Annotated in this window: 46 protein-coding genes and 2 pseudogenes; 25 read left to right on the top strand and 23 right to left on the bottom strand. The window is 70.6% G+C overall.

Annotation, left to right across the window (positions count from 1 at the left end):
* The first annotated feature begins 7 nt into the window (after positions 1–7).
* From ACIBO1_RS26995 to ACIBO1_RS26985, 3 genes are all read left to right on the top strand, one after another.
* Entirely contained in the window at positions 8–253 is a 246-nt protein-coding gene (locus ACIBO1_RS26995; RefSeq protein ID WP_396751299.1) for a magnesium transporter MgtE N-terminal domain-containing protein, read from the top strand.
* A gap of 166 nt (positions 254–419) precedes the next feature.
* Positions 420–938 carry a hypothetical protein gene (locus ACIBO1_RS26990; RefSeq protein ID WP_396751244.1) on the top strand — a complete coding sequence of 173 codons (519 nt, stop codon included), beginning with the start codon at positions 420–422 and terminating at the stop codon, positions 936–938.
* Positions 939–1100: 162 nt separating this feature from the next.
* A complete protein-coding gene (locus ACIBO1_RS26985) occupies positions 1101–2240 on the top strand; it encodes a hypothetical protein (protein WP_396751242.1) in 1140 nt (379 codons plus the stop codon).
* Positions 2241–2274: 34 nt separating this feature from the next.
* On the opposite strand, the gene ACIBO1_RS26980 is transcribed toward ACIBO1_RS26985, so the two are convergent.
* The gene (locus ACIBO1_RS26980; RefSeq protein ID WP_396751240.1) at positions 2275–2748 is read right to left on the bottom strand and encodes a hypothetical protein; all 474 of its coding nucleotides are present in this window, start codon (positions 2746–2748) and stop codon (positions 2275–2277) included.
* A 205-nt stretch (positions 2749–2953) separates the two neighbouring features.
* Between ACIBO1_RS26980 and ACIBO1_RS26975 the strand changes: the two genes are divergently transcribed.
* From ACIBO1_RS26975 to ACIBO1_RS26960, 4 genes are all read left to right on the top strand, one after another.
* Positions 2954–3154, top strand: coding sequence for a hypothetical protein (locus ACIBO1_RS26975; RefSeq protein WP_396751238.1), 201 nt, complete (start codon positions 2954–2956; stop codon positions 3152–3154).
* 160 nt (positions 3155–3314) lie between these two features.
* Entirely contained in the window at positions 3315–5333 is a 2019-nt protein-coding gene (locus ACIBO1_RS26970) for a hypothetical protein (protein WP_396751236.1), read from the top strand.
* A gap of 259 nt (positions 5334–5592) precedes the next feature.
* Entirely contained in the window at positions 5593–5877 is a 285-nt protein-coding gene (locus tag ACIBO1_RS26965; protein ID WP_396751234.1) for a hypothetical protein, read from the top strand.
* Positions 5874–6188, top strand: coding sequence for a hypothetical protein (locus tag ACIBO1_RS26960; protein WP_396751232.1), 315 nt, complete (start codon positions 5874–5876; stop codon positions 6186–6188). The genes ACIBO1_RS26965 and ACIBO1_RS26960 overlap by 4 nt, the downstream gene beginning before the upstream one ends.
* 256 nt (positions 6189–6444) lie before the next feature.
* Here the strand turns inward: ACIBO1_RS26960 and ACIBO1_RS26955 are convergent, their stop codons facing one another.
* On the bottom strand, positions 6445–6864 hold the full coding sequence (locus tag ACIBO1_RS26955; protein ID WP_396751230.1) for a hypothetical protein: 420 nt from the start codon (positions 6862–6864) through the stop codon (positions 6445–6447).
* Positions 6861–7112: a hypothetical protein gene (locus ACIBO1_RS26950; protein ID WP_396751228.1), complete on the bottom strand. Its 252-nt coding sequence runs from the start codon at positions 7110–7112 to the stop codon at positions 6861–6863. The genes ACIBO1_RS26955 and ACIBO1_RS26950 overlap by 4 nt, the downstream gene beginning before the upstream one ends.
* A gap of 826 nt (positions 7113–7938) precedes the next feature.
* Here ACIBO1_RS26950 and ACIBO1_RS26945 point away from each other — a divergent pair.
* From ACIBO1_RS26945 to ACIBO1_RS26925, 5 genes and pseudogenes are all read left to right on the top strand, one after another.
* Positions 7939–9258 carry an SHOCT domain-containing protein gene (locus tag ACIBO1_RS26945; protein ID WP_396751226.1) on the top strand — a complete coding sequence of 440 codons (1320 nt, stop codon included), beginning with the start codon at positions 7939–7941 and terminating at the stop codon, positions 9256–9258.
* 850 nt (positions 9259–10108) lie between these two features.
* On the top strand, positions 10109–10429 hold the full coding sequence (locus tag ACIBO1_RS26940) for a hypothetical protein (RefSeq protein ID WP_396751224.1): 321 nt from the start codon (positions 10109–10111) through the stop codon (positions 10427–10429).
* Positions 10430–10767: 338 nt separating this feature from the next.
* On the top strand, positions 10768–11052 hold the full coding sequence (locus tag ACIBO1_RS26935; protein WP_396751222.1) for a hypothetical protein: 285 nt from the start codon (positions 10768–10770) through the stop codon (positions 11050–11052).
* Positions 11053–11450: 398 nt separating this feature from the next.
* The gene (locus ACIBO1_RS26930; RefSeq protein ID WP_396751220.1) at positions 11451–11735 is read left to right on the top strand and encodes a hypothetical protein; all 285 of its coding nucleotides are present in this window, start codon (positions 11451–11453) and stop codon (positions 11733–11735) included.
* Positions 11735–12244 (top strand): annotated as a pseudogene (locus tag ACIBO1_RS26925) (hypothetical protein); the annotation flags it as partial. The gene ACIBO1_RS26930 and the pseudogene ACIBO1_RS26925, both read left to right, overlap by 1 nt.
* Before the next feature lie 287 nt (positions 12245–12531).
* Here the strand turns inward: ACIBO1_RS26925 and ACIBO1_RS26920 are convergent.
* A complete protein-coding gene (locus ACIBO1_RS26920; protein ID WP_396751298.1) occupies positions 12532–12834 on the bottom strand; it encodes a hypothetical protein in 303 nt (100 codons plus the stop codon).
* Positions 12835–12866: 32 nt separating this feature from the next.
* On the opposite strand from ACIBO1_RS26920, the gene ACIBO1_RS26915 reads away from it, so the two are divergent.
* Together ACIBO1_RS26915 and ACIBO1_RS26910 are read left to right on the top strand one after the other, a co-directional pair.
* Entirely contained in the window at positions 12867–13388 is a 522-nt protein-coding gene (locus ACIBO1_RS26915) for a TnpV protein (protein ID WP_396751296.1), read from the top strand.
* A 53-nt stretch (positions 13389–13441) separates the two neighbouring features.
* A complete protein-coding gene (locus ACIBO1_RS26910; RefSeq protein WP_396751294.1) occupies positions 13442–19333 on the top strand; it encodes a DEAD/DEAH box helicase family protein in 5892 nt (1963 codons plus the stop codon).
* Positions 19334–20345: 1012 nt separating this feature from the next.
* Here ACIBO1_RS26910 and ACIBO1_RS26905 read toward each other — a convergent pair.
* The 4 genes from ACIBO1_RS26905 to ACIBO1_RS26890 form a co-directional block, all read right to left on the bottom strand.
* Positions 20346–21239, bottom strand: coding sequence for a pentapeptide repeat-containing protein (locus ACIBO1_RS26905; RefSeq protein WP_396751292.1), 894 nt, complete (start codon positions 21237–21239; stop codon positions 20346–20348).
* Between the two features lie 120 nt (positions 21240–21359).
* Complete coding sequence (locus tag ACIBO1_RS26900; protein ID WP_396751218.1) at positions 21360–22403, bottom strand: hypothetical protein; 1044 nt, start codon at positions 22401–22403, stop codon at positions 21360–21362.
* 16 nt (positions 22404–22419) lie between these two features.
* Positions 22420–23928 (bottom strand): relaxase/mobilization nuclease domain-containing protein, encoded by a 1509-nt coding sequence (locus tag ACIBO1_RS26895; RefSeq protein ID WP_396751216.1) that lies wholly within the window; start codon positions 23926–23928, stop codon positions 22420–22422.
* Entirely contained in the window at positions 23925–24275 is a 351-nt protein-coding gene (locus tag ACIBO1_RS26890) for a hypothetical protein (RefSeq protein WP_396751214.1), read from the bottom strand. Before ACIBO1_RS26890 ends, ACIBO1_RS26895 begins: the two co-directional genes overlap by 4 nt.
* Positions 24276–24780: 505 nt before the next feature.
* Between ACIBO1_RS26890 and ACIBO1_RS26885 the strand changes: the two genes are divergently transcribed.
* Entirely contained in the window at positions 24781–25119 is a 339-nt protein-coding gene (locus ACIBO1_RS26885; protein ID WP_396751213.1) for a hypothetical protein, read from the top strand.
* 62 nt (positions 25120–25181) lie between these two features.
* On the opposite strand, the gene ACIBO1_RS26880 is transcribed toward ACIBO1_RS26885, so the two are convergent.
* Both ACIBO1_RS26880 and ACIBO1_RS26875 read right to left on the bottom strand, forming a co-directional pair.
* Positions 25182–26321 (bottom strand): M23 family metallopeptidase, encoded by a 1140-nt coding sequence (locus ACIBO1_RS26880; RefSeq protein ID WP_396751211.1) that lies wholly within the window; start codon positions 26319–26321, stop codon positions 25182–25184.
* Positions 26318–26818, bottom strand: coding sequence for a hypothetical protein (locus tag ACIBO1_RS26875; protein ID WP_396751209.1), 501 nt, complete (start codon positions 26816–26818; stop codon positions 26318–26320). The genes ACIBO1_RS26880 and ACIBO1_RS26875 overlap by 4 nt, the downstream gene beginning before the upstream one ends.
* 377 nt (positions 26819–27195) lie before the next feature.
* Between ACIBO1_RS26875 and ACIBO1_RS26870 the strand changes: the two genes are divergently transcribed.
* The 8 genes from ACIBO1_RS26870 to ACIBO1_RS26835 are packed head-to-tail and all read left to right on the top strand — an operon-like array spanning position 27196 to position 35129.
* The gene (locus ACIBO1_RS26870; RefSeq protein WP_254877117.1) at positions 27196–27594 is read left to right on the top strand and encodes a hypothetical protein; all 399 of its coding nucleotides are present in this window, start codon (positions 27196–27198) and stop codon (positions 27592–27594) included.
* Positions 27591–27902: a hypothetical protein gene (locus tag ACIBO1_RS26865; RefSeq protein ID WP_176096086.1), complete on the top strand. Its 312-nt coding sequence runs from the start codon at positions 27591–27593 to the stop codon at positions 27900–27902. The genes ACIBO1_RS26870 and ACIBO1_RS26865 overlap by 4 nt, the downstream gene beginning before the upstream one ends.
* The gene (locus tag ACIBO1_RS26860; RefSeq protein WP_396751206.1) at positions 27902–28642 is read left to right on the top strand and encodes a hypothetical protein; all 741 of its coding nucleotides are present in this window, start codon (positions 27902–27904) and stop codon (positions 28640–28642) included. Before ACIBO1_RS26865 ends, ACIBO1_RS26860 begins: the two co-directional genes overlap by 1 nt.
* Positions 28642–29913, top strand: coding sequence for a hypothetical protein (locus tag ACIBO1_RS26855; RefSeq protein ID WP_396751204.1), 1272 nt, complete (start codon positions 28642–28644; stop codon positions 29911–29913). Before ACIBO1_RS26860 ends, ACIBO1_RS26855 begins: the two co-directional genes overlap by 1 nt.
* The gene (locus ACIBO1_RS26850) at positions 29910–31376 is read left to right on the top strand and encodes an SCO6880 family protein (protein WP_396751203.1); all 1467 of its coding nucleotides are present in this window, start codon (positions 29910–29912) and stop codon (positions 31374–31376) included. The genes ACIBO1_RS26855 and ACIBO1_RS26850 overlap by 4 nt, the downstream gene beginning before the upstream one ends.
* Positions 31377–31384: 8 nt before the next feature.
* Positions 31385–32875 (top strand): ATP/GTP-binding protein, encoded by a 1491-nt coding sequence (locus ACIBO1_RS26845; RefSeq protein ID WP_396751201.1) that lies wholly within the window; start codon positions 31385–31387, stop codon positions 32873–32875.
* Positions 32872–34650 carry a type IV secretory system conjugative DNA transfer family protein gene (locus ACIBO1_RS26840; protein ID WP_396751199.1) on the top strand — a complete coding sequence of 593 codons (1779 nt, stop codon included), beginning with the start codon at positions 32872–32874 and terminating at the stop codon, positions 34648–34650. Before ACIBO1_RS26845 ends, ACIBO1_RS26840 begins: the two co-directional genes overlap by 4 nt.
* Positions 34647–35129: a DUF4913 domain-containing protein gene (locus ACIBO1_RS26835; protein ID WP_396751197.1), complete on the top strand. Its 483-nt coding sequence runs from the start codon at positions 34647–34649 to the stop codon at positions 35127–35129. Before ACIBO1_RS26840 ends, ACIBO1_RS26835 begins: the two co-directional genes overlap by 4 nt.
* A 270-nt stretch (positions 35130–35399) precedes the next feature.
* Here ACIBO1_RS26835 and ACIBO1_RS26830 read toward each other — a convergent pair whose 3' ends face one another.
* Positions 35400–35612, bottom strand: a complete 213-nt coding sequence (locus ACIBO1_RS26830) for a hypothetical protein (RefSeq protein ID WP_396751195.1) — start codon at positions 35610–35612, stop codon at positions 35400–35402.
* Positions 35613–36021: 409 nt separating this feature from the next.
* Here ACIBO1_RS26830 and ACIBO1_RS26825 point away from each other — a divergent pair, with 409 nt between their 5' ends.
* Complete coding sequence (locus ACIBO1_RS26825; protein ID WP_396751193.1) at positions 36022–36414, top strand: hypothetical protein; 393 nt, start codon at positions 36022–36024, stop codon at positions 36412–36414.
* Positions 36415–36576: 162 nt separating this feature from the next.
* Here ACIBO1_RS26825 and ACIBO1_RS26820 read toward each other — a convergent pair whose 3' ends face one another.
* The 10 genes from ACIBO1_RS26820 to ACIBO1_RS26775 form a co-directional block, all read right to left on the bottom strand.
* Complete coding sequence (locus ACIBO1_RS26820; protein ID WP_396751191.1) at positions 36577–37917, bottom strand: hypothetical protein; 1341 nt, start codon at positions 37915–37917, stop codon at positions 36577–36579.
* The gene (locus ACIBO1_RS26815) at positions 37914–38294 is read right to left on the bottom strand and encodes a hypothetical protein (RefSeq protein ID WP_396751189.1); all 381 of its coding nucleotides are present in this window, start codon (positions 38292–38294) and stop codon (positions 37914–37916) included. Before ACIBO1_RS26815 ends, ACIBO1_RS26820 begins: the two co-directional genes overlap by 4 nt.
* A 449-nt stretch (positions 38295–38743) precedes the next feature.
* Positions 38744–38878, bottom strand: a complete 135-nt coding sequence (locus ACIBO1_RS26810; protein WP_396751187.1) for a hypothetical protein — start codon at positions 38876–38878, stop codon at positions 38744–38746.
* A gap of 410 nt (positions 38879–39288) precedes the next feature.
* The gene (locus tag ACIBO1_RS26805; RefSeq protein WP_396751185.1) at positions 39289–39807 is read right to left on the bottom strand and encodes a hypothetical protein; all 519 of its coding nucleotides are present in this window, start codon (positions 39805–39807) and stop codon (positions 39289–39291) included.
* Positions 39808–39814: 7 nt separating this feature from the next.
* Positions 39815–40111, bottom strand: a complete 297-nt coding sequence (locus ACIBO1_RS26800) for a hypothetical protein (protein ID WP_176096097.1) — start codon at positions 40109–40111, stop codon at positions 39815–39817.
* A gap of 198 nt (positions 40112–40309) precedes the next feature.
* The gene (locus tag ACIBO1_RS26795) at positions 40310–40696 is read right to left on the bottom strand and encodes a hypothetical protein (RefSeq protein ID WP_396751183.1); all 387 of its coding nucleotides are present in this window, start codon (positions 40694–40696) and stop codon (positions 40310–40312) included.
* Positions 40697–40800: 104 nt separating this feature from the next.
* Positions 40801–41811, bottom strand: a complete 1011-nt coding sequence (locus tag ACIBO1_RS26790; RefSeq protein WP_396751181.1) for a tyrosine-type recombinase/integrase — start codon at positions 41809–41811, stop codon at positions 40801–40803.
* Between the two features lie 147 nt (positions 41812–41958).
* Positions 41959–42504, bottom strand: coding sequence for a DUF6919 domain-containing protein (locus tag ACIBO1_RS26785; RefSeq protein WP_396751179.1), 546 nt, complete (start codon positions 42502–42504; stop codon positions 41959–41961).
* A gap of 1 nt (position 42505) precedes the next feature.
* Complete coding sequence (locus ACIBO1_RS26780; RefSeq protein WP_396751177.1) at positions 42506–43090, bottom strand: hypothetical protein; 585 nt, start codon at positions 43088–43090, stop codon at positions 42506–42508.
* A 187-nt stretch (positions 43091–43277) separates the two neighbouring features.
* Positions 43278–43934 (bottom strand): helix-turn-helix domain-containing protein, encoded by a 657-nt coding sequence (locus tag ACIBO1_RS26775; protein WP_396751175.1) that lies wholly within the window; start codon positions 43932–43934, stop codon positions 43278–43280.
* Positions 43935–44036: 102 nt separating this feature from the next.
* Here ACIBO1_RS26775 and ACIBO1_RS26770 point away from each other — a divergent pair, with 102 nt between their 5' ends.
* Positions 44037–44255 carry a hypothetical protein gene (locus ACIBO1_RS26770; protein WP_396751301.1) on the top strand — a complete coding sequence of 73 codons (219 nt, stop codon included), beginning with the start codon at positions 44037–44039 and terminating at the stop codon, positions 44253–44255.
* 47 nt (positions 44256–44302) lie between these two features.
* On the opposite strand, the pseudogene ACIBO1_RS26765 reads toward ACIBO1_RS26770, so the two are convergent.
* Both ACIBO1_RS26765 and ACIBO1_RS26760 read right to left on the bottom strand, forming a co-directional pair.
* Positions 44303–44578, bottom strand: a pseudogene (locus ACIBO1_RS26765) (DUF4158 domain-containing protein); the annotation flags it as partial.
* Between the two features lie 209 nt (positions 44579–44787).
* Positions 44788–46521, bottom strand: a 1734-nt coding sequence (locus ACIBO1_RS26760) for a hypothetical protein (RefSeq protein WP_396751174.1), incomplete at its 5' end; no start/stop codon positions are given.

Genomic DNA, 46521 nt, shown 5'->3' with positions numbered 1-46521 from the left:
AAGACTGGTGGAGGAAATGCCCTCAGGCACTGCGGCGACGTTGGTGGCGCAGATGCCGCCAGACCATGCCGCGAGGCTGATATCGAAGATGCCGCCGGTGCCCGCAGCAAGACTGGTGGAGGAAATGCCCTCAGGCACTGCGGCGACGTTGGTGGCGCAGATGCCGCCAGACCATGCCGCGAGGCTGATATCGAAGATGCCGCCCGTTGCCCCGCTTCGCCCGGAGCAACATCGAGCCCCCCGGGGCCTGTAGGAAGATCTACCGCGAAGGGTTGATCAGCGACGGTGAGTACACCGAGCAACGCCTCCGCATCCTCGCGGAGCTGTAAGAGACGAGGGTGACGTGATCACGCAAGGGCCGGGGTCCGAGTGCGAGCGGGGCGGGGCATCCTACGGCGTCACCGTCAGTAGCGCCGACCGTGACGCCCACGGCCACGGCCGGTCCGCGCCAACCAGTAGACCCTCTGACGCCGGCCGCGATCGTCGCGGCCACCACCCCCGAGGACCGGGCGCTGCTGGACGCCTGCAGCAAGCAGGCATTCCGCGCCGACGACGTCCAAGCGGCCATCCACGCCCACGACCAGGTCGCGTTCGCCACCGCGTACGGCACCGCGATGACGACAGCAATCAGCGATGTCGACGACCCGGCGGCCGTCGTACGCCTCGCCGAGCTTCACGGTGACGAGGCGTTCGGCGCCGGCCTGACCAACTTGGTCTGGGACAACCTCGCGCTGCTCCTTCGATCCGAGCGCCAAGCCGTGCCCGCCTCGGCGGTCGACTCAGCCTCGGTCGCCGCCAAGGCGTTCCTCCCCGGTCCTCGCGCGGGGTCGGTGAGCGGCTCGGCCGCCGCGCCGGTCTCACCGGCCTCGACCAGCACCCTACCGCGCAGCCGACCACAACCACGCCCGTTGAGCCGCCACGGACGCGAGCTCCATTGACGCTCTTGGCCTCGACGCTGGAGTAAGCGATCACACCTCGGCGCTCTTATACTGAACGACCGTCGATAGCTGCCGCCGCCGGGCGGATCATGAGCGCACCCCAACCAGAGACATCTCTATGTAGGGGCGTCCGTGGGGGAGGAAATGAAACGGCGCCCTACGGTGAGCCACGGCCACGGCGTCCGCGATGTGCGGGGCCTGGATCGTGCCGCCTGGGTCGAACTGGCCAAGGGTGCCGTCGTCGACCTGGTTGAGGCCGAGTTTGCTGTGCCGCACGCAGAGCTGGAAGCCCGGCTGTGGGAGCGAGTGTGGGAAGAACCTGGAAGCGGTCGGCGTGCCTCCTTCTTCCCACACATCCTCAGCGAGGCGGTCCGGGACCTCACCACAGAAGAGCAGATCCAGACCTGGGAGCACCCGACCAAGGGTGGGGTCACGACCGAGCTGATCATCCCCGGCAACGTCGACGGCCGCTGGACATACATCGAGCGGGTCATCCGGCGTAAGGCCATGCTCTACGCCCGCTTCCTGCGGTGGAGCAAGACGGAGTTCGGCCCAGCGGGCGAGGCCGTCGTGCGTGCCTCGCTAACCGACGCGATGCACCGCGGCTTCGTACCGATCACGCCAGGCTTCGGAGAGGTGTCCACCCTTGGCACGGCCAGCGTGAGAGGCCCCCTGGACTCCGGCGCGTGGATGCTCGTCAACGACCCGGTGGCGAGATTGCCCGTTCCGCACGCCATCCTGTTCGAGATCAAGAACCGGCGGTTGACCCTCTACCCCCGACACGCAGAAGTGCACCAACTCCTCTACAAGGCCGCCCACTTCCAACAGGAGCTGCCCGGTCAGCGGATCGTTCCGGTGCTGATCTGCCGCCGCGCCCACAAGTGGCTGTTCTGGATGGCGAAGGACCTCGGGTTCATCGTCCACGACACCAAGAAGCAGTACCTGACCCTGCCCGACAAGACCGACCCCCGGCTGCTGGAGGAAGTCCGCGCCAGCCTCGCACTCGATGACCTGCAGTTGGTCTCCAGCACCTCCCAGCCACGCATCCGCAACCTCTTCCTGGAGGTACTTCCCGCTCAGGCCCGCGCCGTCGCAGAGCGATGGGCGCAGGCCGGCTCGACCCTGCTCAAGCACTACCAGACGATGCGTGACGACCGGCTGAAGCCCTGGACCCGAACCGAAGCCCTCGCCGATCTCCGCGCCGACGCCGCCCTCGCACTCGACGCCGCCGGAGTACCTGCCGACGAGCAAATCCTGTCCTGGGCGCTGGAGGAAGACACCGGCGCTTTCGAGGGTTACTGAACCGCCAACGCAGCAGCCCAGAGCGCGACGTCGATCAGAAGGGCGGTTCCTCGTCGAAGTTGCCACGTGCAGGGGCGATGTTGGCCCAAGGGTCCTCGAAGTTGCCACGAGGCGCCGGTGGCGGTGGAGGGCTCGGCTTGGGCGGCAGCGTCGGTACGTCACCCTCGTAGTCATCGAGCACAGCGTTCCAGCGGTTCTTCAGCTCACCCCGCAGAGTCACCTCGGACCAGTTGTCCTCGGGCCACCGGTATTCGTCCGGGCTCCGGTCCGCCAGGGCGCAGAACGCCTGGAGAATGGCGTCTACGGTTGCCCAGGTACGCGGCACCACGGCACCGGTCAGCACGCGGCGGATGGTCTCGGTGCTCGCCGTACCCGGCAGGTCCTCGTTGTCCCGGATCCAGCTCTCGATCTGCCGCAGTGTCGGCCGGCCAGCCTCCCGGTAGTGCGTGAACAACTCCTCGACGAAGGCGCGGCGAGGACCTTCCGGCAGCACGTCCTTCGACGGCATCCTCAACGTTCTCGGCACGCCCGCCCCCGCTCGGAAGTCACGCTTTGACAACCGAAGTCTAGGACCCACCACTCACGACTCACTTTCCCAGCATCACGACAACGCTGGAACAACCATGAGCCCAAGTCGACGTCCGGAGATCAACCACTCTGAGCAGGCCTAACGATGGATTCATCAGCAAGTTCGACCATCGGAAGGCTGCCCGTTGACCACCCTGACCGTCCGCGGCCTCTGGCTCGCGATCGCCGCCCTCACGGCCGTCCTCGTCGGCACCACCGCTGGCCTGCTCGCCTGGGCTGGCGGCCTCAACCCGCCCACCGCCGTGCTGACGGGGGGTGGGGGCTTCGGCGGCACCCTCCTGCTCATCCTCACTGCCGTCCGGTTCACGGCCGGCGAGCCGCAGTGAGGCAGGGATCCGGGGGTCGGGGACTATTGTTCGGAATAGTGACGCCCAGCGATGATCTTTGGCATGGCATGAGCAGCCTCTCGCGTCGCGGCCGGATCCGCCCGCGTATCCGGCCAGCAGAGGTTGCCTCTCACCGCCGGCCGCGGGCACGCTGAACTGCATGCCCGACCTCGGCTCCGCCCTGCCATCCAGCGCCCCTTCCGGCAGCTCAACCGCCACCAGCCCGTCTTTTGGCTACCCGGGTCCTAGCCCCACGACCGACGGCGGCGTATTCGCCGGGCTCGGCCTGCGGTTCAGCCCGGACACGATCGCTGCGGCCGTCACCGAACTATTCGCCCGCGGCGGCACCGAGTGGTACGGCATGGCCGAACTGATCCTGCAGGACGCGTTCACCGCCGGCGATGTCGCGTCCGCGTTCAGCCAGACCGGCACCGGCGAACTGGACGGATTCCTGCGCGCCCTGCCGCACCAGGTGACGCACTCCCCGCGGCGGTGGCCCGTCGACGTCGGATCCGGGCATGTGCCCGTACGCCGCCTCGACGAAGCGGCGACCCGGCGCGCCCTGGCCGACATCCTCACCTGGCTGCACGAGCGCTGCTACTTCGCCCGTGAGCTCGATTACCCGTGCGTCGACGCCCGCGACGACGAGGTGCGCGACCTCGGCGACGTCATCGCCGCCCGCCTCGGCCTGCCAGAGGTGACCGGCGTCCACGACCTGATCGGCACCGCCGACGTGGGCCGGCTCGCCGACATCATCGCGGTCGCCCGCGAGTACATCGCCGTCCCACCCGAACGGCACTACCACGACTACGCTGGGTGCGGCTGGCACCCCGGCACCGGCACCTGGTCCGCCGGGCTCGGCAGGCGCATCCTCGACGACCTGGTCGGCTGCGTTGCCGCGAACAGTGACCTCGGCGCGCTGCTGCTCGCCGGACGGCACCTCGGCGACGCGGCCGCCGCTGCGGCCCCCCAGGATCCGCTGCGGCGCACCAGCGGTGCCGCGTACGCGCCCGCGGAGGCATTCCTGCCGCACGGCTCGATCCTGACCGTCACTCGGCTGGCTACCCGGCTGGCTGCCGGACGGCACCTGGACGCGGCCGCCGCGTTCCTGCGCGCGCACCGCGTTCACGTCGAAACCGCCGGGGAGACCATCCGCCCAACATTCACCCTCACCATCGAGATCTTCGACGCCGACCGTGACCGGCTGCGCCGTCACGAGACCCTGCTGACCCGCACTCTCGGCCAGCTGACCGCGATGCCGTGGACGATCCGGTACACCCGCCCGCCGGAGTACCGGCGCCCGGCTGTAACGACCACCCTGGAGCCGGCCGCAGTTGCCTCCGTCCTCGAACGTGCCGGCCGGGGCCGGGAAGCCGACACGGCGCTGCAGGCTACGTTCCGGTTCCGTCCCCAGCCCGGTGTTCCCACCGGCGCGCACCTGGTCGCCGTCCTCGACGATCCGGACAGCGAGGACGCGCTGCTGCTCGAGGAAGCGATCTGGCGGCACTTCACTGGTTTGCGCGCGATCCGGGCCGCCGGCGGCCGCGAACAGCACCTCGTCGACGCGTTGCGCCCGCCCGGACTGCGCGGCACCCCGTCGCCACGGCCTCGCGTGTGCGTGATCACGTCCCGGGGGCATGTCGGCTCCGACATCGCGCCGAAACTCGACGGCGGGGTCCTCGACGTGCAGTACCGTACGTTCGCCGCGAACGCGGCCGGCGCCGCCGACGATCTCGCCGCCGTCCTGCGCGCCCTCGCCGGTGACCCCGGACTAGACGGGGTGCTGATCGCCCGCGGCGGCGGAGACCGCACCGACCTGGGCCGGCTCGTCACCACAGCGGTGCGTACCGCCGTCGATGGGCTCCGGCAGGCTGGTAAAACCGTTGTGCTCGCGGTCGGACACGGCACGTTCACCGCCGGGCTGCCCGCCGACTTCGAGGCGATCACCCCGGCGGACGCGGCGCACGCGATCCGGGCGATCCTCGTCGATCACCCGGCCGCCCGGCGGATGGCGGCCGCGGAAACGCAGGAACGGATCGCCGTGCTGCCCCTCGACGACAGGTGGCCGGACGCAGCCGACCGGGAGACCAGTGCCCTACGGCAGCGTCTCACTGCGATCGACCTCGGGCACGAAGCCGCCCTGACCCGGATGCGGCAGCCACCCACTGCCGGCCGCTGACCGTCGCCCACCACGGCCCGGCAGCGTTCGGACCGACGCTGAAGCAGCGCTCTCGTGGTCGGCGTGGACTTGCGCCTTCGAGTGCAAGTGGTCGCCGCCCGCGCCAGTCGGGGCGACGTCCCGGCCAACGCCTACCGGCGGGAGCTGGTTCCGGGTCGTCAGTCGCCGGGTGCGGTCAGATCGCCGGGCAGACGAGCGAAGCATCGGCTACCTGCCCGGAAGCCACTCCACCCGGCGTATGCGTTTGTATACTTTCCCTATGTCGGTAGACCCGTACCGGTTCTCGTACACCAGCTACGAGGCGCTCGACCGCGCCGGCGTCGGCTGGCAGGCGGCCCTGCACGTGCTCACCGCCGCCCGGCCCCGGATCGTGCGCCACATCGGCGCGGTGATGCACGTCGTTGGCGCGCTGCAGGACGGGCGGTTGCTGGCGGTGGCGCTCATCGAGGAGACCGACGACGAGTACGTGGTGGTCGGGGCTCGGTGGCTCGACGAGGACGAGGCGCAGCCGCTGCGCAAGTTGATGGAGAGGGGCGGACGATGAGCCGAGCAGAGGACATCAGGGCGGCGCAGGAGTCGCTGGAGAGCCGCGACTGGTCCGACGCGGTGGTCGACGACACCCCGCCGACGACGAAGGTGAGCATGTCCGCCCGGTACCCGAGCGACATCGCCCGCCGGATTATGGAGGACGCGGAAGCCCGGGGGGTAAAGCCGGGGGCGATCCTGCGGGAGATCGTGGAGGCGCACTACGCCACGCTCGACGCCGCCGGCGACGAGCCGATCACCGTGCGACCCGCCGACGTCGTCCGCGCGCTGGCCCAGGTCGCCCGGCGGGAGCGTCCCGCCGCCGCGTAGCGCGATGTCGGACGCTGACCGTACGGTCATTTCGACCTCGGGGTGCTCGTTGTCTTCGGTCGACGGGCGGGTGTAGTCGCGGGCCACGGCGGCCGCGGCGGATACCACCCGCTTGCCGGTAGCGGTATCCACCTGAGGTGCCCGCTGCTGCCGGTGCCGCTCCTGGCGAGCGACCAGCTGCTCGTACTCCTCACATCTGGTCGCAGTCCCCGGAGGACCGGCACCAGGAGCCCAGCACGGCCGACGAGCTTGCGGGTTACGCCTGGCTGAGGTCGAGAATGCTCCAGCCAGCGGGTAGGACGGCGGCGGCCGGCGTGGGGGCGGTGGTGGCCAGGTGCGCCTGGTGGGCGATGGCGGTGCGGGCGGCGTGGCCGAGGGCGATGTCACCGCCTGCGGCGCGGGCGAGGACGCCGGTCTGGCGGGCCTCGTCGATGCCGGGCTCGGCGCCGAGGGGTAGCACAGTGACGGCCGAGGTGGCGGCCAGGAGCGTGAGCAGGGCGGTGCTGACCTCGCTGCTGGTGGCGGCATAGGCGGCGGCGAGGCAGGCGGCCGGCACGCCGACCGTGCGGCCTTCGTCGGCGACCTCGGCGATCAGCTCACCGACCGAGACCTGTCCGTCGACGTACGCGGCGAGGGCGGTGGTGTCCAGGACGACGGCGACCTGGTCGCCGTTCACGCGGCGTCGTCGAGCAGGCGCTGTCCCTCTGCGAGGGCGTCGTCCAGGATGGGGGTGGCGAGGCGGTCGCGCCAGCGGGCCTTGCCGGCGTCGGTGACCTCGATGCCGGCGCGGCGCAGCACCTCGTCGAGCTGGGCGCCGGCCATCTGGGCGCGGACGGCCGCAGTGATGGCGGCGCTGGCGTTGGGTTGGCCGTCGAGCCACTGAGCGACGTCGTCCGGGACGCTGATGGAGCGCTTCGCGGTCATGACCCTAATTCTACCCGCCTGGTAGCACCGGCGGTGCTACCAGGCGGGTAGATGTCGACAAACCTCAGGCCGAACCGGCGACCGAAACCCATGGCTGGCATGGAGCGATTCTGGGGAATCTGCCCGGCCCAGGCTGGGCTGTTGAACACCTATGCCTCTGCTGGCGCATAGGCGCTTCGTTGGCACGTACGGAAAGGCTGCCAGGAAGGAGGTAGACGAGTGATAGAGATGAGCATCCGACTGCGGCTCCCCCAGACGGTGGTGATCCAGATCTTCGTGATCGTGCTAGTCGCCCTGGGCCTCGGCCCTTGGAGGAGCTGACGCAAGTTCCGCCCGGTTGAGGGCGAGCGTCTCCACGGTGTTCGCCCTCAACCACGGACCACCAGGTCTTTGCTGGCCTGATCAGCGGCTTGACTCGGGTGTCAGTTCGACGGCTGCACCTGTGTCTCTAACCTCAAGCTGTGGACCACCCCGACTGGTCATCAACGTCGCGGGCGCGCCCTCCATGGACGGCCCTGGCGGTGTTTGGGCTGGTGCCGGGCAGGACGTGCAGGAGGTCTGCTACGCCGCGTTCGTCGAGCCGCCAGCCGAGTCAGCAGACTGTCGAAGATGCCAGTCGCAGCTTGCCGACACCTCGCGTAGTGATGCATGTTGTCACCGCCTTCTCGCATTATGTAGAGATGGCGGGTGCCCCGCGCTGATCGAGCGGCCAACCGAGCTGCACGGAGCACCCTGACCGACCCGCCAGTCAGCAGTGATCGGCATGGACAACTGTCCTTGGCATCTCTGATGTCGGGATAGAGCTCCGGACAGACTCCCGACAGCATTGACCGTTGTCGGTCCATCCTCGTGCTTCAAGGACGATCGCATGAGCACCGGTCACCGCCGCGCCGTCACACGCCGCAACACCCGCCCGTACGTGGTCGACGAGGCCACGATCAGGCGGCGATGCACCAACTCCGACGCGGCCGAGTACACCCTCTACGTACGCAGCCTGATCGATGACTACCTGGGCATGGGTGGTCAGGCTCAGATCATCCGCATCGCGCGGATGCGCCGCCTGGAATTCCCCGGCTTGAGCCGGCAGAAGCTGTCCGAACAGCTCAGCCGCTACCGCCTCGGTCCGACGTGGGAGATGACCGAGCTGATCATCGCGTGTCTGCCGGATACCTGCGACACCGCCAGCATCCAGGCACTGGCAGCGGGCTGGTACCAGTGCGCTCGCGGCAACCTGCCTCACGGTTACAACGGGCCGGTCAGCCGGCCACCTGGCAAGCCTGGCATGCGTAACGTTCCCGAGAGCGAGCCGTCGGTCCTGGTCCTTCAACGCAGACTGGCCCGGCTACAAGAGCGACTCAAGGACGAGACCGCCCGCTACCTGATCAACCTCCGAGCGTCGGAGAACGGACGCAACCACGAGGCGCGGCGCGCCAACCAGCTCGAAAAGCAGTTCCACCAGACCAGACATGAGCTGTTCCAGGCTCGCGCCGTCGCCGCGGAGGTCGCGACGGTCCGCGAGGAGTACGCCCGGCAGTGCGTCACCCTCGAACTGGTAGCCGCGCCCGCCCTGCGTTCCAAACCAGTCATCGACCTTCCCAAGCCCTCCGCCGGACGGGATCGGATCCGGTTCGGGCTTCTGGTGGCAGCCATCGACCCGCAGGCCCCGGCTGCCCGACGAGCCCTGGCCCGCTACCTCTGCGTCTACGCCGAGTTCGCGGGTGCTTCCCCCACCGAACTGGCCAGCCGGGCAGACATCGCTGCGACGATGCTGCTGGACATCCTCGCCGGCCGTCTCGTGCCCGCCACCGATCACCGCACACGCCTGGCCGCCGTACTCGACTGCGATCCGGAGACCCTGCGCCACCTCACGACCGCGGCCAGCAGTGCCACCGCTCTCGATGAATGCTTCTGGTCGATAGCCGGGACGGTCGACACCCTGGTAGCGCCAGACGCCTTGCACGGTGACAACGGAGTTGTCGGGTCGGATCCCGACAAGCCTTCCAAGCACCCTCACAACGACCCGACAACTCCTACCCCGGGCTCCATAGCCGACAGACTCCGGCAGCTGGCCACCGTCTACCGCGAAGGGTTGATCAGCGACGGCGAGTACGCCGAGCAGCGCGCCCGCATCCTCGCCGAGCTATGAGAGACAAGGTGACGTGATCACGCAGGTGCCAGGGCTGCCAGCCACCACAGCAGCGGCGCGGCCGGGCCGAGCACCGCCCTCGCAGCCAGTACCGCGACCACCGATCCGAGCAGGATTCCCATGTTCCCGAACGCTGCGGTCTCGTCAGCCCAGTCGGCCGTTCATCACGACATCGCCGAGAAAGACCATGCGCGCTGAGTCTGGGACCAACATCATCTCATTCCGCCTAAAAGGAACGGATCACCCACGCGCATGGCGCACAGCACCCCACGCGCGTTTCAACTTCGTTTCAGTGGAACACCAAGAAACAGTTACGCAGACCAGCCGCCCGTCGCGGATTAGGCATGTGCTCCTACCCCCCGGAAAGCCGTCTCAAGGGATCTTCATGCACGCATTGAAACAACGTGTAAGATTCCACGTTGTTTCAATGCGTGCATGAAATCTCTGGGGAGGCCGCAGGATAGTTGCCAGAAGAATCCTGCCCTTAAGCAGGAGTCTGCTCCGAGGCGTTGTCTGGTTGGTACCCGGGCGATCAACGGAGTGAGACGGCGCCCTGTCTGACAGCGGGAGCGCCAGCTCGAAGAGGGTCGAGGAGTTGATCTCCTCGACCCTCTTAGCGTCTCTCGGGCCGTAAGATCAACCTTTGTCATTAAGTGCGGCGAAAGTTGCCGGGCAGGGGCCGCTAAGCTTTATCGACTTGCCACAGTATGCTGTGGAGGCGCTGCGCACTGTCAGCCCCGACTAGTCGGGGAGCGCGGGCTCTAACTCCATATGCACGGCTCCACAAAGTCCCGGGTACCAACCCAACGACACCGATCAAGTCTTTGGTCGGCTCCTCAAGGAGAACGCCATGTCGCATACGCCATGGCTCGAAGATCGCCGTTGGCGATGGAGAGTCGTCGTGCTGCTCCTCGTGCTGATCGTGATCGGCACGCTGATCTGGCTCGGCTACGAGCCGCTCGCTGCGGTCGGCGCTACAGCCATAGTCTTCGTGGTCGCCGCGCACGCGGCCGGTTGGATCATCAACGACCGCGACAGCGCCCCGCCCCCTCCCTTGGCGAAGGGGGTCTCGCCCGTCGATCCGGCACCCGCAGCGGAAGAGGCGCTGGGCGGCGATAGCACGTCGCCCAGCAGTGGGCAGGCTACGAATGGGCGAGGGCTGGCAGCATGAGCACCACGCCAAGAAACGACTCTGGGCAGCGGAGACCAACGGCAAAGAGCAAGTCCGCCGGGTCCTCCGACCCTCACCACGACGAGCTGCGCGACATAGCCAAGTTGCTCCGCTTCCGGCAGGGCAACCCTACGGTCCGACGAATCGCTGCACACACAGGTCTCAGCCCAGCGACCGTGTCGCGAGTCTTCGCCGGGCCCACCTTGCCCAGTTGGCAGTCCGTACGCCACGTAATTCAGGCGCTTAACGGAGCGGACGCGGACCTCCGACGCTGCCGCGCAGCCTGGGTGGCCGCGAACCACAATGCCTCGGTCGCTCGCAAGGCACGTCGGGCCCCCATGGACCTGTCCGCTGTCACCGGCGAGATCGTGGTCAACGACGGCACCATCCACATCGGGTCCGCCGCCATCACCGCCGGCAAGGACGTCGTGGTCAACGGCGGCATCGTTCATCTCAGCGCGGTCGCCGCCAAGGCAACAGCCCGGATCGTCGTCAACGGCGGGGTAGTCCACCTGGGCGAGGAGCTCGGTGGACTCGACGCCGGCCAGGACCCACGCCCAGAGCACCCCACCAGCAACGCCGGGGCGGCAGCCCTCGCCGGTCGACTACGCCGAGTCCAGTAACAAGGTCTGCTTCGTCCGCCTCACTCTCTGGAAGCTCAAGTCGCTACCCAGTCCTCGCTGCCCGCTTCGGCACGGCGAGCCCGGGTGGTGGGTGGGATCTCCTCGTGTCAGCCGATCTCTGATCGACCAGGCCGGAGCCGGGGTGGCCAGGCTCGGCGTAGCCGACCGCGAAGCGGCTCGGCCTGGCCACCCCGGCTCCGGCCTGGTAGCCCCCTGGGCGGCTGGCGCGGGGAGATCCCACCCCTGGGTGACCACTCACTCACCCGGCGCCGGTGGTCCCCTCCCAGATCTCCGAGGGAGGCCCCGCCGGGGGCATCGATATTGAAAAGTCTGACCGGCGCGCGCCCCGGCAGCGGTCCGCGCGTCTGGGCTGATTCGCTGCCCCTGTTGGTGATTCCGTGGCATCAGGCATCCGCGCGGTGCCAGCGGTCGCGCAGGCGTCGATCTCGTTCGACATCCTGACTAGGGTGGTGATCAAGCGATCACATGGGGGAGCGATGGCTGACGACGCCGCTGCACCGATGGCCGTGCCGGACGCGGAGAGCCTGCCCGACGACGTCGCCGCCGGGCTGCAAACGCAGATCGATGACCTGACCGCTGTGCTGGAGCACCATCAACGCCTGTTCGAGTCGTTGCGGGAGCGCGGGCTGCTGCCCACCGAGCCCGACGACGGACGGCCGTGATGACGGGGCCACACCAGCCGGCACGGGAGGTCGTCGAGCGGGTCACGGCCTCGGTTGACCGGACCACCGCGTTGCGGGACCGTGCCGGGTCGCTGGCCGCGCAGGTTGCCGGCCCGCCTCGCCTGTCAACGGTGCCGGACGCGCGGCGGCAACGCCTGCTGGCCGCTCAGCGGGTGGCGGCGGAGCTCTACCGCGCCCAACTCGACCGGCCCGACGGGGCGTCGCCGGCCCGCTGGCTGGCCACCCAAGGTGTGCCGGTCGATGGGCGGTGGGCGGTCGGGTACGCGCCGGACCGGCCGGCGGCGCTGGTCAACGAGCTTCGACGGCAGGGCTTCACCGACACCGAGATCCGGGCGTCCGGGCTCGCCGCGACCGGCCGCAACGGGCAACTGGTCGACCGGTTCCGCAACCGGGTGATGGTCGGTATCCGAGACCACCGCGATCCGGACCGGCCGGTGGTCGGCTTCGCCGGCTACGCCCCGCCGGGTGTGCCGGATGTGACGCCGGTGCTGCACAGTCCCGCGACGGCGGTCTTCCGCCCGGCCGAGGTGCTGTTCGGGCTCGCCGAGCAGCCCGGCCGGACCGGCCCGTCGGTGGTCGCCCGAACCGCGTTGGAGGCCATCGCCCTGGCCGAACGCGGTGACGGTGGACCGCTGGCGGTGGCCGCGTGCGGGCCGGCGTTGACCGGGCCGCAGGTCGCGGCGCTCACCACGCAGGCGGACCCGGCGGCCGGCGTCGCCGTCGTCGTCGACGAGGACGGCAGCGTCGACGGGCGCCGGTCCGCGGCCCGCGCCTATCACGTGCTCGACCCGGCGGTGGCCCGGCACCCGGACCGGCCGGGGCCGGTGCTGGCCGTCGCTCCCGGCGGCGAGGACACATGGCCGCTGGTGGAGGTCGTGGTCACCGGCCGGGTGGACTGGGCCGCGCGGACCTTCACCACGGCGGCGGGCCGCCAGGTCGCCGCCCAGTCGGTCCGGACGATGCTGCACGGGCAGCCCGACGAGATCGCCGAGCCGTTGGCCGCGTACGCCGCCGGCCGGCTCGGTGTGCCGGTCGACCCGACGCCGGCACCGCCCCGGCCGGCGGTGACCCTGCACACGGCGGGCCCGGTACCGGTGCCGGCGGTCCTCGATGGCGCGGCGACCACGACCGGCCCGCCTACCGGCCCTGACACCGAGCAGCCGACCGCAGGGCCAGCAGAGACGGAGACAGAGGATGAACCGATACGGGGCGCAAGCCCAGCGGCACTGGCAGACGTTCCTGCCGAACCGGTACGCGGCGCTGATAGCCGACGGGACGGACCTGAACAGCTACTTCTCGACTTTGGGGGAGCAGGCGGCCCAACAGATCGACGACCTGGCGAGGAATCTGGCCGGCCCGGACCCGACCGGCGAGGGCTACCTGGACAAGCTGGGACGGCTCAACCAGGCCCGGATGGCGGCCGAGGAACAGGTGCTGCCGGAACTGATCCTGATCGACCCGGAGACGAACGAGACCAGCCCGACGGCGACCCAGAGCCCGACGGCAGGCCCGCAGGCGGCGTCGGGGGACTGGATTCCGATGGTGGAGGACCCGACCGATCCGCGCTGGCAGGAGATCGCGGAGCAGGAAGCCGCGATGAACGACGACAGCGAACCGCCAGCCCGCAGCTAGAAACCGCACCACCGGCGGCCGAACCGGCCGAGCCGGCTCGACCGACCGATTCGGTGGAGCCGATCGCACCACCGGAGACGGCAGCGCCACCACCGCCGGCCGCCGATCCGGACCGGCCGCCGTCGTTCCTGCCGCGCGGCCAGGAGGACCTGGCGCCCCGGGGCGAGGTGGCCCGACTCAACGCGAACCTGGCGGCGCTGCGTACCCTGCGCACCCTCCAAGCCGAGGACCGACCGGCGACCGCCGAGGAACAGGCGGTGCTGGCCCGCTGGTCGGGGTGGGGTGCGGTACCCGGGGTGTTCGAGGGCCGCGTCGACCACCGCGACCACGCCCGGTTCGCGGCGGCCCGGGACCAGCTCCGGCAGGTGCTCGATGAGCGGGAGTACGCGGCGGCCGAGCGCAACACCCTGAACGCGCACTACACCGACGCCGCGTACGTCCAGGCCATCTGGGACGCCGTCACCGGCCTCGGGTTCCAGGGCGGAGACGTGCTGGAACCCGGCTGCGGGCCGGGCACCTTCATCGGCCTGGCGCCCGACGGCGCCCGGCTGACCGGAGTCGAGGTGGAGCCGGTCACCGCCGGAATCGCCGCCGCGCTCTACCCGCACGCCACCATCCGTACCGAATCGTTCGCGGACACCCGCGCGCCGGCCGGGGCGTTCGACCTGACGATCGGGAACGTGCCGTTCGGCAAGTTCGTGTTGGCCGACCGGCGACACAACCCGGGCAAGCACTCGATCCACAACCACTTCCTGATCAAGAGCCTGCATCTGACCCGGCCCGGTGGACTGGTCGTGGCGCTGACCTCCCGTTACACGATGGACGCCGCGAACCCGGCCGCCCGACGGGAGATGGCAGCGCTGGCGGACCTGGTCGCCGCCGTGCGGCTGCCGACCAGCGCGCACCAGGACGCCGCCGGCACCAAGGTCGTCACCGACCTGCTCATCCTCCGGCGCCGTGAACCCGGCCGAGACCAGGCAGGGATGGCGTGGGAACAGACCCAGGAGATCGACGTGGTCGGGGGCGACACCATCCACGTCAACGAGTTCTTCGCCCGCCGGCCGGACCGGGTCCTCGGCGACCTGTCCGTCGGCCGGGGCGCCCACAACGCGCTCGACCTGGTCGTCACCGGCACCGGCGACACCGGCACCGACCTGGCCCGCGTCCTGGCCGACGTGGTCGACGAGGCCCGCCTCGCCGAGTTGACCCTGACCCCCCGCGTCGAGACCGGACCGGCCGCGCCGGTCGCGGTCCTGGCCGCCGTCGGCCGCGAAGAGGGCCACATCGACGCTCTCGACGACGGCACGTTCACCACCGTTGTGTCCGGGCAGGTCGTCGAGCACAAGGTGCCCGCCACCCAAGCCGACGAGCTGCGGGCGCTGCTGCTGATGCGGGACACCGTGACGGCGCTGCTGCGAGCTGAGTCGTCCTCGCTCGACGACGGCGACGAGCACCCTGGTGGTCCGCCGGCCGGCTCGGCGGCGTTCCTGCGGATCCGCCTCAATACCCTTTACGACGCCTACGTCGCGCAGCACGGCCCGCTGAACAGGTACGACACCTACACCCGCCGGCAGCGCAACAAGACCACCGGCGAGCTGGAGACCAGCCTCGATGAGGAGACCGGCCAGCCGAAGCAGTACCGCAACTACCCCGACATGGGGAAGTTCCGCACCACCGACCCGTACGCCGCCACCGTGTTCGCGTTGGAGAACTTCAACGACGACACCCGCACCGCCACCAAGGCGGACATCTTCAGCAGGCGGGTCATCCTGCCCCGGGCTCCCCGGCTGGGTGCCGACAGCCCCGAGGACGCGCTGGCGATCTGCCTGGACGACCACGGCGCCGTGGCCCTGCCGGAGATCGCCCGGCTGCTCGGCGTCGACGAGATCCAGGCACGGGAAGCCCTCGGTGAGCTGGTCTACGACGATCCCGGCACCGGCCGGCTGGTCGAAGCCGCCGCATACCTGTCCGACAACGTCCGCGCCAAGCTCGACCAGGCGCTGATCGCCGCCGAGGACGACCCGAGGTTCGAGGTCAACGTCCGCGCCCTACAACGGGTGCTGCCCCGCGACGTCGGCCCCGGCGAGATCATGGTGTCCTTCGGCGCCCCGTTCATCGACTACACCGAAGTGCAGGCGTTCCTCCAGGAGATCCTGCACGATCCGCGGCTGAGGGTGTCACACCCCGGCGGATCGGACTGGCAGGTCAAGGGCAGCCGGACCGGGGTCCTCGCCCGCTCAACCTGGGGCACCACCGGCATGTCCGCCCCGGAGCTGGCGCAACGACTGCTCACCAAGACCCCGATCCGGGTCTTCTACGAGGTCGAAGAGGGCAAGCGGGCACTCGACGTGGAGGCGACCGCCGCCGCGCAGGCCAAGGCCGTCGAGCTGGAGGAACGGTTTGAGTCCTGGGTGTGGGAGGAACCGGAGCGGGCCGGGCGCATCGCGGCCACCTACAACCGGATGTTCAACGCCCACGTACCCCGCTCCTACGTCGGCGTGCAGCGCACCCTGCCCGGCATCTCGGTGGAGTTCAAGCCCCGCCCGCACCAGATCGAGGCGGTCACCCGGATCATCAACGAGCCCGGCGTGGGCCTGTTCCACTGCGTCGGCGCCGGCAAGACCGCCGTGATGGCGATCGGCGCGATGGAGCTGACACGGCTCGGGCTGGTCACCAAGCCCGCCATCGTCGTCCCGACGCACCTGCTCGAACAGTTCAGCCGGGAGTTCCTCCAGATCTACCCGCAGGCCCGGGTCCTGGCCGCCGGGCAGGACGACACCAGCGCCGCCCGCCGGCAACGGTTCGTGGCCCGCTGCGCCACCGGCAACTGGGACACCGTCATCATGGCCGCGTCGTTCTTCGAGACGCTGCGGCTGTCCGACGACGAGCAGCGCCGCTTCCTCGACGGCGAGCTGGCAGAACTCCGGACCAAGATCGAACGAGCACACGAACAGGCCGTCGCCAACGGCGAAGACCCGGGCCGCAACGCGGCCGTCAAACGCCTGCAAGGCGCGCTGATCCGCAAAGAAGGCAAGATCAAGGAGAAGTTCGACAAGCCGACCGACCCCGGCGTGACGTTCGACCAGACCGGTGTCGACTTCGTCTTCCGCGACGAGTGGCACGACCTGAAGAACGACACCATCACCTCCAGCATCGTCGACGCCAGCAACGACGGCTCGGACCGGGCGGTGGACTTCCGGGCCAAGCTGGACTACCTGCGGCGCCGCTACGGGCCACGGGTGGTGTGCGGTGCCACCGCCACTCCGATCGCCAACAGCGTGCGGGAGCTGTACGTCGTCACCCGCCACCTGCGGCCGGACCTGCTCGAAGCCACCGGCACCATGGACTTCGACACCTGGGCGTCGGTGTTCGGCAAGGTCGTCACGTCGGTGGAGATCTCGCCCACCGGCAGCGGCTTCCAGACCAAGTCACGGCTGGCGAAGTACACCAACGCGGCCGAGCTGTCGCTGATGCTGCGCACCTTCGGCGACATCCGCACCCCCGAGGACCTGCAACTGCCCACCCCACAACTGACCGTCAACACCGACGGCCACCGGGCCCCGCACGTCATCACGATCGACCCGGCGCCCGAGCTGGTCGACTTCATCGCCACCCTCGATGACCGCGTCGAGTGGTGCCGGCAGAACCCCCGCGACCGGGAAACCGACAACATCCTGAAGATCTCCGGCGAGGCGCGGGCGGCGTCGCTGGACCTGCGTCTACTCGGCCTGGCCCAGAACACCCCGGGCAAGATCGACGTGGCGGCCCGCAACATCGCCGAGATCTGGCAGACGCACCGCGAGACCCGCTACCTGGCCAACCCGGACGCCGACAACCCGGTCGAACACGAGACGCCGGGCGCGTTGCAGATCGTGTTCTGCGACCTGGGCACCCCGAAGCCGAAGGATCCGGAGCGGTGGACGGCGTACGAGGCGCTGCGGGAGCGGCTGGTCGACCTGGGGATGCCCCGCGAGTCCGTCAGGTTCATCCACGAGGCCGACAGCGACAAGGAGAAGGCCAACCTGTTCGCCGCCTGCCGCAACGGCGACGTGTCGGTGCTCATCGGGTCGACCGGCCGCATGGGCACCGGCACCAACATCCAGAACCGGGCCGTCGCCCTGCATCACCTCGACTGCCCGTGGCGGCCGGCGGACATCACCCAACGAGACGGCCGGATCCTGCGCCAGGGCAACCAGAACGCCGAGGTCAGCATCTACCGGTACGTCGTCACCGGCTCCTTCGACGCCTTCTCCTGGCAGACCGTGGCCCGCAAGGGCGGCTTCATCGACCAGATGATGCGCGGCACGGTCGCCAGGGAGATCGAGGACGTCTCCGACGAGACCCTTCAAGCCCACCAGATCAAGGCCATCGCCACCGGCAACCCCCTGCTCATCGAGAAGGAGGAACTGGGGATGGAGCTGGCCCGGCTGGAGAGGGCCAACCGCTCCCACTACAACACCCATGCCGCCCTGGAGAAGCAGATCCGGGAGCTACACCAGTGGATCGCCGTCGACGAGCGGCGCATCCAGGCCCTGGACCAGACCATCGAGCGACGGCAGGACATCCGCGGCGAGAAGTTCCGGATGACCGTCACCGGCCATCAGTTCGACAAGCGCCCCGACGCCGGTCGCGCGCTGCAACACGCCCTCACCGCCGCTGCCGCCGACCTCGGCTCCACCGAGCAACGCGACCGGGTGCCGCTGGCCGAGCTGGGCGGCTTCGCCGTCACGGTCACCGTCTGGAACGGCCGGGACGGAGTCCTGGTCTCCCTCATGGTCAACGACGACGCCGGCATGACCACCCAAATGTGGCTGACCGACGCCACCACCGGCGACGCCACCGGCCTGGTCCGCCGCCTCGAACACCACCTCGCCGCGCTGGAGTCCCGGCGCGGCCAGCTCGTCGCCAACATCGCCCGCCAGCATGAGGAGATCGACCGGGCCCGGACGCAGCTCGGCCAGCCGTTCGCCCGCCACGACGACCTCGTCGACACCCGGCGCCGGATGCGAGCCGTATCCGCCGCCGTCGACGCGATCGCCGACCTCGACTCCGTCCCGGTCAGCGCCGCCGGGGCCCCCGCCGTACCGGTCACGCTCAATGACGCATGGATGCCCGACCATGTACGCGACAGCCTCACCGACGACGAACACACCTGGCTGTCCAGCCGACTTCACCACGTCGCCAACGCTGGCACGCTGCAAGCCGCCGCTCGCGCCAACGACGACCTCGCCGCGTTCGCCGGCACCTTCGACAGGGCGCTGACCACCATGCTCGGCGACCCGGACCAGCCCCACCTGTCCGTCGCGATCTTCCTCAAGTGCGACGACCCCGACTGGCGGGCCAGCCTGTTCACCGCCGCCCGCCAGGCCGTCCACGACACCGTCCGGGCCACACCGATGCCCACGCCCGGCACGGGCACGACCGCCGTCGACGCTGACCGACCCAGCCGCAGCTCGGTCGCGCCGCCGCAGGTGGTGCTCGCCGAAGACGAGATCCGTGCCCTGCTGCCGAAGCTCGCGGCAGCACTCACCCGCGACGAACGGATCTGGCTCAACCAGGTAACCGCTCGCCTGTGCGCGCAACCCGACCTCCGCACCGTCGCCCAGGCCGACGACCCCGACCGCTTCGCTCAGGTCTTCGACGCTGCCATCACGACGCAGCTCGCCGCCGCCCCTACCCGTCTCAATGAACTGGCCACCGCCGGTGACGGCCTGGTCGACGAGCTTCGCACCCTCATCCAGCACTACGTCTACACCAGGACCCGAACCAAACCCGAGCCGTCGGCCGAGCCCGCACCGACCCGCGATGCTGCGAAAGCCGCTGCGGTTGCGGGGCTCGCGTTCCCGTCTGCCACTACCGCCGCATCGGGGCCAACGTCCACGCTCCCCACAGCGCCGGCAGCTCGTGGAACCGCACCTACCGCCAAGCCTGGACCCACCAGGTAGGAGCCAAGACCGGGGAACGTTCTGCCCGGTCCTCGCACCATGACCCGTGCTGCGGTTCGCCAGCGTTACCACCTTGATCTCGAACACCAGTTCAGGTTGATCGCGTAAGCCCACCACGGCGACAAGGATGTGGTCCGCTCCACAGAACCAGGGAATCCCGCATCCCCGCCACGGATTCGATCAAGGTCTCTACCTGCGGATATCAGCCATGTGGACATCGTGCCCAACCAACAGCCGTGAAGAGTTGCGCCGGACGGGGTAGCGGCACAGTAGGATCTGTGTTCGGTGTCATGCCACTCCGCCCCTGCGGAACCACTCGCCTCGCGCTCGTACGCGCGTCGGGCGCGATGTAGCTCCCGCAGGAAGAAGGAGGGGCATCATGCCGAACCGTTCCAACCTGTTCCCCCGGAGCCCTCGGCCTCGGCGGAACAGCCGCCCCACCACCAGCCGGTGGCGGACGACAGCCGATGTGGCCTACACGGCCATGAAGCTGGCGGCTGGAGCGGCGGCCCTCTACGGGGCCATGAACGGCTGTAGCCCCGTCTAACGACGAGGCCACAGACCGTTCGGTAGTACGGAGGACGTCCCGTCAAGGTTGCAGGCCGCGGCGGGGCGTTCTTCGTTTTAGAACTTCAACCCGCAGAGCGGGCACCCGAAGTCTTACATAGTTTGACCGATACTACTAAGCCTTCCCCGTCACCCGGCTTGGCGAATCTCGGCATGTGCGATAGTCTCCCGCACCCTCTGAGCTGGCACTTCACCCCCTGTGACAGTAGCTCAGCCCCTGGGCGAGCTCTCTGACACATGATCGGCTATATAGGATCAAACTCGAAGCTGGCAGCTTGCCTGGGCGCCTACCTGCCGAGCTCAAGTCCCGCCCAACGCGGGCCCGCAGAGAGCCACCGAGTCAGCCTTATGCGGTGGTCGGAAGAGGCCCTATCGGCTCAGCGGCCCGAGGCCAGTCTCTGCGGAGTCTTCACGATCTTGGCGATCGCGCACGGGCAACGCCTCGTCAGTCATCTGACGGCCGGGAGTCAATCGCCTCCTGTAGCTGTGCCGCAGATAGAGTCGCGCCCTCTAACCGGGCCTCGGAGAGGTCCGCGTCCTGCAACCGGGCCCCGGAGAGGTCCGCGCCCTCTAACTGCGCCGCACACAGGGTTGCGCCCTGCAACTGAGCCTTGAACAATTTCGCGCGCTCTAGCTGCGCCCAAGACAGGTCCGCGCCCTGCAACTGAGCCCAAGACAGGTCCGCGCCCTGCAACTGAGCCCCGGACAGGTCCGCGCCCTGCAACTGAGCCCCGAACAGGTTCGCGCCTTCTAGCTGCGCCCCATACAGGGCCGCGCCCTGCAACTGAGCCCTGGACAGTTCCGCGCGTCCGAGGTCAGTGACGGCGAGGTCGATCGCGTTGGGCTCGGGTCGGACGGGACGGCGACCAAGGACGGTCAGGGCTGCTTGAACGTCAGTCGGGAGCTTTGGCCGGCCATCGGCCCGCTCTCGCGAGGTGTGCTCGGTGCCCATCGGCCCTACCAGCTTTGCCCTTGGGGCGTTCGGCGTCAGCGGACGGTTCTCCCGGACGTACGCGGCAAGGACCTCGACGACTGTGTTGTGCTCCCGCTCGGATTCCACCATCAGGTGCTCTAGGGCGTAGATGCCGCCGAGGCGTTCGGTGAGCTTGTCGGAGGCCAGTAGGCCGATGGCCTTGGTGTAGCGGTCGGTGAACTGACCTCGCCGGGTCAGGTAGAAGGTGCGACCGGTGAAAGCGGCACCGGTGAGCACGACCAGGCCACCGACTGCCGCCAACAGGGTCTGCCGGGTCGCATTGCGAACATCGGCCTTGTCCTTGCCCTGGAGGTGCTTCGCCGGTGACGCCCACCAGGCCACAGGACCAAGCAGGAGCACCAGCATGCCGGTCACCAGCAGCACCGTCAGTGGCACCCAGGCAGCCGGGTGGCGCACAGCTGCAGCCGTCGCTCGTCGCATACGCACACCCTCAGTACAGCGGAGCGGATCAATGCACAGGTGCAACTATCGACCGGCATCGTGAGCGTGCGCTGTTGGTTCAGCTGACCGTGCCGGTAGCTGCTGCACCTGTGCCGCTGGAGTGGCCGCAGACGCAGAGTCTACGACCACAGCTTTGGTCGACGTAGGAAACGCGCGGGCGGCGAGCTGGGCAGCGCGCACGTCAGGCTCGGAGGCTCCGTCGGTGGCCAGATCGGCGTTGGCGTACGCCTCGGCGACTCCCGGGACGGTGCCCGTGGCTTCGCTCCACTCACCTTCCAGGGTGACTGACGGCTGTTCCTCGGCGCGCTGTCCGTCTGCGGCGGCACGTCTTCCGGCAGCGGTTTGGTCGACGTCGGTGGCGTACTCATCGACGACCCGAAATGCGTATGCGGCCGGGGTGTGGGCGCGATCGATGAAGCCGGGTACCTGCCGTAGAAGGTCTCGGACGTCGTGCCCGGCATGTTCCAACTGGTCGAGCTTGTACGCCAGCGCCGGCCACGCCGCCGACTGGATGACCCGTTCGGCGCGCTCCGGGGACCACACCTGCCGGACGTGGTCCGCCATCTCCTCCTGGCGCTGCCTCGCGGTGCGGCGCGGCTCGCCGGTGGTCGCCGCACTCCGCGCCGCGTCGGTGTTCTCCACGGCGGCGTGGTCGAGCTGGTCGGCCAGCCAGTCCGCGTTCTCCGGCTGCATGCCCGTCTCCGGGTCAACGTGGACGCCCCGGGCTGCCAGCCGCTCAACCATGACGCGCTGGGCGTCGCGGGCTTGGGGGTCGACAGCGGACCAGGTGGCGCTGGCCCGCCAGGCGCGGGCGATGTCGTCGGCTGAGGCCCGTCGCCACCACGATGCTCGGGTGGCCTGCCGCCACACCGCCGCGTCGGCCTGCTGTGCCGCACGGGCCTGAGCACGGGTACGCCGGGCGTGGTCCTCGCTGGCTCTGGCGGCCCGCTGTAGCTCGGCGATGCGGGCATCGATGAGGAGCTGCGCGATCTGGCCGGCAGCCTGGATCGCGGCCGTGACCGCCGCGGTGGCCCGCTGTTGAAACTCGGCCATCTCGTTGTCGGCCACTACGTCTCCTGTCTCGTCATCGCAGAGCCCGCTCGTCGCCCTCACGGTGCGCGGAAGGCCGGGCCGGGGTCGGTGAGGGCACCGTCGTCCGGTCCGCCGCGCCGGTCTGGGTCTGCGTGGGGATCTGGTCGACGTGCCGGGCGCCCTGCTGGAGCAGCGGCATCAGGTGGGCTGCGGCGGCGGCTGCCGCGCCGGCCGCGTGGGCCTGCCGCTCGGCGGCGCGCAGCTCGGCCAGGGCCACGACCAGTCGGGCAGCCTGCACGACCACGGCGAGCAGCACAGCCGCCTCGCCGCCGTCGCGGGCCCGGCCGGCAAGCAGCAGCGCGTCCGCGACCCGGCCCAGCTCGGCGGCAACCGTCGACGCCGCCGAGGTACGCGTCGACCGCCGTGGTGCTGCCGCCCTGGCGAGGCTGTCGGCGGCCCGGGTGATCGGCCCCTGCCCGGACGGTTCGGTGGCCATGGCCACCCCGGCGAGCAGCTCGGCGCTGGCGCGGGCGACCGCTGGCCACTGCGGGGAGCCCGGCGGCAGGCCCCTCAGCCGGCCGCTGATCGCCTCCAAGGCAGCGGCCGATGACCGCCACACCGCGACCCGGTCCTCGCCGCGCAGCCGTGGTGATTCCGCGGAATGGGCGTCGGCCCACTGGCCGGCGGTGGCCCGCCCCTCGTCGCTCCAGCGGGCCCGGATCCGGGTCAAGCTCAGGTCGCCGTCCAGGTTGCGGCCCGCGAACCAGCGCGGCTTACCACCGCCGGATGGCCGCAGGGCGACGGCGTACCCGACCACCTGGTCGACGTCCTTCGTCGCCGTGCGGGTGGCCACGAGCAGTCCGGCGCCCTTCATCCGCGCCACCCAGTCGGTCTCGCTGTCGGCGCCGGCCAGTGCCGCGCGGACCTGCCGGCGCAGCAGCTCCCGGTCCGGCGCCAGGCCGCTGCGCCGGGCCCGGTCGACCTCCGGCCGGGTCAGCTCGGGGCGGCGGGTCGCGCCGGCCCGGCCAGGTGTCCACTTGCCCAGCCCGAACTCGTCCTCGATCTTGTCGGTGACCTGCTGGCTGCGTCGCTTGTCCTGCCGCAGCCACACCGGTGCCCCGTCCTCGGTGGCCAGGGTGACGACCAGGTGCACATGGTCGTTGCCCTTCGCCGACAGCCCGTGCCGCACCGCGATCCACCGGCACCCGGCCCGGTCCGCGTCGCCGGTGAAGCCCATCTCCTGCACGAACCGGCCCGCGATCCGGCCCCAGGTGTCGTCGTCGAGCTGGCCTTCCTGGGCCGGCAGGCTCAGCGAGCACTGCCAGACGTACTGCTTCACCCCCCGCTCGCCAGCGGCGATCTGCGGCGCGTCCAGGCGGGCCGCCAGGTTGTCCAGCCCCCACCGGCCGCCGTCGCGCTCGTGCCGCTCTGGCGCAAGCAGGGCTACGTCGTCGTACCCGGCTACCAAGTGGGGGTTGACGTGTTCCTCCGCCTTGCCCGGCCCCCACAGGTACTCCAGCAGCCCCCGTACCCGGCTGCCGTAGGTAACCTTCGGGATCATCGGCGGCCCGTCTGCGCGGCGGCGATCGCGGCCACCAGCTCATCGACGCGGGCCGCGAGCCGCGCCACGTACGCGGCCGACGCCGCCAGGTCCCCGGCCGGCTCACCTATGGCGTGGAGCCGGGCGACCGCCTGGTTCAGGTTGGTCGCCGCGCCCCGTACCTGCCGGTGCACTCCCATTAGTTCGACCAGCAGCGCGGATGTCTCACCGGGCCCGTCCGGGGCGTTCGCGGCCGGCACCAGGGGCGCGGTGCCAGCCTCGGCCAAGTAGGCAGCGACGGCCATCCGGGCGGCGGCGGCGTTCGCCGTCACCGCCGCGAGTTCCTCGGTCGACAGGCGCACCGTCACCCGATGCACGCGCGGATCAGCATCGTTGTGCTTGCGTCGCCGATTCTGCTGAGCACCGAACCGGACCACACCTACCTGAGCCGGATCAGCCACGGCGAGCACCCTCCTGGTGGACGTCAACCGCCCGACCTGTACCGGCCGCGCGGCGGCCCGTCTGCCCAAAAGGCAGACTTCTACTCCAACTTGCTCCGACGAAGGAGGCGGGTCGCGTGCGCGCGACCCGGGTGCGCGGTCGGGCCGAGCGCACCTGACGGTGAGTACCACGAGCCCACCCCGTGGGGGCCAGAGAGCGTAGCCGGTCGCCGCCCAGCATCAAGGGCGCTCCGCGTCGCTGCGCGATGGTCCTACGGCCCACCCTTGACCCTGGTCGACGCCCTCGGCTGGCACTGATGGCGCCCCCACCGGCCCGGGGGAAGGGTGGAAAAGCGGGACCGTGCCGATCGATCTTGGCCGCTAAGGTGGGCGTCCACAGACACCAGACCGGATCATCCTGGGGGAGAAACCTATGGTCGAACAGACCGCCAAGGCCGTCCGCGCCGAGACGGAACGGGCCGCGTTGGGACTGCTGCGCGAGCGCGCCAACCTGGTCGGCGAGGCGGCCACAGCCCGGCACGACCGGGACCAACTGGCCGAGTCCCTGCGTGCTGCCAACGCCCGCTACGCCGAGCGCTACGACGCAGCGGTGCAGGGTGGATGGACGCCGGAGGACCTGGCCAAGCTCGGCCTGGACGCACCAGAGGCCACCACCGGCCGGCGCCGCCGCTCGCGCCGGCCGGCCTCGACCTCCGGCCCGCAGCAGGATGACGACCAGGTCGTGCACGCCGACACCGGCGGGCAGGCGTAGCCGCGACCGACACCGCACAACAGCGGCCGCCCTCCCCGGGGTGGCCGCCGTCGTGCTGACGCTCATGGCCGCGCCCCCAACGGCGCATCCCGGTCTCGCATGAACGGCACCGGGTCGACGGCGTTGCTGCTGTTGGCGTTGTACGGGCCGTCCGGAACGTTGACGTGCACCTCGAAGTGCAGATGCGGGCCGGAGGAACCTCCGCTGTTGCCGACGAACCCGATCACCTCGCCGGCCGTCACGGCGTCGCCGATGGCTACCTCGGGTCGTCGGATCAGGTGGCAGTAGCGGGTGACGACCTCGCCCGGGTGGCGGATGTCGACGTACCAGCCGCAGCCCCGGGCGCGGGTGTGCCCATCCCGGTCGCAGGTGGTGTACCAGTCGCACTTGACCTGCTCGACCACCCCGCCCGACGCGGCCCGAATCGGGTCGCCCCGTACGTCGGCCCGCGACATGTCCACCCCGGCGTGCAACCGGCCGTTGCGGGGCCCGAACGGGCTACCGACGAAGGCGTGCAGCGGCTGCACCCACCCGCCCGGCCCGACCGGCACGGGCCCGAACTCGCCCACGCCACAGGGGGCCGTCGGAGCGCCGCCACCGACGTCGCGGATGTCCGACACGCCGAGCACCACGGCGGCGAGCAGCTCGGCGTCGTCCTCCCACTTCTGGTACTCCTCCGGGTAGGCAGAGCGCTGCACCGCCTGCGCGGCGTCCGTCAGCCGCATCCGCTCCCACCCGTCGACCCGCGCCAGCGCCTCGTAGAACCTGTCGGCGGCGTAGCTGGGCGTCATCCGCTCGCGCACCGTCCCCCACCCAGGGCGCTGCTGGAACAACCCGACCGAGTCGTGGTCACGGCCAACACCCTCATGCGGCAGCGACAGCGATTCGGGCACGTTGGCGTTGGCCAGGTTGCGTAGCGTGGACTCCTGCATCGCCGTCGCCAGCGCGATCACGTAGCCACGGGCGGGCATCTGCCGCTCCAGACCGGCCGTGACAATCTCAGCCGCGTTGGCCACCTGGGCGCCGCTCCACCTGCCCACCTCGGGCGCCGCGCCATCCGGCAGCAACGGCACCTCGCACGCTGCGGCTTCCGCCTGCTCCTGACCGAACATCAGCACCGGGAGCACCACCGTGCCGCCGCACAGCAGCACCACGACGGCCACCACCGCGACTGCCAACGCGATCGGTCTGCGGGTCGTCATCCGATGGCCCGCCGGAAGTCGTTACCGGTGACCAGCCATCGCCCGGCCAAGGCCGTCACCGTGACGGTCAAAGCGCCGCTGTCGGTGGTGAACTCGTACTCTGCGGCACCGCCCTTCGGTGGCTTCGAGGCCACCGGGCCGCCGTCCACCCGGGCCGCCGGAACTCGCGCGGGGTCGACTGTCCGCAACTGCGCGGCGAACCCGTCGTCGCAGACCTCAGCGACCTGCCGCCACCACTCATCGGCCGGAAGGTCAGAGCGCACCCAGGCCCGTGCGAACCGCGCCGCTACCCGTGCCGCCTGCGCCGCCGGTGGCGGTGGAACGGTCAGGTCATCGCCACCATGGTCGTCACGGCCCGGAGACTCACCAGGCGTCGGCGACTCCACGACGTCGCCGGTGGTCGGGTAGACCGGGCGGCTGCGGTCCGGGCCCGGCACCGTCGGCGCGGCAGTTCCCGCGCAGCCACCAACTCCCAGCAGCGCAGCCACGAGTGCCACCAGCCCAACGTCACGCAGCCGAGCAGTGCCGGTGACAGCGTGCACTGCCCTTGCCATTCAACGCCCCCGTGGTGCCGATCATGTCCGATGTTGACCGAGCAATCACCATAGGACCAGCTACCTACGCGGTGCTACTGTCACGTACTCGTCAGTGACCTTGACACGCGGGGGAGGCATCAGGTGACGAGTGGCAACCGCGTGGCCGTACGCGGGTCCAGGCGGTGAGGTCCGGAACAGTCGCGGCCCGCCGTACCCGTCCGACCGCCGTACCGCAGCTCCCCCTCGCCGTGATTCCGAAGAATCACGTCCGAGACGGGTGGCCTCCGGTGTGGTGGGTCGGCTGCCACGGCGGGGCCGGCACGAGCACCCTCGCCCGGATGGTCGGCTTCGGCGCGGACTTCGGCGCCGCGTGGCCGGCGCTCACCCCTGCGATGCCCGGCGCCCAGGTCGTCCTCGTCTGCCGCGCGTCGGCGTCGGGCACATGGTCCGCCACCGGCGCGGTCGAGCAGTGGCGCCGTCGCTCCGGAGTGGCCCGCATGACCTGGCTGCTCGGGGTCGTCGCCGTCGCCGCGTCACCACGGCGTCCACCCCGCATCGCCACCGAGCGGCTGCGGTTACTCAGCGGCTGGGCACCGCAGATCTGGCGGGTCGGCTGGATCGACGACCTACTCGCCGTCGACGAGCCGACCGACATCGGCACCCCTCCCGACATCGAGGCGCTGCGCACCGCGATCTGGCACACGCTGCACGTCGCGAAGCAGAAAGGACGACCATGACCCTGATCGGCGCCTTGGCGCAGGCCGAAACCATCCTCGTGCAGGCCGTCCCCGACCCCGGTGGTGGTGTAGCGCCTCCCGGCGTCGCCGGCAGCGGAGTTCTGCTCATCCTCCAGTGGATCGCCTGGCTGGCCGTGGCGGCCTGCGTCGCCGGAATGATCGTCACCGCCGCGAAAATGGCCATCTCCCACCGCCGCGGTGACGACACCAACGTCTCGCAGTTGGGCTGGGTCTTTGCCGCCTGCGTCCTGATCGGCAGCGCGTCCGCGATCGTCGGCGCCCTGATCGGCGGTGGGAGGACGACCTGATGCCCCCCGCTGGGCCCGACTTCGCCGAGCGCCCTCCGTGGACCCGACCCGGCTTCATCGCCGCCGCGGTGCTGGTGGCAGTCATCGTCGTGGCTGGGGTGCTGATCGCAGTCCTCGCCCCGCGCGGCGACGACCCCGACGCTGGTGGCGGCACCCCGCCACCGACACCGCCGCCGATCGTCACGAGCACACCGGATCAGGTGCTACCCACCGCCGTGCCGACGGTAGCGCCCGATGACGTCCGGTGGGAGCTGGTCGGTCCGTTCGCGGTGCCGGTCAGCGCCAGCGCCGGCCCCAAGCAGGTGACCGACACGACGGCCTCCGGCTTCGCGCACACCCCCGAGGGCGCCCTGGTCGCCGCCGCGCAGATCATGACCAGAGCCGGGCACGCTCTCGGCCGGGACCGCTGGGAACCCACCATCCAGCGGCAGTTCGTGCCCAGCGCTGACCGCGACCAGCTTCTCGCCACGCTCACCGCCGCCGACAGCGGCCCGGCCGATCCAGGCTCCCTCAGCCGAATCACCGGATACACCTACCAGTCGTACACCCCCGACACAGCGGTGATCGGGCTCGTGCTCCGCGCTCCATCCGCCGGCACCCCGCGCTACCACGTCCTGTCACTGACGCTGCTCTGGCGCGACGGCGACTGGCGGATGCAGGCACCACCCGGGGGTAGCTGGCTCTCGGTCAACCGCGCCACCGACACCCTCGCCGGCGTGGTGGAGTGGGGCCCGCAGTAATGCCCGACTGCATCCCCGTCATTAACCCGCTCTGCGGCCCTGCCAAGGTCGCCGAGAACATCGCCAGCCGGCACCTGGAACAGATCGCCGAGGAAGCGTCGAAGGCCGCCGCCGAGATGCTCACCACGCTGGTCGCCGGATGGCTCAGGGTAGACAGGCCGGAGATCTCGGAAACCTCAGGCGTCGTAGCCAACCTCCGCGCCTACACGCATTGGGCGGTCGCGGCGATCGCGGTGGGCGCGCTGCTGGTCGGGGCGATTCGACTGGCCATCGAACGCAACGGGCGGGAAGCCGGGTCGATCGCCAAGGGCCTGGTCGCCCTGGTCGTGATCACCGGCGCTGGCGTGCCGGCAGTGCAGGTCCTCATCACCGTCGGCGACTCGTACTCGGACTGGATCATCACCGAGTCCACCAGCGGTGACCTCGGCGGCCGGCTCCTGCTGCTCAGCCCGGCTGCGGGCGCCTCCGCCCTGTCACCGATCATGGTGATCGGCGTCAGCCTGTTCATCTTCACAGCCGCGATGGTGCAGCTACTCATGCTGCTGGCCCAGAGCGCGGGACTCATCCTCCTGGCGGGTCTGCTGCCGCTGCCCGCAGCGGCGGCAATCTCCGGCTCGGGGCGCACCGTCCTCAACCGCTACCTGACATGGCTGATCGCCCTGATCCTCTACAAACCGGCCGCCGCGACCATCTACGCGGCCACGTTCTGGCTCAGCCAGGGACAGACCCTCATCGACCTGCTCACCGGACTGGTGATGCTCTGCATGGCCATCGTGGCGCTGCCGGCGTTGCTGTGGTTGATCGCCCCGGCGGTGTCGGTGCTGTCCAGCGGCGGCGGCTCCAGTGGCGCTGGCGTGGCGGCGGTCTCGGCGGCCGGTCAGGTGGCCTCCGGCGCGGTGCGACTGTCCAACAGCGGCGGTGGGCAGGGCGGCGGCAGGTCCGGTGGGCACACGGGCGGGGGGTCCGGCCGGCCTGGTGGCGCCTCGCCGTCGGCGCCGTCACCTCGCCCCTCCGGCGGCGCTCCCGCCGCAGGCGGGACCAGTACCGGCCCGGGTGCGACCGGTGGCGCCGCAGCCGGCTCGGGTGCCGCAGCAGGTTCGGGTGCGGGAGCCGGCACTGCTGGTACAGCGGCTGGCACGGGTGCCGCAGCGGCGGCGGGCCCGGCCGGGCCCGTGGTGGCCGGTGGCGTCGCGGCGGCGCAGGCCGGCCCGGCCACCGTACGCAGGGTCGGTGGCACCGCCTCCGGCGCGGTGGGCGGTGAGGGCTCATGAGCACCGGCGTACAGAACAGGCCGACCGAGCAACGCACCTACGGCAACTGGCGGCTCGGCCGGGGGGCCGGTCTGTTCGGGCTCGGCCCGGCCGGCACCATCGCGGCGTTCCTGGTCATGGTGCTCGCCGCCGCCATGCTGCCGGTGTCCCCGCTGGCGGCGCTACTCACGGCGGTCCTCGGCGTGCTGCTCCTGGCCCCGCTGGCGATCCGGGTCAACGGGCGCACCGGCTTCCAGGTCATCACGGCCCGGGTGGCGTGGTGGCTCACCCGGGCACGCCGGCACCACATCTACGTCTCCGGCGTCGCATCCCGCGTCGCCGCCGCTCACCAGCTTCCCGGCGTGCTGGCCCGCTCCGAGGTGTACGAGGTGGAGACCGGCCGGTCCGGTGTCGTCGCGGTCGTCGTGGTGCCGCAGAGCCGCCACTACACCGTCACCCTGCGCTGCGCCCCGGAAGGGCTGGACCTGGTCGACCAGGCGGTCGTCGACGCCCGCGTGGCGCACCTCGCCACCTGGCTGTCGGCGCTGTCCCGCGAGCCGCACCTGGTACAGGCGCAGGTCACCGTCGAGACGACCCCTGACCCGGGCACCCGGCTCGCCGCCGAGGTCGCCGCCACCTCCCGGCCCGACGCCCCGGCGCTGGCCCTGCAGGTCCTCACCGACGTCGTCGAGTCGTCCCCGGCCGGCTCCGCCACCGTCGACACCCGGGTCTCGCTGACCTACACCGCCCCACCCGGCCGGTCGATGTCCCACGAGGACGTCTGCCGGGAGGTCGCCAGCCGGCTACCGCATCTGCACGCCGGGCTGACCGGCGCGACCGGCGCCGGGATCACGCCGCTGTCCGCGCGCAGCCTCGCCTCCGTGGTGCGCGCCGCCTACGACCCGGCCGTCGCCGTGGATCTCGCCCGCGACCCGCAGTTGACCCCGGACTGGCCCCAGGCCGGACCGGTGGCCACCCGGGAGAGCTGGGACGCCTACCGGCACGATTCCGCAGCATCACGGACCTGGTGCATGGTGGAGGCACCCCGGGGCGTGGTGTACAGCAGGTTGTTCGCCCGGCTCACCGACCCGGATCCGCAGTTGTTACGCAAGCGGGTGACGATGGTCTACCGGCCCTACTCCCCCGGTGACGCGGCCCGCCTCGTGGAGGCCGACAAACGCGACGCCCGGTTCCTGGCCAGCAAGAAGCACCGGCCCAGCGCCCGGGACATGACCGACGTCGTCGCCGCCGAGCAGGCCGCAGAGGAAGAAGCCGCCGGTGCCGGCGTCGTCCGCTTCACCGTGCTGGTCACCGCCACCGTCGCAGACGAGACGCAGCTCGACGAGGCCGCCGGCATCATCCGGGCCCGCGCCGGTGAGGCCCGGCTGGTGATACGGCCGATGTACGGCTGCCAGGCCGCCGGATTCGCCGCCGGCCTGCCCGCCGGTGTCGTGCTGCCCACCCACGCCACGATCCCCTTCTAGGACCCGGCATGACTATCAGCACCCGGGACAACAGCACGCCCCCGCCACCGCGTCGACCAGCCGCACGCCGACCGGGCCGGCTCGGCTACGCCGGGCCCGGCGGCGGCCGGTGGTCATGGATCGAGCCGCCGACGGAGTACCGGGGCACCACCGTCCAGGTGTGCGGCCTGTTCCCGTTCGGCACCGGCGCGTCGACCCCGATGATCGGCGTCCCGCTCGGGCGCCACCTCTACACCGGCAGCGCGGTGTGCTTCGATCCGATCTCCTGGTACACGAGAGCGAGGTTGATCAACAACCCGTCGGTGTGGATCGAGGGCGAGCCCGGCATGGGCAAGTCCACGGCGGTCCGCCGGATGGTCCTCGGCCTCACCGCGCAGGGCGTGACCCCGCTGATCCTCGGCGACCTCAAACCCGACTACGCCGAGCTGGTGCGTGCCCTGGGTGGGCAGGTGCTGCGGGTCGGGCCGGGCCTGGACCGGATCAACCCCCTCGACGCCGGTCCGTGGCGGCAGGTCCTCGGCCGGGTTGACGAGCGCACCGGCGCGGTCGTCCGCGCGGCGGTCACCGATCGGCGCCTGAACATGCTGGTCGCCCTGGCGACCCTGGTCCGCCGGGGCCCGGTCAGCTCCGACGAGACCACCGTGCTGGCCGCTGCACTGCGCTACCTCGCCGAACGCGAGACCGACGACGCCCAGCCGGTGCTCTCCGACGTCCTGGCCGTCATCCGCGACGCCCCGGCCGAGGTCCGCGCGGTCACCCTCTGGCAGGAAGAGGGAGATCTCCCCCGGTTCCGGGAGGACACCGCCGCACTGCACCGCACCCTGCTGGCGCTGCTACACGGCCCGCTCGGCGACACCTTCGAGGGGCAGACCACCACCGCCATCCGGCTCGACACCCCGGCCGTGTGCGTGGACATCTCCGGCATCGACGACACCGACGAGCTGCGCACCGCCGCGACCCTGCTGTCGACCTGGTCGTACGGGTTCGCCCAGGTCGAGGCCGCGCACCTGATGGCCGACCTCGGCCTCGCGCCGCCGAGGACGTTCTTCACCGTGCTCGACGAGCTGTGGCGGGCGCTGCGGGTCGGGCACGGCCTGGTCGACCGCGCCGACGGACTCACCCGCCTCAACCGACAGAAGGGCACCGGCACGGCCTTCATCACCCACTCCCTCGCCGACTTGGAGGCGCTGCCTACCGCTCACGATCGGGCCAAAGCGAGAGGCTTCGCCGAACGCTCCGCCGTGCTGATGATCGGCCCCTGCTCCGAACAGGAACTCGACGCCGTCGCCCGGGTACGGCCGCTGTCGCAGGCCGAACGGCGTGAGGTGCTGTCCTGGTCGGCGCCACCGTCGTGGACCGCCAGCGAGGGCGGCGAAACCGTCGGCCGAGGGCGCTTCCTGATCAAGGTCGGTTCCCGGCCGGGCATCCCGGTGCACCTGGAACCCACCGAGGTGGAGAAGCAGCTCGGCAACACCGACTTCCGCTGGACGATGACGTGAACCGGCCTGCCGGGCCGCGCGGCGGCCACGATGACGCCGGTCTGATCGTGGGCGGGCTCGCCGCCCTGGTCCTGGTCCTCGCCGGCACGGTATGGCTGCCGGTCGTGCTCACCCGCCCGCCCGGCTACACCGGCGGGCACCCGATCCAGGTGGCCCTCGACGTCCTGCGCGGGGACATCACCTGGACCACCGCGTGCACGCTCGTCGCGGTCGCCCAGCTCGCCGTCCTGCTGCTGCTGATCGGGACGGTGGTCGCGGTCCGACGGTGGATCGGCCGGCGGCGGACCCGAGTCGACTCGGCCGCCCGCCGGATGGCCAGCCGTGACGACCTGGCGCACCTCGGCCCCAAGGGTGTCACCGACAGCGGCCGACGACTACGGCCCAGCCTCGCCGACGTCGACCGGCCCGACCCCGACCAGCTCGGCGTGCTCATCGGCACCACCGTCGCCGGGGGAATGCCGCTGCGCCAGTCCTGGGAGGACATGGCCGTCGACATCTGGGGCCCGCGTACCGGCAAGACCACCAGCCGGGCCATCCCCGCCATCGTCGCCGCGCCCGGCCCGACCCTGGTCACCAGCGTCAAGGGCGACATCGTCGACGCCACCCGCGAGCTCCGCGCCGCACGCGGCGACGTGTGGGCGTTCGACCCGCAGCACATCCTCGGCGCCGAGCAGGGCATGTGGTGGAACCCGCTGCGCGCCGTAGCCACCATCACCGACGCCCGCCGCCTCGCCGAACACTTCGCCGCCGCCGAACGAGAGCCGGGCGTCAGTCGGGATGCCTTCTTCGACCCCAGCTCCGAGGAACTGGTGGCGAACCTGCTCCTCGCGGCCGCCGTGTCCGGGCGGGACATCCTCGCCGCATACCGATGGGCCGTCAGCCCCCGCGACGACGAACCGGCCCTCCTGCTGCGTGACCGGGGCTTCGACCTGCCCGCCGACGCGGTCGCCGGGGTGGTCAACATGCCCGACAAGACCCGGGGCGGCATCTACGCCGGTGCGCAGAAGATGCTCATGTGCCTCACCGAACCGGCCGTCACCCGCTGGGTCACCCCACCCACCCGAGGCGGGGTGCTCGAGTTCGACCCGGCCGCGTTCGTCGTCAGCACCGACGTGCTGTACCTGCTCTCCCAGGGCGGGCCTGGTTCCCCCGCCCCACTGGTCGCCGCGCTCACCGACGCCGTCCTGCGCGCCGGGGAGCTGCAGGCCCGCGCCTCGGCCGGGCGGCGCCTCGACCCGCCGCTGCTGAGCGTCCTCGACGAGGCGGCGAACATCTGCCGGCTACGACAGCTCCCCAACCTGTACTCGTTCTACGGCTCCCACGGCCTGCCCATCATCACGATCCTCCAGTCCTACCCCCAAGGCGTCGACGTCTGGGGACGCGAGGGCATGCGCAAGCTGTGGTCCGCCGCGAACGTCCGCACCTACGGCGGTGGCGTCGCCGACCCCGACTGGCTGGAAGAACTCTCCAAACTCATCGGTGAGCACGACGTCACCACCCGGTCGACCAGCAACAGCGGATCCGGCTGGGGCAACCGGTCGGTCTCCCACTCCACCCGCCGCCAGCGCATCCTCGACGTGTCCGACCTGCACGCCCTGCCCCGGGGCCGGATGGTCGTCTACGCCTCCGGCGCCCCACCCGCGCTCGCCCGCACCGCCCCCTGGCACGACGGGCCGTACGCCGCCGCGATCCGGGCCTCGATCGCCCGCTGGGACCCCACCGGCCGCACCGACTGGACCCTGTCCCCCGACACCCCGCCGGAGCCAGCACCATGACCACCCACCCCTCCGAGCCGGTCGACCCGGTCGCCGACCTCAGCGCCCTACTCGGCGAACTAGCCGGCGACCACCAGGGCGCTTCGCCGGCAGCCGCCGCGCCAGCCGGCGACGAGCCGGTCTACCGCAACGTCGAAGCGTTCGTCGGGGACTACCTCGCCCACGTCGTCGAGCGCCGCATCGCCAGCGGACCCACCTCCGGCATCAACTGGTGCCCGCGCTGGTGGGCCCACCCAGAGGCGATCTCCCGCCTCTACGCCCTGTGGCGGGCCTGGGAAACCCTGCGGGTCAGCGACCCACAGACCGGCATGAGCATCTGGTGGCGCGACCACCTCGACCCCCACCTCACCGCGCTCGCCGCCGAGTACGGCCCCTTCAGCCGGTGCGGCCCGGACAAGCACACCGACACCAGCCCGCTGCCGATCGAACCCGCACCCCCGGAAGTTCTCGCGCAGCTTCCCGACGCGGACGGCGTCTGATTCCGCCGCATCACCGCCAGGATTAGGCCAGGCCGTGGGAGCTAGGTAGGCGGCGCAGTCCTCCAACCCATTTCACCCAAAATGCCCCTCTCAGCCGCCCTGCCAGCGGGTCTACGCTTTCTATAGGAATGGGGATACGCATCGTGGCGGTGTTTTGCTGCGTCGCGTGGCACGTGAGGTGTCGTACCGTGATGTCATGTCACGCCCAATGGGCGAGACACGAGGAAGGGCGGGAAGCCGAAGCTCCCCGCCCCACCCTGGAACGGGACCTCAGCGACGCGTTCGGCGCCTAACCAACATCGTCGCCTGTCCCAGCACCGCGAGGGCCTTCGCCACCACGGCAAGGCCCTCGCGCTGTTGATAGGCCGCCACCAGGGCGACCAGCTCCAGCGCCGGCCCCGCGAACTGCCAGACCCGCACCAGGTACGGGATCGGCCGCGTCGGCTCGTGCTCCTGCTCCTTCACCGTCTCCTCCACTTCCATTCCCCGGTCCGTCCGGAGCACCGCGGTCGGCTCCGGCAATGGAGCGGGCCAGGCCAGTGGAGGATGCAGTTGTAGCAGTGCCGCACTCACGGTACGGACCACAGTGAACAACATGGAGGGAGGCGCGCCGACACACGGCGATGCTTTCGGCCACCACAGCCAGTACGGCAAAGACCGGGCAACCCTCCAGCGCTGATACCGGGTGCACTAAACGGATCTACCGCTCAAAAGGTGCGTGCTACCTCGCGGTATCGACGTTGTGATGAATGATCTCTTTCTCCTCGCTGTGCCGGTATTCGTTGGTCCGGACGCGCTCACGATCAGATCCTGGTCGGTGGTCTCGTGGGGCGGGTCAAGGCTCTGTGCCCGGGGCCAGGGGAAGTGCCACCACGCGGGCTACGGTCGAGCCATGAGCAGCGGATACGACCCGGTGCTGGCCGAACAGAGCGTGCGGAAACTGGCGGCTGTGACCGACGAACAACTCATCGACGAGGTGCGTGCCGCGACCGCTGTGGTGGTCGACCGGGTGGAGCACCTGCGCCGGACCGGCTGGCCACGCGACCCGGTCGAGCAGGCAGCGAGCGCTGCGATGAAGGATGCTCGGACCGCTCTGGTTGGCCTGTCCGCTGCTGATGCGTCGTTAGCGGCGGTGGTGACTGCGGTCAGGCCGGTTCTGGGGCAGTGGTGGCCAGGTCAGCCGGCGGAAGCCGCCGCAGTGGCAGCGGCGGTGGAGCGGCTACGGTACGCAGCACTACACCGACCGGCGCAGGTGCGCGACGCTCGCTGGTTAAGCACACCCTGACTCGCCCCCCTGGGCGACCGAGATCATCGCAGGTCTGTCACAGCGGGAAAGAACACTGCTGACGTGATCGGTGATGAAGCGCAGTAGTGCCGAGAGAACAGCACGGACGAGAACCGACAGCTCCTCACTCGGCACTCCCAGACCTTCGAGACTTCGTCGTGCTTACCGTGATTGGTCCGATGCCCGTCCAGGAGGTCGCGCCGATCCGACCGTGCGGCTGCTGTCTGCCACCAGGGGCCCTGGCCGTGTCGGGCGGGGAAAGGCCGTAGCCGCCGCGCTGGCTGCGCTCGCCCTACGTATCTGCGACAGCGCCTGGCTGATGTCCCGGACGAGGTCATCCTCAGCGATCGCCGGCCGCCAGCTCACCGTCGCTCGGTAGACCAGAGAACCGGTCGGGCGCCGCAAGGTGTTCTCCCCCCGGAGGAACAGGTCATGGCGACGCACCACGCTGGTCAGCCCCTGGTGCAGGGCGGCGGCGAGCAGCGGCAACTCCCCGGCGAGGCGCGCCAGGTCCGTCCTCGGCGGGGCTGCGGGGCTGTCCAACAGCGAACGTGTCCACCGCAGCACCTCACCCAGCTCACCAGCAGCGTCCCGAGCTGTCCCCGACGGCGGGGTCGCGCGCAGGTCAGCAGCCGCGATCGCTGCCTGTCGCCAACCACCAACACTCGACGGCGTGCCCTCAGCGGTCAGGATGTGCGCGGCCAACCCGAGCTGGGTGCCGACTCTCAGGTGCACACCGGCGACCTGGTCCGGGTTTTGCCAGAGCCAGGTCCTGGCAGCCCGCAGCGCGACGATCGCTGCATCAATCGTGTCCACGGCCGGAGCCGGGTCCAGCGGCACCCGGGCGATATCGAGTTCGTCCAGTCCGGGACGACCAGTGGTGGCAGTGACCATGTCTCGGGCGACGACGCCGAGTCGGCTGGTCGCCACCCACCGGGCGGCATCCGCCGCCGGGGCGTACGTCTTCCCGGCCAGTTCGTTCCTGGACAGCCAGGACGGCAGCCTGGCGTCCATCAGCGTCGCCTCGGTGGTGATGCGGGCGAGGCCACTGAGGGTTCCCTGGACCCCGCCGCCGGCTCGGATAGCCGCGCCCTCTGGCGTCTTCGGACGCTGACCCAGCGGGATGTGACTGGCGATGATGTCGCCCATCACGCCGACCGCGTCGGCGGCCCGGCGCAGGGATCGAGCAGGGCCGGTCGTGATGGGCGGTGCCGGCGGGTACTGCTCCATCGTGGCTGCGCCCAATAACCCAACGTAGAACCGGGTCAGGCTCTGGCCGTGTCGGCTGAGGATGAGGTCGGCCGCCGCCCGTGTTGCCACCTCCTCGGCGGGCCGTCCACCCACCACCAGCTCGGTGGCCCTGGCCAACTGGCGGTAGAGGTCGTTTCGGGCACTCAGGAGCGCGATGATCTCGGCGGCGGTGTCGGCACGTTGCCCGGTCACTGCCGTGGCGGCGGCACGGACTGCCCGGTGCGCCTCGTCGCGCCAGGTGCCGACCGTCATGCCAGGGCCGCCGCTGCTCGCCGGAGCTGCTCGGCGGCGGCGTCATGGTCAAGCCGCCGGGCTAGGTCGTTGCCTGAGGCGTTGGCCTTGCGGTCGTGGTGCCGAGCGAGGTGCACGATGAGGTCCGCGACGGCGGTCCGGACCTGGGGACGGTCGCCGCCCGGCACGGTGGCGTCGACCTCGACCTGGTCGTCGCCGTAGAAACGGGCCTGGACATCGAGCATCTCCAAGCCGAACCGGTCCCAGGCAGAGGTGTCCTCGCCAGACACGGCCTTCCAGGCTGCGACAGCGAGGTACACAGCTCCGGCGGCGGCCAGATCGTCATCTTCAGCGGCGAGCCTGGCACTGAGGGCCCTCGTTGCTTCCGTGAACTCCATGCGGCACAGCCTCTGCCCAGCAACCCTCCGCCGTCCAGCCGACAATCATCGACCTGTGGATAACCTCCTAGACGGCCTGGTCGATGCCCTGTGCATACCGATCAGTGCGGGGCCTCCTGGTCGCCCGGACGCCGCCTTGTCGAGCACCGCCTGCCAGGGGTATAGATCCAGCCAACCGTGCGTGGCGTGGGGTGTCCATCGCCCGCACGGAGGCGTGCTCATGCCGCAAGACGCCACCGGCCATCGAGACTTCCTAACTTTCTTAGTTCTCATCCACGATGTCGGGGGTGTACCGCATCCTCTACGTGAGGAGCATCCTCAGAACTTCCTCAGCGGAACGGATTGAGTCAACACACCGGCCGGTCCTTGTATCAGCTCTGATACGTCTTAGGGTGGGATGACGTAGAAAAAGGTGAGGGCGGGAAGCTGACGCTCCCCGCCCCCGGGAATCACCGGTGACGTCGGCCTAGGAACCAGTTCACCGATGTATGCCCCAGCACCGCGAGGGCCTTCGCCGCCACGGCGAGGCCCTCGCGCTGGTTGTAGGCCGCCATCAGGGCGGCCAACTCCAGCGCAGGCCTCACGATCTGCCACACCCGCTCGGTTCGCGAGGTGACCCGCGGAGGGTCCTGCTCCGGCTGTTGTCGCACCGTGTTCCTCCTCTCCGGCTCCGGGGTTCGGAGCCCCGCGGTCGCTCCGAGAAGCGGCGCCGGATGGTAGGAGGTCCACGGTTGGTGACAACCGCAGTGCCGAGAGATGACGGTATCCCACAGACCCGACACATCAGCGGCGCTGTCCAGGTTCGACACGCCGGTGACGGCGCACATCTGTGCGAGGTGTCGCCAGTGAAGGCTGATGTCCCCTCGCCGCTGGCGAGGCGGCTAGCCGGAGTGAGATCGGGTGATGACGTCAGAGCAGGTGTTGGGACGAGCGAAAAGCCCTGCGCCGCGTCGTCGACATCTTGGTTCAGGCGCCGTTCTGAGTCCTGGACCGTTCAGCCACCGGCCGTGATGTGCTCGCATACCCGGCGGGGCCGGTAGCCGCCCGGGACGTCAGCGCCGATGATGTTCCAGAACGGCGGCGAGCCATCGATGTGCCCGCCGAGGGTGTGCCAGGCGTAGCCGGGGTTTTCCCTGCGCAGCGCCGCGAGACCGGCGGCGGCGAGGCCACGGCGGCGGTAGGCCGGCAGAGTGTGCGGCTGCTCGACCCAGCCGGTCCGGCACCGATGACATATCTGGTAGTCGACCGCGAACACAAACTCGTCCCGTACGGAGGCGTCATCGGGGTCGTGGCCGCGTAGGTTCGCCGCGCGCATCCGCCAGCCGATCCGCTCGTTCGAGACGGTGTCCTGCCACGGCGTGGCCAGCCGGGGCACGACCGGCCAGCCGGACCGGCGCGGCCACCGACCTCCGGTCAACCGCAGAAGCAGGTCGCGCCACGGCTCACGCCCGAGCATCGCCGTACTGGCCACCAGGTCCCGGATCTCGGCATCACGCGAGCCGGTGTCGGTCATGGGCGGCTCAGTCCTCGCCGGCGTCGGTCTGCGCATCCCTGGCCTGTTCGACCAGCGCGTTGGTCAGGTCGCGCAGCCCGGCCACGACTTTCCAGTCCGGCCGGACCGCCGGGTTTAGGCCGCGGGCCTTGGCGTCCTCCCAGATCCGGTCGACGTAGTCGTACAGGGCCTGCCGGGCCTGGACCTGTGCCGCCCGGCCGCCGGCGTCGAGCGCGGCCAGACCTGCCGCGTCGCGTTCGGCAAAGGCGTCGATCAGCTCGATCGCCATGCCCTGATGGTCCAGTTCATCGTTCACATCGACCATGCCGGTAACCCTATGGCATCGGATCGTCACGCGGATGTGCCGCGATCGTAAGAGCCGCAACGGCCGGTAGCCGTCGGTGTCGAGCGACGCGAGTTCGGGGCCGTCCGTAGTTTCCAGCCCTCGACCGGCCGGACGCGGTGCCTGCGGCTACCATCTTCGGTGCCGACCAGCGTTAGAGCGCCGCGATTCGGACTCCCTCTACCCCTGCGCGAGCGTGAGGGTTGCCCACACCTGACTGGCGCCGATCGGGTCGATCGCGCGCAGGTTCACCGGCACGTCGAGCACGACCAGGTGCGCACGCTCGTTTACGCCTCGGCCGGGCGAGATCAGGCCGCGTACCGCGTGCTCGCCCTGGTCGTCGTCGCCACCGGGCTCCGGCGCTCCCAGCAGCCGCGCGGCGACCTCGGCCGGGAAGGGGCCGCCCTGCCACTCGATCTCCCAGGTCCGGCCGCCGTCGCCTTGCCACCAGTCGAGATGGGTGGCGCCGTTGAGCGCGCCGGTCTCGCGCAGGGCCGACATAACCCGTCCCAGCACCTCGTAGTAGCCCGCCGGGTTGTCCCGCAGGTGGTGCACCTGATCCGTCATGGCCTGCTCAACGAGTCGGGCCGGGGGTCAGGTCCGCCCTGCCCCCCGGTTGATCCTGCCGGCGACCGCCAGGTGGAGCCAAGGCGGCCTTGCCCCCAGCCCGATCAACCGTTGAGGTAGCGGGCGAGGGTGTAGGCCGGAGCGCGATCGAGCCGGGCGCCACCGTGGTCGTAGCGGCGGGTGGTACGGGCGTCGGCATGCCCGAGTTGGTCCTGGACGTCTTCGAGGTTCGCCCCGGCGTCGCGGCTGAGGGTGGCGCAGGTGTGCCGCAGGACGTGGGCGCTCATGGTGACCGGGATACCGGCGGCGCGGGCGAGGCGGCGTAGTAGTCGCCAGACCGCGCCTCGGTCCAGTCGGCCGCCGCTGGCGGTCGCCACCAGCGGCCGACACGTTCCGGCGCCGGCTTGCCCGGCCGGCACGGGCGTCCGGTCGCCGGTGAGGTCGGTGCGGCCGGCGAGGTAGGCGTCCAGGCGGCGAAGGACAGGAGCGGGCAGCGCGACCAGGTGCGGCCGGTCGCCCTTCGCGGTGAAGCGCAGGACCCGGTGGCCACCGTTGTGGCCGAGTTGCTCGACGTCGGCGCCGACCAGCTCACCGACGCGCAGCCCGGTGTAGAGCAGGATCGCCACGATCACGGCGGTGCGTGCCGCCTGGGGACTGCTGTCGGTGTCGGCGGCGGCCAGCAGCGCGTCGGCCTGGTCGCGGGACAGGCCGGCTGTCGATGACGTGCGTGGTGCCCGCGGTTTGCGTTTCGTGTCGATGCCGGTGGGGTTGGCCCGGTCGGTGTGGTCCTCGGCGATCAGCCACGCGTAGAAGGACGACACCGCCGCCAGCCTGCGGGCCCGGGTCGCTGGCGCCGCGCCGGCGGCTTCTTGGGCGCGCAGCCACGCGTGCGTGTGAACCCGGCGGGCCTCGGTCAGCGGATCCACCACGGACGCAGCAAGAAAGTCCAGCCAGTGTCTAAGGTCGCGCCGGTACGCCGACCTGGTGTTGACCGACTGGTAGCCGATCAGCCACTCCCGCAGCAGCATCTCCAGTTCGTCACCGCCGTTACTCGCCACCGTGGTGCCAGTGGGTGGTCGGGCGGCCGGAAGTAGCTCTCCGGACAGGACATTCACTGCGTGATCCCTCGCTTGCGTTGTTCGGCGCGCAGGCACGCCGGGTGCCACCACCGGGCTCCATCGTCGATCACGGTCAGCGCCGGTCAATCGGGTGGGTCGCCGCGTGCAGCTCGTCGACGTCGTCCACGACGACCCGGACCCGGATCACCGGCTCACCTTCGCCGGGTGGGGCAGGTTCAGCGCGTTGGTGAGGACGTGCCATAGGTGCTCGGCGCGGCCCCAGACCGGATCCACGACGGTGACGTACCAGGCGTTGTCGAGCGCATACAGCGCGGTCTTGCCGACCTCGCCTTCCCAGTCCTCGAATCCCGAGACGCCACCCACCCAGGTGTGGGCCGCACCGTGATCAAGAGTGACCGGGATGCGGACACCGCTGTCGCTGTACTCGTGCAGCAGCACCAGGTCGGTCGCGGCGAGCGCGGCGGTGAGCCGCCTGCAGGTGGGATCGTCGACGAATCCGCTGATCGCGGCGCGTTGCCGCCAGCCCTGGTCGAGTTCCTGGCCGGGTTGGGAGAAGTCGGTGACGAACCCGGCGCGGTTGAGGGCGGCCAGCACCGGGACCAGCGTCGCGGTCTCCTCATCGGGTGGCCCGCCGTAGGTGGGGGTCTCGTCGAGATCCCCGGTCAGCCATCGTGCGGTCAGCTCTCCCAGGTCGGTCAGGCTGGTGGCGGTTGCCCAGGTCAGTGTCATGTCATGCCCTCGCCAGGTCAGCGGTGAAGGCGGCCACCCGGTCGTACTTGGTGCTGGTGGTGTGGCCGTCCCAGGCCGCCGGGTGGGCGGGCAGGTGCCAGGAGATCTGCCCGGCGGGCAGCTCGATGTAGACGACAGTCGGGTGAAGGTCGCTCGGGTCGTGCCCGACTCCGGCGGGGATGCCGGCCTCGTGGGCCAGGGCGAGTGCGGTCCAGATCAGAGCGTTGCGCCGGTCGTAGCGGGCGGTGATCTGCGGGGTGTCCGGGCCGGTGTGGCCGTGCCGGGACGGGTCGACGGCGGCGATGTCGGCCAGGACGCGGGCGAGGCGGACCTCGGCCGGGCCGGCGGCGCGCAGCGCGGTACGGATGTGGTCGAGCTGCGCGGGCAGGCCACGCAGGTGCCACGTCAGCAGGTTGGTGCGCAGATCCTGGTGGGCGACGCCGTGCGGCAGCACCGGGCCCGGTCCGCTCCACTCGGCGAGCAGCGACTCGACAGCCGCGACGAGAGCGGCGAACTCGGGGTCGACCGGCGCGAGCCGGCGGGCCCGGGGCACCCGGCCGGCGTCGGTCGGCTTCCTGGTGGGCATGTGAGGTGCCTTCCTGTCGGAGGGATGATCAGGTGGCGGCCCGGGGCCTTACGGGTGGTCCCGGCTCGCCGGGACGAGGCCGAGTCCGGCGGTCCGGATCACGGCGTCTCGGTGCCTTCATAAGAACACTTATGGAGGCATTACAGGACGGGCGGGATTCCGGGGAATCAGGAACGCTCCCCCAGCGTTAGTCGGCCGCCTCGACGTTGTCGTCGCGGGGCGAGTTCGGTCCCACGACCTCGAACTCCTCGGGCTTGATCACCAGGGGCAGCCCCGAGCTTTCGAGCGCACCCACGATCTGCTCCACGAGGCGGTCCTCCTCGGCCCACCGGCGATCGCGTTCTTCATCTTCCAACTGGTCGGCGACTCGGGCGGCCAGCACCTCGCGCAGCACCGTCACCTCCGGGGTCAGCTCCAGGAATCCGCCAGCGCGCTTCCTCGCCCACTCGACCGACAGCCCGGCCTCCTCGGCCGCCTTGACGGCGAACGCGAGCTGAACCAGTGCGTCCATCTGCGCGGCGGCGGCGGCGCGGGTCCGCTCGGCCAACTCGTACGCTCGGCGCCGCCACCGGTCCAGCACCGTCGCCACGTCGAACGTGGCCGGCTTGTCGGCTAGCTCGCTCCAGATCCACAGGTCGAGAGCGGCGCCGAGGGCGACAACCTCGGAGAGCTTGGGCTCGCGGTGCCCCTGCTCCAGCTTCCAGATCGTCGCCTGGGTGTAGGAGTGGCCGAGGTCCTTCATCCGCTGCGCCAGCTCGGCTTGGGACAGGCCCTTCTCCTCACGGATCTTGCGCAGATTGATTGGGAAGTACTCCCCGACCGACGGGTCCCCGCTCAGCGTCACACTCGATCCCTTCTCCGCGACTCCGAAACGGAGTCGATTGCAACTACGTACCATAGTGTACGGTGCTGTGGAGTCAAGGACCAATCCGAATTGGAGTCGAGCGTGGCGAGAGAATCGCGGACCGCCGGGCGTCCGTACCTGCTCAGCGTGCGGGCGAGCCTCATCCTGACGCTGAGCCTGCTGGTCGGCGGCGCGGCTGCCGGGCTGACCATCGCGTCCGGCGAGGGCTGGACGGGCGCCCTGCTCGCCGGTGGCGCGGCAGTCGGCGGAGCGATCGCGCTGTTCAACCAGATCATCGACGACAGTGATGGTGTCCGGTGACCCGCGCGTAGACCCGGAAGCGGGCCGACCGACGCAGGTCGCGCAGGCCGGCACCGACTCCACGCACAACCGAGCCGCTGCGACAACCGGTCCACCGCGGCGTCCGGCGCCAGCGTCACCTCATCGGGCACGAACCCGAGCCACGGCAGCGTGCACAACTGGACCGCCACGCCCAGCACGTTGCGGCCGGTCCGGAACTGGCGCACGAACGCCTCGTCCGCACCGGTCAACGTGAAGTACCGGATCAGCTCCGCCCGGTTGATCTCCGGGAAGCCCCGAAGGCGCGCCAGTTCCTCCGCCGAAAACACGTCCTGAGTCGCCACGAACCACCGCCTGAACATCGATCGTCACCAAACGGGACGGGACGCTAGGGCTCAGGACAGACCTTGATCAACCCTCAGTTCTTATCGTTGTTTTTGGTCTGGAAACTACGGGCGGGCCGATGGTCACGATGACGACGACGACACCAGCACCGCGCCAGAACAGCCCACTACCAGCGAAGACACCGACTCCACCAGGTGCGGCTGGAGTACTAGGTGTCTCGCGACCGTTCGTTACCGGACAAACCATCCACGTGCCGGAGCACCACCTGCGGCGAACACTCCGCCAACGCCGATAACGACACTTGCCATGAAGTCATCGCCAACACTGCACCTAGAAGCCGACCAGCCCGGTCTGGGTCGCCGGCGGCGGCGACCACCCGCGCCACCTCGACCAACGCCCGCGCCTGCCAGGGCGGGTTGGTGATCGCGCGGGCCACCGTCTCGGCCCACCCGGAGTCACCGACGGCGGCGACCGCCCGCGCCACCTCGACCAACACCCACGCCTGCGAGTGCGGGTCGGTGATCGCGCGGGCCACCGTCTCAGCCTGCTCGGCGAACTGCCGAGCCCGGTCAAGGTCGCCGCCGGCGGCGACCGCCCGCGCCACCTCGACCAACGCCCGCACCTGCGAGCTCGGGTTGGTGATCGCGCGCGCTACAGTCTCGGCCCACCCGGAGTCACCGACGGCGGCGACCGCCCGCGCCACCTCGACCAACGCCTGCGCCTGCGAGCTCGGGTCGGTGATCGCGCGGGCCACCGTCTCAGCCTGCTCGGCGAACTGCCGAGCCCGGTCAAGGTCGCCGCCGGCGGCGACCACCCGGGCCACCTCGACCAACGCCCGCACCTGCGAGCTCGGGTCGGTGATCGCGCGGGCCACCGTCTCAGCCCACCCGGAGTCACCGACGGCGACGACCGCCCGCGCCACCTCGACCAACGCCTGCGCCTGCGAGCTCGGGTCGGTGATCGCACGGGCCACCGTCTCAGCCTGCTCGGCGAACTGCCGAGCCCGGTCAAGGTCGCCGCCGGCGACGACCACCCGCGCCACCTCGACCAACGCCCACACCTGCAAGCTCGGGTCGGTGATCGCGCGGGCCACCGTCTCAGCCCACCCGGAGTCACCGACGGCGACGACCGCCCGCGCCACCTCGACCAACACCTGCGCCTGCGAGTACGGGTTGGTGATCGCGCGGGCCACCGTCTCAGCCTGCTCGGCGAACTGCCGAGCCCGGTCAAGGTCGCCGCCGGCGGCGACCACCCGGGCCACCTCGACCAACGCCCGCACCTGCGAGCTCGGGTCGGTGATCGCGCGGGCCACCGTCTCAGCCCACCCGGAGTCACCGACGGCGACGACCGCCCGCGCCACCTCGACCAACGCCTGCGCCTGCGAGCTCGGGTCGGTGATCGCACGGGCCACCGTCTCAGCCTGCTCGGCGAACTGCCGAGCCCGGTCAAGGTCGCCGCCGGCGACGACCACCCGCGCCACCTCGACCAACGCCCACACCTGCAAGCTCGGGTCGGTGATCGCGCGGGCCACCGTCTCAGCCCACCCGGAGTCACCGACGGCGACGACCGCCCGCGCCACCTCGACCAACGCCCGCACCTGCGAGTACGGGTCGGTGATCGCACGGGCCACCGTCTCAGCCTGCTCGGCGAACTGCCGAGCCCGGTCAAGGTCGCCGACGGCGACGACCGCCCGCGCCACCTCGACCAACGCCCGCACCTGCGAGCTCGGGTCGGTGATCGCGCGGGCCACCGTCTCAGCCTGCTCGGCGAACTGCCGAGCCCGGTCAAGGTCGCCGACGGCGACGACCGCCCGCGCCACCTCGACCAACGCCCACACCTGCGAGTACGGGTCGGTGATCGCGCGGGCCACCGTCTCAGCCTGCTCGGCGAACTGCCGAGCCCGGTCAAGGTCGCCGACGGCGACGACCACCCGCGCCACCTC

It is taken from the genome of Micromonospora sp. NPDC049903 (assembly GCF_044460945.1).
GTDB lineage: Bacteria > Actinomycetota > Actinomycetes > Mycobacteriales > Micromonosporaceae > Micromonospora.
This window is presented reverse-complemented; position numbering and strand designations above follow the sequence as displayed.

Bases quoted from the DNA above. Each gene is read 5' to 3' on its own strand.
- ACIBO1_RS26805 (WP_396751185.1), bottom strand. From the start codon at position 39,807: ATGACCGACACCGGCTCGCGTGATGCCGAGATCCGGGACCTGGTGGCC.
- ACIBO1_RS26835 (WP_396751197.1), top strand. From the start codon at position 34,647: ATGACCACCCACCCCTCCGAGCCGGTCGACCCGGTCGCCGACCTCAGC.
- ACIBO1_RS26895 (WP_396751216.1), bottom strand. From the start codon at position 23,928: ATGATCCCGAAGGTTACCTACGGCAGCCGGGTACGGGGGCTGCTGGAG.
- ACIBO1_RS26800 (WP_176096097.1), bottom strand. From the start codon at position 40,111: ATGGTCGATGTGAACGATGAACTGGACCATCAGGGCATGGCGATCGAG.
- ACIBO1_RS26780 (WP_396751177.1), bottom strand. From the start codon at position 43,090: ATGCCCACCAGGAAGCCGACCGACGCCGGCCGGGTGCCCCGGGCCCGC.
- ACIBO1_RS26860 (WP_396751206.1), top strand. From the start codon at position 27,902: ATGCCCCCCGCTGGGCCCGACTTCGCCGAGCGCCCTCCGTGGACCCGA.
- ACIBO1_RS26820 (WP_396751191.1), bottom strand. From the start codon at position 37,917: ATGACGGTCGGCACCTGGCGCGACGAGGCGCACCGGGCAGTCCGTGCC.
- ACIBO1_RS26855 (WP_396751204.1), top strand. From the start codon at position 28,642: ATGCCCGACTGCATCCCCGTCATTAACCCGCTCTGCGGCCCTGCCAAG.
- ACIBO1_RS26870 (WP_254877117.1), top strand. From the start codon at position 27,196: ATGGTCGGCTTCGGCGCGGACTTCGGCGCCGCGTGGCCGGCGCTCACC.
- ACIBO1_RS26815 (WP_396751189.1), bottom strand. From the start codon at position 38,294: ATGGAGTTCACGGAAGCAACGAGGGCCCTCAGTGCCAGGCTCGCCGCT.
- ACIBO1_RS26830 (WP_396751195.1), bottom strand. From the start codon at position 35,612: ATGGAAGTGGAGGAGACGGTGAAGGAGCAGGAGCACGAGCCGACGCGG.
- ACIBO1_RS26970 (WP_396751236.1), top strand. From the start codon at position 3,315: ATGCCCGACCTCGGCTCCGCCCTGCCATCCAGCGCCCCTTCCGGCAGC.
- ACIBO1_RS26785 (WP_396751179.1), bottom strand. From the start codon at position 42,504: ATGACACTGACCTGGGCAACCGCCACCAGCCTGACCGACCTGGGAGAG.
- ACIBO1_RS26950 (WP_396751228.1), bottom strand. From the start codon at position 7,112: ATGACCGCGAAGCGCTCCATCAGCGTCCCGGACGACGTCGCTCAGTGG.
- ACIBO1_RS26915 (WP_396751296.1), top strand. From the start codon at position 12,867: ATGGCGCGGCGACCACGACCGGCCCGCCTACCGGCCCTGACACCGAGC.
- ACIBO1_RS26865 (WP_176096086.1), top strand. From the start codon at position 27,591: ATGACCCTGATCGGCGCCTTGGCGCAGGCCGAAACCATCCTCGTGCAG.
- ACIBO1_RS26960 (WP_396751232.1), top strand. From the start codon at position 5,874: ATGAGCCGAGCAGAGGACATCAGGGCGGCGCAGGAGTCGCTGGAGAGC.
- ACIBO1_RS26935 (WP_396751222.1), top strand. From the start codon at position 10,768: ATGGACCTGTCCGCTGTCACCGGCGAGATCGTGGTCAACGACGGCACC.
- ACIBO1_RS26880 (WP_396751211.1), bottom strand. From the start codon at position 26,321: ATGACGACCCGCAGACCGATCGCGTTGGCAGTCGCGGTGGTGGCCGTC.
- ACIBO1_RS26885 (WP_396751213.1), top strand. From the start codon at position 24,781: ATGGTCGAACAGACCGCCAAGGCCGTCCGCGCCGAGACGGAACGGGCC.
- ACIBO1_RS26845 (WP_396751201.1), top strand. From the start codon at position 31,385: ATGACTATCAGCACCCGGGACAACAGCACGCCCCCGCCACCGCGTCGA.
- ACIBO1_RS26940 (WP_396751224.1), top strand. From the start codon at position 10,109: ATGTCGCATACGCCATGGCTCGAAGATCGCCGTTGGCGATGGAGAGTC.
- ACIBO1_RS26825 (WP_396751193.1), top strand. From the start codon at position 36,022: ATGAGCAGCGGATACGACCCGGTGCTGGCCGAACAGAGCGTGCGGAAA.
- ACIBO1_RS26905 (WP_396751292.1), bottom strand. From the start codon at position 21,239: ATGCTGGTGCTCCTGCTTGGTCCTGTGGCCTGGTGGGCGTCACCGGCG.
- ACIBO1_RS26965 (WP_396751234.1), top strand. From the start codon at position 5,593: ATGTCGGTAGACCCGTACCGGTTCTCGTACACCAGCTACGAGGCGCTC.
- ACIBO1_RS26980 (WP_396751240.1), bottom strand. From the start codon at position 2,748: ATGCCGTCGAAGGACGTGCTGCCGGAAGGTCCTCGCCGCGCCTTCGTC.
- ACIBO1_RS26795 (WP_396751183.1), bottom strand. From the start codon at position 40,696: ATGACGGATCAGGTGCACCACCTGCGGGACAACCCGGCGGGCTACTAC.
- ACIBO1_RS26850 (WP_396751203.1), top strand. From the start codon at position 29,910: ATGAGCACCGGCGTACAGAACAGGCCGACCGAGCAACGCACCTACGGC.